This window comes from Leptolyngbya sp. GB1-A1 (assembly GCF_039962475.1).
Taxonomy (GTDB): Bacteria; Cyanobacteriota; Cyanobacteriia; order Elainellales; family Elainellaceae; genus Leptolyngbya_A.
In genome coordinates this window covers 115343-173013 of sequence record NZ_JAMPLI010000001.1, presented here as the reverse complement: position 1 = coordinate 173013, position 57671 = coordinate 115343, and the positions used below count along the sequence as shown (strand labels likewise).

Sequence of the window (57671 nt, the reverse complement as noted above, 5' to 3'; positions counted from 1 at the left end):
TTGACCCTCCAAAAGCGCCTTCACCCACGTTGTAGGTAAACGACACCAGTGCAGAAAACTGATCGTCGTTCAGCGGAACTGTCACTAAATCCGTCACCGCTGCTTCAAATCGCCGCAGATCACGCCGCAGGAATTCTTCTGCCTGTGCCTCAGTGATCCGCTGTCCTGGGAACACGCCCGAAGTCGTGCCGTAGCCGATCGTCCAGACGCCGACGGCATCCAGATACGCTTCAAGCCGCAGCCCCTCAAACGACTTGAGCAGCCGTAGCCCCTTGCTGTTAATCTGCCGCGCTCCGCTTGGAGTGGGAGAATTGCCGATCGGCTGTCCATCTCGAAGCAACTGCACCGCAGGCTGATAAATGAGCCAGGTATTTTTACCCTTAAACTGCACCTGGTTTCCCTGAGCATCAATGCCCAAAGTGATTCGTAAATGATTATCGGGCGCAACTTCGTAGGCGACGATCGGCAAAACAGTGCTGCCGTTTACAAACTGTCGCTGGCTGTCTGGAAGGGTCGAACCCTGCCCGGTGGTTTGCTTGAGCCAAGTATCAATCAGCGGCCGAATACTAAACTTAGACGGCTGCGGACGAGGCGCGGGAGTGGGAGCCGGGCTGGGAGACTGCGGCTTGCCATTTTGCAGGATTTGCACCGCAGGACGATAAACAAACCAGGTATTTCGACCTTTGAACTGAAGCTGCTGACCCTGGGCATTCCGACCAAGCGTAATCTTCAGGTGATCATTGTTGGCAGTTGCAAAGCTATTCAGTGGCAAAACAGTTCCATTGTTCACAAATTGTCGCTGGTCATCTGGAAGGGTCGAACCCTGCCCGGTGGTTTGCTTCAGCCAGGTATCCAATACGGTGCGAAGACTATACATAAATGTAGATGCAGAAGGAGAAGTAGGGGACGAGGGAGTGACTGCCCCTGATGGGGAAGTGCTTGATATCGCCTGTCCGTCTTGCAAAATTTGCGCCGCAGGACGGTACACAAACCAGGTATTCCTGCCCTGGAACTGGATCTGCTGACCCTGTGCATTTCGACCGAGCGTAATTTGCCAATGATTCTCAGCAGCCGATTCAAACGCGACGATCGGCAACACGGTTCCTGCCCGAACAAACTCTTTTTGGTTTTCCGGGAGCTTTGAGCCTTGAGCCGTACTATGCTTCAGCCACGTATCCAAGACCATTCGCACTGAGTACACCATCGATCGAACATCCTGTGACAACAGAGCAATCACGGAGCAAAACGTGAGTCCCCGAATAGATGAACCCTGACAGGTAACTCATCGGTTCTGTTATAACAGGCGATTTCAGTGGATAGAGTACCCATGTGGAGGATTTTTAATCATTTCCCCCTTTATCCAAGACACTCGGACGCCTCACTTGCCCTGCCATGATCGATCGCAGCACTGCCTGCCGATCCTGCGGTCTTTCGCGGCTGAGGTTCCACAGACTTTCGTAGAAGAATAGGGAAATACCTGCAAAGCGTCGATCGCGCGTCCAGATTGCCTGCTGCTGCACTTGCCGAATGGGAATCGGAGTGTCTTTAAGGCCGGTCAGGAGACCGATCGCAGTGGGAATATGCTGTCGGGCTGCCTGCACTTCGGGGCGGGAAAGCTCCGCAAGGAATCGCTGCGAATTGCCTTGATAGATTTGTACAATCAGTTCTTCAATCAAGCCCGATCGCTCCCAGTTGCGCCAGTCCTGCAAAAAGTGGCGATAGGCAAAGGGATAGCTGTTGGGCGACAGAGAAACGAGAACATTGGGCTTGCGGGCTTTGACGGCTTGAAACACCGTTCTCATAAACGCGGTAATTTTGTCTGCCCGCCATTTGACCCACTCTGGGTCCTGCGGACTCGCAGGGGGCAGTTTGCCCTGATGCTCACGGCGATAAAGCTGCACCGTGTAAGCATCGTAGCCAAAGTCGTCAGGCAGTCCCAGATGGTCGTCAAATTGGATGCCATCTACGTTGTAGCGAGTGACAATTTCCAGAATCAAACCGAGAATAAACTGCTGCACTTCTGGCTTAAAGGGGTTGAGCCAGCGACGCTGATAAATACCGTCTTGCCAAATCTGGCTACCGTTTCGTCGGTTGGTGATCCAGTCAGGATGCCGCAGCGCAATTTCTGATTCAGCCGTGATCATAAAGCCAAACTCAAACCAGGGAATCACAGTTAATCCTTGCTGATGCCCTTTCTGAATCAAGTCCGACAGCATTTGCCAATCCTGCAAAGCTGGCACTCGCGGATCGATCGCCACACCGCTTGCCTGTTGTGCAATCGGGCTGGGATAGAGCGTATAGCCCCAGTTCCACACCGTTGGGTAGACCGTGTTGAAGTTCATTTGCCGCAGGGTTTGCAGTGCATCGTCCAGCCGATCGGGGCTAAACATCACCTCGCTGTCTACGTTGGTGAGCCAGACACCCCGAATTTCGCTCACAGGCGGACTCGCAGCACGAGCAGAGGCGATGCCAAGCAGTTCTCCCTTCAGCAGAAACGACCCCACTAAGCCGATCAGAATTAGAGACAGCGCGGCAAATCCGCGTCGGAAAGACTGTTTCAAAAATTGATTTTGCGGAGAATCGGTTCGGCGGCTAAAGCGAGACATAAAACGAGACGAAAACAGCAAATCCACACGAAACTTCATTGGTAGTTTGGCAATCTAGAAGGGGTTTTATCTTGCTTACAGAGATTCAGGATACCCGTCCGCTCAAATTCTGTAAGCGACATCGCTTCTCTGCTGATAAACCTGCAACAAAAAAGGCAAGCCCTAGCTTGCCTAACCTTAGGAAGATCACTTCTTTGATTGCACTAGAATTGCACAGAACAAATTGCCCAAAGCCAATCTTGCTTACGAGCTGGGCATATTGGCAAGGGGGCGATCGTGACCACCATCGTATTCATCCACGGTCACGTATTTGCCATCTTCGCCGCGAGCAAAGCGGGAATTATTATTAATCGTTTGCCATGCAACTTCACGAGCAGCAGCTTCATCCTGGCTATTATCCAGGAAGCTGTTATAGGCTGCAACAAAGATTCCTTGAGCTTCTTCCGGCAGAACATCTTTGATATCTTGAGGCAGGCTTTCTCTGCTTAACTGATTCATAATTCCTCCTAAAAAAAGAGCGTTTTAATGAAATTTGCGCTGAAAAATCAACCGATCGGAGAACAAAATTCTCTGACTTTATTTGAAACAAATTTACTGTTTCGCGCAAGCCAAAGTAATTCTTCTACCACCAGGTTCTCTCACCGTTTTCATCCATACGAGCTTGCCGAATCACATCTGAGATTTCTTCTGCATCTTTAACGTGGTGCAGTGCTTTTTGCGATCCGTCTGGCTCATCTACTACAAAGTAAGCCGGAACCACAATGTGATCGCCTGTGATGTCCGGTGCATCGACTGCTACCTGCTGAGCCTTTTCCTGCAAGCTCTTGGAGTCGTCGATTCGATCGCCAGGGTTAGCGGTCAGATTGTTGCCTTCCCGTCTCAGTTCTTCCCGCTGCTCTTTCAACTGCTGCGGATCGACTTCTTCAGGAACGGCGGGCTGTCTTGTTACTCGCTCCTGATTCTGATCGTTCAAAGCATTTTCGCTCATGCTTAAATTCCTCTGGACTGCGTGATTCACAAGGTAATATTAGTGAACGCGCTCGATCCTCGTCCTCCCTCAAACGATGGAAGCCCTGCCTGCGTTGAAAGATAGATCTTCATTGCTTAATTAACCGAAACCCGATGAAAAACCTGATTTTTGATTAGCAAATTGCCGCTTATTCTTTTATCAATTCTTCCATCAGTTTCTGTTGCATTTTTAGCGATCGAATTCTGAGTTCAATCCCAGTTCAATTCAACTGCAACAACCGCCCCGTCGATCGAGTTCGTAGAGCGAAGCGATACCCACCCAGACCTTGCACAGACGAAATACCAACGCCCTGCCCGCGTCGATGTCCCACCTGCCCATTTGCCTGCTCGCTAGGCGAGTCTAAAGGCTTCCTGCTAACGCTGAGGCGAAGCCCTTGACCCCTGTTTTAATTCCAGTGATCTAAGTTTGATATTAAGACTGCGGCACTTCCCGGTCTGCCATTTATCCTCACTAGCAATCTACATTTGATGTCTCATTTGATGTCTTCTTTCTCTGAATCTCATTCTGCACAATCCTGGCAGAAGCAAGGCTGTGTCCTCTGTGTTGAGGAGCAGTATGACGCTGCTTTAACGGCATTCGATCGCGCTTTAAAGCTCGAACCACGCAATTGCCACACCTGGAACTACCGCGGTAATGCGTTATCTGCAATCGATCGCAAAGCGGAAGCCCTGGTTTGCTACGACCGGGCAACGGCGATCGACCCTGACTATCATCAAGCCTGGTTTAATCGCGGGCTGCTGCTGGCAGAAATGCAGGCTTATGGGTCTGCCCTGGAGTCATACAATCGGGCCATTGCAATCTATTCCGACCCGCGTTACCTGCTTGCGAAAGAGGATATCTGGCTGAAGCAAAAGCTAACTGCGTTTTCTTGAGCTTGATCTCCCGATTCGCAGGCTGCTTCTGATGCTGCTGCCTAGGGCGACAAGGCTCTTCCAAATTAGGTTTCAAATTAGGTTTATTGTTTATCCGCATAGCGCAGCAAAATTGTGGGGTTGTGATAGGCTATCTGCGATGAGGTGAGCGGGAGAAAGAAATCCATGACCACGCCTATAAACACGCTTAGCGTCGGCTTGCTCTTTGGCGGACGATCGGGGGAACACGAAGTCTCGATTCGGTCTGCTCAGTCAATCGCCCGGGCACTGGCAACCGCTCCCAATCCAGAAAAATATACGCTGCTGCCTTTCTACATTCAGAAGGACGGCTGCTGGCAAAGCGGAGACATCGCTCAGCAGGTTCTCGATTCGGGTGTGCCGCTTGCCCTAAATGACGAGAATTTCGATCGCGCCAAACTGTGGAATTTGCCGTCTGATGCTGCAACAGTGAATGTTTGGTTTCCGGTTCTGCATGGTCCGAACGGCGAGGATGGAACGGTTCAGGGCTTGCTGAAGCTGATGCAGGTTCCCTTTGTGGGTTCTGGGGTGCTGGCTTCATCGGTGGGGATGGATAAGATCGCGATGAAAAGCGTTTTTGCTCAGGTCGGGCTGCCGCAGGTGAGATATGAGACGGTGACGCGAGCAGAGGTCTGGTCGAATCCCTGTGTGTTTCCTAAACTGTGCGATCGGTTAGAAGCAAATCTAGGCTATCCCTGCTTTGTTAAGCCTGCTAATCTTGGTTCGTCTGTTGGAATTGCCAAAGTCCGCACCCGTGCCGAGCTAGAAGCCGCGCTAGACAGTGCTGCCAGTTACGATCGCCGCATCATTGTCGAGGCAGGCGTAACAGCGCGAGAAGTAGAATGCGCGGTTTTGGGTAATGATCAGCCGAAAGCTTCTGTGCTAGGGGAAATCATCTTTAGCAGCGACTTTTACGACTACGAAACCAAGTACACACCAGGGCGGTCGAGCCACCAAATTCCGGCAAAACTGCCGCCGGACGTAACGGCACGGATTCAGGAAATGGCAATTCAGGCGTTTCAGGCGATCGACGGAGCAGGCATTGCGCGGGTCGATTTCTTTTACGTAGAGCAGACCGGAGAAATCCTGATTAACGAGATTAATACCCTGCCCGGGTTCACGGCAACCAGCATGTATCCGATGATGTGGGAGGCGAGTGGAATTGCCTATCCGCAACTTGTCGATCGACTGATCCAGTTTGCCCTCAAAGGCGATTCATAGTCTGCTGCATCTACCGCACCCCTCTGTCCCCTACCCACAAATTGGTGAAACGAATAGAATAAACGTAGCAGGATCAAACGCCTGTAACGAAGTGGGTGATCGATGTAGTTGATTTGGGATGCAGTGAGTAGGGCTGAGAGCGATGGGCAGGCAAACCGTCCGGCAGCAAACCAGAGCAAATGTTCGTCATCGGTCAGGCACATCAAATCCACGTCAGACCCGAGCAGGTCGTTCAAATTCTCCACTGTCACAGCCCCACCCTCGGCGTTCTCGCCCACCGGGGTTAACCTCTTTGCTAAAGCAATCGCACCATCCTGGCTTTCTCCTTGTTTTTGGGCTATGGGCGATTCTGCTCGTTGCGGCAACGCTGGCAGCCCGATCGCTGCTTGACCCGACAGTTGTTTCTCCTGCAACGGTTTCTTCTGCTCCTACTGTGCCGTCTACGGCTGAAGCTCCACCCGAATCGGGAATTTCACCGTCTCCGCCTGCAGAACCAATACCAGGGAGGTCGACGAATGGAGCCATTGATTTTGAGCAGACGGGTCTACCCGGTGCAGCTTTAGACGATCGCGACTTTTATCAGCCTTCTCAAGCACCCAGTTTGCTGATCGTGCTATTGGGGGCGACCGCCCTGAGCATGGCGATAAGTGGGGTTCTAGTATCCCATGCGCTGCGTCCGCATCGACCCATTCCTAGATTAGAAAGCAAGTCAGGAAGACCGCCTGTGGTGAAGTCTGCTGCATTAAAGCAACTTGCTGCCGCCACGTCTCCTGAGGTTCAGCCAGCTCCGATCGCTCAGCCAGCCCTGGTCCAGACAATGGCTCAGACAACGGTTCAAACAACGAGTAATCCCAAAACCGCAGAAGCCACAACGCCTGCAATCGTCACCGTTTTGCCTTCAGACCAGAGTTCACCGCTGGATTGGGACGAGCCAAGTCTGGCAGATAGTCTTGACCTGCGGCAGCAGCAATCTTTACCGTCCTAAGTTGCTCTTGCCCTGCTTAGCGCCGCAGCTTATTGTCTTAGCCCCATAGCTCCAGCTGCCAATTAATTATCTATCAATAAAATTAATTATCCCCAGCGAGCTGCCTTTAAGCTGCAACAATCGCCAGGGAATTTTGCGGGATAGAAACGAACTTAGCTTGATATCAACGACCGTAAATGCCGCATTGGATAAGTTTTTCTGAGAATTCCATTCGAGCGCGATCGCTTAGCGGGTTTCTTCAGAAGGATCGTCCTGTCCGCCAGGGGAAGCATTGAAGAGGGCATCCAGCCGTTCGCGGGCATCCTCAACACTAATCGATCGCATCACCAAGTACGGCTCCTTACTGAGATTGCCTGCATCATCAAGCAGTTCAGGATGGGGTGTAACGTAGCGGCGATTTTGTCTGCCGTTGCCGTAGGATCGCTGAGAATCGATGCCCAGCATCATCATGCTACGAATGAGATTGCCAACCGCCAGGAATGCCAGGATGGTAAAGGCAAAAATGTAAAGCAAATGAAACATAAAAGCTTGCCTCCAGACCAAATCTCTCAGAAATCAGATGCGCCTTAATCTCGAAACCGATTGTTGGGACTGACTGCCGAGCTTGACTGTCAGCACTTGCTATCGGTATGAGCAGAAAATGTCAGCCCTCTTTGCCAGGCGTTTCACTATTCTCTGCTCAATTCCACTCGTTCACACTATACACAATAGTTTTTTAAAAGTTATCTTCCTTTAGTTTCTCAGATTTTAGGAGGATTCGTCATCCATCCTGCCCTCTATCGCCGGTCTGCCTTCTGAGTCCGGTAGCGCATTCCGACCTGCCAGCACTCCGTCACCAAATGGTGCCAAGGCATCAGAATGGCAGTGTCTAAGCCCACCTGTCCCTCGGTGAGGTTAACCAGCATCTGAGCCGTTGCAACTTCTTGCTGCGCCTGCTGCACCCGGACCAGGAGGCCTGCTTGTTGTTCGGTAGTGAGAAATTCGATCGTCTCAGACTCTAATAAAGTGCGCGATCGATTGAACCAGTATTGAAAGTCTTCTAAAAGGGGCTGAAGCAGGTTTTTGAGAAACTCCGGGTCAGGAGATGATTGGGAATCGAGCATTTTCACCAGTAAATTCGTACTTTTTAGCTTAACGCATATTACGAAATGTAACAAATGTGAGGTTGATTCACCGCTTCTCTCAGAAAGTTTTGCGAGGAAGATGAAAAATGAAGGACTGCGGCTCAGCCCATCGGTCGATAAGATAGAGGCTAGAGCATCAAAAGTTCAATTCTATTCATCCCATGTCCTATTCAGAAGCCCACGCTGCTGTCGAGCAACCTCAGAATCAAGCCCAGGCGCAACCCGAAAAAATTTACCTACCGCGCACCAGCGAATCCGAAGCACTCCAGAAGATTCGCCACACGACTTCGCACGTCATGGCAATGGCAGTCCAGAAGCTATTTCCCAAAGCGCAGGTGACGATCGGACCCTGGATTGAAAACGGCTTCTACTATGACTTTGATAGCCCCGATCCGTTTACCGAGAAGGATCTGAAGGCGATTAAAAAAGAGATGATCAAAATCATCAACCGTAAGCTGCCCGTTAGTCGAGAAGAAGTGAGCCGGGAAGAGGCAGAGCAGCGGATTAAAGCGATTAACGAGCCATATAAGCTAGAAATCCTGAACGACATCAAGACCGAGCCAATCACTATTTATCACCTGGGCGACCAGTGGTGGGATCTGTGCAGTGGTCCTCACCTGGAAAACACGAGTGAGCTTGACCCAAGTGCGATCGAGCTAGAGGCGGTGGCGGGGGCATACTGGCGCGGCGACGAAACCAAGGCACAGCTTCAGCGAATTTATGGCACTGCCTGGGAAACTCCCGAACAGCTTGCCGAATATAAACGCCGCAAAGAAGAGGCACAGCGACGCGATCACCGACGGCTAGGCAAGGAACTGGGACTGTTTATTTTTGCCGATCCGGTTGGTCCTGGTTTACCGCTGTGGACACCGAAAGGAACCGTGCTGCGATCGACCCTGGAAGACTTTCTGAAACAGGAGCAGATCAAGCGCGGCTATTTGCCCGTGGTCACGCCCCACATTGCCAGAGTCGATCTGTTCAAGATTTCGGGACACTGGCAGAAGTACAAAGAAGATATGTTCCCGATGATGTCCGACGATGACGAGGAGCGGGAACAGGAGCAAGGCTTTGTGATGAAGCCAATGAACTGCCCGTTTCACATTCAGATCTATAAGAGTGAACTGCGATCGTACCGCGATCTGCCGATGCGCCTGGCGGAATTTGGCACGGTCTATCGCTATGAGCAGTCGGGCGAACTGGGCGGCTTGACTCGCGTTCGTGGCTTTACGGTGGATGACGCTCACCTGTTTGTCACCCCAGAGCAGCTCGATCAGGAATTCCTCAATGTGGTGGATCTGATTTTGTCGGTGTTCAAGAGTCTTCAGCTCAAGAACTTCCGGGCACGGCTCAGCTTCCGCGATCCAGAATCCGATAAATACATTGGCTCTGATGAAGCCTGGGAGAAGTCGCAGGGCGCAATCCGCCGGGCAGTGGAAACACTGGGGATGGATCACTTTGAAGGCATTGGTGAAGCGGCTTTCTACGGTCCCAAACTGGACTTTATCTTCCAGGATGCGATCGGCCGTGAATGGCAGCTTGGCACCGTCCAGGTTGATTACAACCTGCCGGAGCGATTTGACCTGGAGTATGTTGCCGAAGACGGAACTCGTAAGCGTCCGGTGATGATCCACCGTGCTCCATTTGGCTCTCTGGAACGGCTGATTGGGATTCTCATCGAAGAGTATGCCGGAGACTTCCCGCTGTGGCTGGCTCCCGAACAAATTCGGCTGCTGGCAGTCACCGAAGACTATTTGCCTTTTGCAAAACAGGTGGCAGACCAAATGCGATCGATCGGGATTCGCGTTGTCATCGACCAGAGCGGCGAACGCTTGGGCAAAATGATTCGCAACGCCGAGAAGGAGAAAATTCCGGTGATGGCCGTGATTGGCGCAAAAGAGGTGGAATCTAATTCGCTCAGCATCCGCACCCGTGCATCGGGTGAACTGGGCGCAATCCCAGTAGAGCAGGCAATCGACCGAATAAAGCAGGCGATCGACTCCTATGGGAATTTCTGACCCGGTTCTAGTCTATTCAGCCCCTTAAATCTCCTGTAAAAGAGAGACTTTAAAAGGGAGACTTTGAACAGGTTTGGTTTTTGCAGAATTCCTGGTTAAGTAACCCTTGGTTCGGCATATTTTGCTATGCAGATTTTGTCAGGCAGATTTTGTCAGGCAGATTTTGTCAGGCAGATTTTGTCAGGCACACTAAGCAAGGGCTATCGATTGTGTCTGTACAGTAGCCAATTCTGTAAGAAACTTCACTTCCTCCTCGTTTCAAAGTCTCCCTTTGCTCTTTTGGAGCGACAAATAACCGCAAATCACTTTTGGAGGATTTAGGAGGCAATGCAGGATTTTTGCCACTCCTCAAATTTCCTCATTAAGCCCTGAGTCTCAAATTTCTCTTCGCCCAGGTAATGTCTTGCCCAAGGATGTTTTCAGGGGTGTTTTCAGGGGTGTTTTCAGGATTTGCTATCCTAATCACTCTTCTTTTTCGCTCGATCGCCGTTTGGCAGTTCACGCCGGAATAGACTATCATCTTGCCTGGACTTTTATGCCCGATCGTCTCTGTTAAGGAGGAATAGCTAGAGACCACCCGAATAGAACAAACTGGCGGGTTAGTGGTTTGAGAACTGGCTGCCCGGAGTTCGATGTCGTTAGGGAATTTAGCTTATGAACAATTTGCACAATCAACCACCGCGCGAGCGAGCTGCGTCACGAATTCTGGCTGGCTGGCTCCGGCAACTTCACCTGCGGAAGCTGGGCTATGGACTGATCGGACTGGCAACAGCGGCAATCGTCCTGACGCAATCGGGAATTTTGGCGGTGGGTCAGGCAAGCAGTCTACCCAGGGAAGCTCTACCGCCCCAACTCCGTCAGTTTGAGCAAAGTTTTCCCCAGATTCGCCCTGTGCCCAGTCGCGTCGGATCAGGCATCGATCGCGGCGTGGTGCGGCTCGACGGACGCAGGCTGTTTACGATCGCTGTTCCTGAAGTGGAGCAAGCCGATAAACCGGGAGAAAACCGAATTTCTAGCCGAATTAGCCTGATCCAGAAGCGGCTTCAACAAATTATCGATCGCCAGTTTGATCCAGAAACGCTGCAGGTCACGGCTAGGGTTGACCCAACCAGTCGTCAGCCCATTATTTCCGCTCGATATGAAGCAGACAGCAGAACCTACGAGGATGAACTGCTCACCGTAACTGCCCTAGATGCCGAAGTGAACGGCAGTAGTCTAGAAGATTGGGCGGATCAGCTCACCGTTGAAATTGCCGATGCGCTGGTGCGAGCACAGCAAGAACGGCAGCCCCAATCCATTAAAGGTCAAACGCTTCGCGCTCTGATTACCCTGTTGGCGATCGGCATTAGCAGCTTGAGTCTGCTTCGGTTTCAGCGACAGCTTCAGAGTGAGCGGCGGACGCTCTCGGTTCAGTCCAAGAGCAATGCTCAGCAACTCAGTGACTCAACCCAAACGCCCGTCCCTTCTACCACGAGCGAACTGCTGCAACGTCGCGCCGCAAATCAGCAGCAGCAAGGCGTAAACGATATTAAACGGCGACTATCACAGACTTTGCAGATTATCCTGTGGGGCGGCGGGCTATTTTTTATCGTGGGTTTGTTTCCCTATAGCCGATGGCTTCAGCCTTTACTGGTGCAGTGGATTCAGATTCCGCTGCGTTTGCTGGCAGTGGGAATTGTCACTTATCTGGGAGTGCGGGTGAGTGCAGTCCTGATCGATCGCTTTTTCCTGGCACTGCAAGATTCTTCGAGCTTTGATCCGTCTGCTCCGCAGCGTCTTGTTCTGCGATTTACCACTTTCTCCAGAGTGGCAAAAAGTATTGCGGCGTTGCTCTGCGTCATTACAGGAATTTTGATTGCAGTAACCTGGCTGGGTTTGCAGGTGAATCCAGTGCTCCTGACGCTGACCGGGGTAGCAGGCGTCGGTATCTCTCTGGCGTCGCAAAACGTGATTAAAGATGTGATTAATGGATTTCTGATTCTGCTGGAAGATCAGTATGGCGTGGGCGATGTGGTGGCGATCGGCGAAGTTACTGGACTGGTTGAAAATATGAACCTTCGCATTACCCAGCTTCGCAACGAAGAAGGACGACTAATCACCATTCCAAATAGCGCAATTACGATCGTGCAAAACCTGTCAAAGGAATGGTCTCGCGTAGACATCAACATCAGCGTTGCCCATACCACTGATCTCAATCAGGCTTTAATCGTGGTTGAGCAGGTAGCAATGGACATGACGCGCGATCCGTACTGGCAGGATTTAATTATCGACCAGCCTGCACTATTGGGTGTGGATAAGCTCGATTCAACCGGGTCAACTATCCGCCTCTGGATCAAAACGCAACCGCTTAAACAGTGGGAGGTGGCGCGAGAATATCGGAAGCGGCTAAAGCTTGCTTTTGATAGTGCCGGAATTGCGATCGGTATTCCGCAGCAGGCAGTTTCTCTACAGCCTTTACCGGATGAAGATGACCGTCTTGAGGAATTGCGGACGCATCGTGCCGCCGCAAAAGACGCTAAGCGAGATCAGCATCGATCATCGGCAGAGTCTCGTTAAACAGGGTATTGATTTCTTTGGCGGCGTGGTAAATCTGGCTAAGGTAGGCTTGTTGCATTGCCTCGGTGCAGTCCTCCCCATGCAGTTTTAGCAGTTCGACAGAGAGAAAAATAACACTAAGCGGTGTGCGAACTTGGTGAGAGATCGTCGTGATGAATTCAGTTTTGAGGCTTTCGAGATGACTGCAATCAAGATGACTACTTTCGAGATGACTACCTTGGCAGAAGACATCTGAACAGGAAACAGAAGAGTGGAAGTCACTCATACAAGTCTCACAAAGGAGGTACAAAGAACAAAGGAACACATCCTCCAGCCTATCGAACTGCGATCGCGACCACATCCGGGAAACTGCCCATGCGGTTTTTTAAGGTGTTTAAAAAGTGCTTGAAGATTTAGCTTGAAGAGTTAGCAATATAGGCACGCCAGCCACCCCATTGGGTAATTTCGCGCTGATCTTCACAGAGAAACGGTTCTCCCAGCACGCCGAGCACCGTTTCGCCATTGTTAAGCAGCACTTTCCCAATCGCCAGTCCGGCTGGCTCCTGCATCAGTACATTTGCTAGGCCTGCCGGAGGCACAGCCCAAATTTCAAGCGCAATCGCTCTGCCCCCTTCTGCCACGCGCATCATTGCCGGATGCCGATCGTCGATCGACCACAGCCGATAAATTGGAGCCGTCTCGGTTTCTTGAACAAAGGTGGCTCCCACGTTCAGCAGATTCGAGTTTAGCTCTAAGCCCTGCATTAGTGTGCCGTTGACTGCCAGGTAAATATTGCCGCGATCGTCTTTCATTCCATTCCGAAAGATTACTTCACGTCGATTCTCACATCCACCTGCAAATTTGTCAGTGCCTCAACAGGTTTGCTGTCGTTCAGGCGGACTCGTACTTCAACCACACGGGCATCAGCATTCGCCGCCGGATCGTCGTCTAGCACATCGTTTTTGAAGATTTGCCAGCCAATTTCAGAGACTTTTCCGGTAATGGGCGTTTCAAAAGCTCCGTTGCGGCTCGTTATCGTCACAGGCTGACCGACTTTCACCAGCCCAATATCGGATTCATAAACCTCTGCGATCACATTCATCTGGTTTGTGTTGCCCAGATCGAGGATGCCTTGTTCCCCGATCGTCTCCCCGCTGTGGGTGATCACGCGCAGAACTCTGCCGTCGCGAGGGGCGCGGATGGTGGTGCGATCGAGTTTTGCCTGTACCAGGTTGAGGTTTTGACGAGCAGACTCGACTGCTGCCTCTACCTGACTGAGAGAGGCGCTTGCCCGCTGCGATTGAACCTGTGCCTGGGCGTTTTGCAGGTCGGTCTGACGCTGGGTTTGCAGCCGAACTAGATTGGCTCTGGCACTATTGAGCTGTTCTTGTACCTGTCGGGTTTGGGTGATTTGCTGGTCGAGCGACTGCTGGGAAATGGCTCCCTGACTCTGTAACTCCTGCGATCGGCGAAGGTTAGCTTGTGCCAAGGCAAACTGTGCTTCTAGATCGCGGATCGTGGCTTCCTGCGACTGGATCTGAAAATTAGTAGGGCGATCGACCTGCTGCACGCGGGTTTGCGCTTCTTGAATCTGGGCATTGCCAACAGAGGTTTCTGCCTGAAGCCGTTGCTCTGCCTCTCGAAGCTGACTCACTGCCAGATCCCGTTCTGCCAACCGTTCGCCATAGCTCTCCAGGTAGGCCAGCACTGCCCCCGCCTGAACCCGATCGCCTTGTTGCACCTGAAGCCGACCCAGCCTTTCACCAGTAGGCCCGCCCACGCGAATCACTTCCCCCTGCGGTTCCAGCCGTCCCAGAGCAACCACTTCGACCCGTTCTGGTGGGGGAGCCTGAGCCTCAATCGCGGCTTGCTGTGCCCTTTGCTGATTCGCGATGAGCTGGCTGACGCCAAAACCAACCAATCCCAGAGCCAGTGTCGCACCCGCAGCAATCACGATCCAGCCGCGCTGACCTTTGTTTTTTCTGAGCGTGTCCATAGATGCGTCGCCGAAATAACCGGTCTGTATATCCGGCAATCTGTTGAATGAATTGAACGAATTCAAGGAATTCAGTCAGGCAACTGGGCAGCCCAAAGAACTCCTTTGTTTATGTTACAAATATTTGCATTGTTCAGGAATCACCCATCTGGGGAGTTGAGGTCGTAATGTGGAATTCAGTGATGCAAAGAGTGGATTAAAGGGTGAATTAAATTCATCAGGGAATTCATCAGGGAATTCATCAGAGAAGTGGTCGGTTGCCTGGGTGGGCGAGTGAGAATGCTCCCCTAGAATCTCAGCTAGATTAATTCAATCTTCATCCTTGAGTGTCTGAGGAACTTTGATGGCTAACGTGATCGATCGCGCCAGCATAAACAGCGTCAGCGCCAGCCAGAGCAAATGGGAACTGCGAAGCCACCAGGCAACGAGCGCCATTGGCACAAACCCGACCAGCGTTGAAATGACTGCTGCCCGCCGCAGCATCGGTCCTTCGGTTAAACCCAGAAAATAGCCATCGAGCATATAGGCGATCGATCCAAAGCCAAGCACAGGCAGCAGCCAGACAACATATTGGGGTATGCGATCGAGAATTGCACGGTGGTCGGTTATCAAGCCAAACAAAGGAAGCGGCAGCAGGATAAAGGCGATCGCAAACAGCAGTCCAACGGCTAAGCTCATATATCCGGCGATTCTTAGCAGCCGCGTTAAGCCTTTTACTGTACCCTGACCGCGAAACAGCCCGGCATAGCTTTCGGTGGCAAAGGCAAACCCATCGATAAAATAAGCCGTTAGCGTCACGACCTGAAGCAAAACCGTATTCGTCGCCAAAACCTCTGTGCCGAAAGCCGAACTCAGGTTTGTGAACAAGGCAAAGGTAGACACCAGCACAAACGTGCGAACCAAAATATCACGATTCAGGCTGAACACTGTGCCGAGAGCCGATCGCTCCCAGAGTGGCTTGGTGACTTTCTGCAAATCGCGCCCGCGAAACTCGCGTCTGATTAGCCCTAAACCGATCAACAGCATCAGATATTGGCTCAACGCGGTAGACCATCCCGCACCCGCACTCGCCCAGCCCCACTGCCCCACAAAGAAATAGTCCAGCACAATATTGCTGCCGTTGCTGACCGCCGAAAGCAGCAGCACTTTACCGCTCTGTCCGCGTCCCAGATACCAGCCCATTAGCACAAAGTTAATCAGCGTTGCAGGTGCACCCCAAATCAGCGCGTGGAAGTAGTCCTGCCCTGCTGCCTTCACTTCCGGCGTGGCACTCAGCAACGCAAATCCGATCGTCCGCAGTGGAGTCTGCAACAGCAAAATTAGCACCCCAATTACCAGCGCAATCAAAGCGTGTCGTAACCCGATCGCCAATGCTTCGGTTTCATCCTTGCGCCCGATCGCCTGCGCCGTCATGCCCGTGGTGCCCATTCGCAGAAAGCCAAACGTCCAGTAAATGTAGTTAAACAACACCGTCGCCAGCGAAACTCCTGCCAGATGTCGAATCTCTGATAAATGTCCCAAAAATGCAACATCCACAATTCCTGCCAGGGGAACCATCAAATTCGACAGCACATTGACGATCGACAATCGCAAAAACGATCGAACAAACCCTGAATCCTGGTTCATTAAATCTCTCAAATTCGCTCTCTTCTATCTTCCCTTTATCTCTCCATCCCGCCTTCCCTCACCTTCTCCTCCTCTTGTCTCCTCTTCCCGTCTCCGCCCCCACCCATCTACCTCTAGCTGGATGCCTTCCTCATAAAAAACCGCCGCAAATCAAAGGAAAAACTATTTTTTTACAGTATCGCAAGTCACTTATTTAGAAATATTCATTTTTCTCTCATTTGTCCTCCCAAAGATGGACGGTGAGAAAATCCTCTGTTCGATAAGGTATTAATAACCATTACACAGCAGCAGTTCTAGAACAAAGATAAGGTTTTGCACTCTCTTTTTTGATGAATTGCGCCAGTGGTTGAAATATAGGCAAGAACGATTTCAATAACGAACTATGATAGAAACGTTGAGTCCCGATCGCTGGATTCAGGAAAAGACGAGATATTTTTCAACAGCGATCGCGTCACCAGATTATAAAGCAGCAGAACAAACCTTTGTGAATTTGCTGGAGAATGATTCGTTAGACCAGCAGATCAAGCAAAATCCTGAGATTGTGGATGATTTCGAGGCAGCTTTAGCCACTGCGCTGGACACTGCTTATGGAAATACGGTTGATGTGGCTGCAAGCCTGTTTTTACAGCGAATTCTTTATCGAATTAATCGTCTAAACCTGTTCTGGTTTGATGATCTGCAAAACTATCGCAATGAGCGCTCGTTCTACATTCAGTGGGTGCGCGATCGCATTGAGGACGTTTGGCAAGCCTGGGAAAATTCGCAGATAGACATCGAAGCCCTGCGTCAGATTTCTGATATTAACCAGGCATTGATCGATCGGGCAGAAGCAGATTTAGAGCCGCCAATCACCGAAAGTAAGCGATATATTCGCGAGGAAATGTCGCTGGAAGGCTATCGTTGGCTGCTGGCAATTGCCTCGCTAGATGGACTGGTCGAAGCTAGCCGAATGTCTCGGATCTTGGGCGGAGCCAGCAACGAAGTTCACGCCATGCTGATTCGGGTGCTGATGGAAGAGTATGGCAACGGTCGATACAACAAAAAGCACTCGACTTTCTACGCCAACATGATGGCAGAGCTGGGCTTAAACACCAAACCCGAGGGCTATTTCGACTTGGCTCCGTGGGAACTGCTTGCCTGTGTGAACCACAACTTTTTACTGACCGAGCGCAAGCGGCACTTCCTGCGCTACAACGGTGGACTCACCTATTTTGAAATCGTGGGACCGTCAATCTATCGCGATTACATGACTGCTGCCCAGCGTCTCAACCTCTCTGATACGGCAATGGGCTACTGGGAACTGCACATTCGCGAAGATGAGCGGCATGGTCAGTGGATGGTGCAGCAGGTTGCTCTCCCGCTTGCCGAAATGTATCCCGAAAACGCCTGGGAAGTTGTGCTGGGCTACGACCAAGAAAAAGCATTGGGCGATCGAGCAGGAGCCGCGATCGTTAACATCATTCGGGCAGCCGAACAAGCAGGCACAGTGCTGTAAAGGCTGGATGTCCCTGGAGTCTTGTGGGTAGTGCTGATTGCCTACCCGGTTGTTTTGTTCGTCCATTCGCATCTGAGGATTTTTCATGCAAGAAGCACTGCTAAACGTCACCGGGTTAAACGCTACTGAGTTAAAAGAAGGGATGGACTCGATCGCTTCGTCCAAATCCTCTATCTCATCTACCTCATTTAGTGAGTCAGCCACTAATTCATCTACAAAGCTGTTATCTAAAGAATTAAAGTCTGATTTACAAACCTATTCACCCAACAAGGTTTTTTTCTGTCCTGAAGAGTCGCATTTTTATGCTCAGTGCTTAGAGAAAATGCTGCTAAATCAGGGAACAGAATCAATTACCGCCGTAGAATTTGGCGCAGGAGATGGCAGTCCTGTGATTCACTCTTTGCTGAAGGCTCCCTTTGCAGGTGAGATCCATGGCTTTGAGCTAAATTCGGCTGCCTGCGAGCTGGCACAAGCCCGAATTAAACAGTATCAGCTTCACGACAAATACTTTGTTCACAATCACTGCTTTTTTGAAGGATTAAAGTCCAAAAATCCTCAGTACCTGATTGCAAATCCGCCCTACATTCCTGCCCCTGACGACGACATCTGTATGCCCGCGCTGCATGGTGGGGTAGACGGCGCAACGATTACTAAAAAGCTGCTGTCGGTGGACTGCGAGAACGTAATACTGATGATCTCGGCTTACTCTAATCCGATCGACACGATCGAACACGCGATCGATCAGGGCTATCAGGTGTCTGACTTTATGGTGACACCGCTCCAGTTTGGCTACTACAGCTCAGAACCCAAAGTTCGCAACTGGATCAGCGAAATGCAAAGGCAGCGCAAAGCCTTTTATTCTGCCAATATCTACTTTCTGGCGGGTGTCCTGTTTCAGAAAAAGCGTCATGCTGGAATTGATCTTTCGGCGGAACTGCTGCAAGTCATGACTGCTCTCTAAACCCCCGTAGGAGAACCCGCCATGCCCGAAGAGCCGCGCCTTGATGAACATTTTGTTTCCCAGGCAATTCAGCTTGGCCTTTCAAGCCAGCTTGACAATGCGGAGGAGATTAAAGTTGATGTCCGCACGGATTTGCTGAAAGTCATTCAAGGGCAGGCTGACTCTGTATCAGTACGGGGTCAGGGCATGGTGGTTCAGGATTTGCGCGTTGAGGAAATGGAGCTGCATACCCAAGAGCTTGACCTCAACACAATCAGTCTGCTGCTGGGTAAACTCGAACTTGATAAGCCTCTCAATGCCACTAGTCGAGTCGTGCTAACCGAGGCAGACCTGAACCAGGCAATGAGTAATCAGGCGATCGTCAACCGCATTCCGCCATTTAAGTTTCAAATTAACGGTCAAAGGGTCGCGATCGCGCTGCAACCTCCTCTCAGAATTAGCTTTCCGGGAAATGGCAAAATTGCGATCGATGCTACGGTTCAGTCCGCAGAGCAGGGAAAAATTCATCACATCCGCTTTTCAGCAACTGCCTATCATAAAATTGGCGATCGACCCGTGCTGTTAGAGTCGTTTCAGTGTCATGGGGGCGGGGCAGTTTCACTAGAGTTGATGCTGGCAATGATGCAGCGCGTCAAAGAGCTCATGGAGCTTCCTTACTTTCAGTACGAGGGCATGGAGATTCGCATTCGTGAAATGAAAGCAGAGGTCGGCAAGCTTGTTTTGCAGGTAGAAACCCGCATGGCCCAAACGCCTTTTGGCTGATGCGATCGCTCGATGCGTCAATCTGGAGTAGGAACAGAACGGCTTTGCTGTTACCCTCGCGTCACTCCTGCGACAGTGGCGAAACAATGCGCTTCATTCAAGAATAGGTACAAAGCATTGGCTTAACGTTCTGTCTGCAATCCTCCAATCCCAAAAACAATGGTGAGATCCTCTCAAGAACTGGCTGAAGAAGAAGTTCGTAAGCGAACGCATCCAATCGCCTACGCGCTTAACCGTGTTGTTGTTTCCCTGTCTAATGCTGTTCTAGGCGGAACGCTGCTAAGTCTTTTAATTCAGGCATTTAGCCTTAATGTCGAGTTTGGTGTTCGCAGTCTGGCAACCGCTGCCCTGCCGCCCATTCTTATTGCCTATCTCGCATTTTTTACCAGAGCGTTTCGATCGCCTCAACCTGCTTCCGACTTTAAGTATTATTTTCTGTTTGCCGGATGGGTTGTTCTGCTTCTCACTTTTGTCAATTTTGTGGGTCCAGACAGTCGCTACGGCATGCTGTTTGGGATGTTTTGTTTATCCACAACACTGAGCCTGTGGGTGCTGCTGGCGCGTAACCTTCCGTTTCGATCGCTTCTATCCTGCGCTTACGGCATTTTGTCAGGATTTTTGTTCTATATTCTGCTGTTTGGCATTCGTTCTTATTAGAACCTAACTCGTCTTGAATTCCAGCAAGTTCCAATTAATTTGAGTGGATTGATTTGAGTTTCAAGAGTCTCAAAGCCCCCCGAAGTAGAGGTTAGAAAGGGAAATTGCAGGGGCGATGTCGGAGACTTGCCACTCCTCAAGCCCCCTTTTACTTCCCTTCTACTGGGAAACAAACTGCTGTGTGAAATCAGCGTGCATCAGGGCAATATTCGGATCGCGCTGAATCGCGTGTAGATAGCGTTTGTTAAGGCTGGTTCCTTCCGCATCAGGCTGCATAAGCTGTTGGGCTTGCTGCAAGAGTTGATCGATCGTTTCAGGGGCAATCGGTTCTTTCGCATGAATCACGTCGTCCATTTGGACAATAAACTGCGAAATGGGACGCAGCCAGCTAAACCAATCGTGGCTGGTGACTAAGCGAAAATATTCGCCTGTGGTTTGAATTCTGCCGTAAAACTGCTCGTAGATTCCTTTTTCCGAGTCCAGCAATGCTTTGTGAAGTGCCAGCAGCTTTTTCCTAACCGTACGGAGCTGCTGCATTTTTGCATTTGCATCTGAAGATGAGTCTGAAGGCATTGTGCCTGCTCCTAAGCAAACGATCGTGTCCGCTCAGCCTGGAACCATCCCTGGAAAGTGTTCAACGTCCTGCGTTGCCTCCTAAATCCTCCAGTGCGAGGGGGCAGTTCGGGACATCGCCGTGACTTTCCCAGTCGTGACTTCCCAAAGTTCTCTGGGCTGTTCTTGTTCTATTCGTTCCATTGTACCGGGACAAAACTGCACGGGATAGTTAACCCATTAGCGGGGACGAAACAAATGAGTATGCTCTGGGTTGTAGAGGCGCGATCGATAGGAATTCTGCTCGTTTGGGTCTGGGGCATCGTGAAGCAGTTTCCCCTCTGGGGTAATCGATCGCAGTGCCGGACTGATGACGTACATCGTGGTACGAATCAGGTCTTTTTGCTCGGTTAGGTCTGCCATTTCTGCCAGGGGGGCAATCCAGATCTGCTCGTCTGACCAGCCCAGGCGAAAGCAAACCGCAACGGGTGTATCGGGCGGATAGTGCTGCATCAGTTTTTCCTGCGCCTCGCGCACATGGCGGGCACTGAGGTAAAGGCACAAGCTCGCCTGATGCGCGGCAAGCGAGGAGAGTTCTTCGGCGGCGGGAACCTGGGTGCGTCCGCTAATTCGCGTCAGGATGATGGTCTGCACCAGCCCGGGCACGGTGAGTTCGACCTTGAGTTTGGCGGCGGCAAGCTGAAACGCACTGATTCCTGGAATCACCTCAAACGGAATCTCGGCAGCGACAAGTGCCTGCATCTGCTCATGCACCGCTCCGTACAAGCTCGGATCACCCGAGTGTAAGCGCACAACGGATTTACCCGATCGCACCCGATCCACCATAACGGGCAAAATCTCTTCCAGAGTTTTGTTTGCTGTCCGAATCACTTCCGCGTCAGAATGCACCATTTGCAGCATCGCAGTCGGCACAAGCGAATCGGCAAACAGAATGACCTCTGCCTGACGCAGCAGCCGATATGCCTTCAGGGTCAAAAGCTCTGGGTCGCCGGGTCCCGCCCCCACAATGTACACTGCCGGGGCAATAGTAGACTGATCTTCAGCGGGTATTGATCGATGTTCAAATTCAGTCGTCATGGTTGATTCGGCTCTATGAAATCACACAAAAGTTAAATTTGTCGCACAGCACTGCGTCGTTCCTGTAAAAACTTTGAGAAAGCAAGAACTTCTGTAAAAACTAGATAAATCTCATCCGTAAATTCCCCCATTTGACCGTTCATCGGTAAAAGTAGGGTATAGATGCACCCTGATTCAAGCCCTGGAAATTGCTCTAGGGCTTTTCTGTTTTACGAAAGTGCTTTGGTAGATCCTCAGGCAGGTGCTGTGGATAAGCGGTTTGGGTGAGGTTTACTACGAAAGAAATCAAAATCAATTTATACCTGGCTTTTGTCCGAATCCTGAGCGTTTGCTCGCGCTGCTTCGTTTACTTCTGCGATCGACACGACATCCGGCAAAGATCGGTTGAGCGGATAGAGCCATAGTAAGCCGATCGCCCCGATCGCAATTCCAACTAGACTCACAACCTGAGCGATTCGCAGTGGACCGAGCATCAGGCTATCCATCCGCAGTCCTTCAATCCAGAAACGTCCCAGGCTGTAGCATACCAGATAGGTGAGAAAGAGGGTTCCCAGCTTCAGCGAAGACTTACCGCGCAGCCCCCGGAAAAACAGCACCATCAAAATTGCGAACACCCCCAAATTCCACAGCGATTCGTAGAGAAATGTGGGATGGAAATACTCAAACTGCGTATAGCCGGGAGGACGCTGCGCCGGAGGAATAAACAATTTCCAGGGCACATTCGTGGGTCTGCCAAATGCCTCAGAGTTAAAGAAATTGCCCCATCGCCCGATCGCCTGTCCCAAAATCAGAGACGGAGCCACCAGATCGGCAAGCTGCCAGAAGGGAACTTTGTTCAGTTTCGCAAAAATTAGCGTGGCGATCATGCCACCCAAAATCGCGCCGTGAATCGCAATGCCCCCATGCCAGATTGCAATCAGCTCTGAGGGATTGCTGGCGTATTTGTCCCATTCAAACGCCACATAGTAGATCCGTGCCGCCGGAATCGCTGCCACCACCAGCCAAATCGCCAGATCGCTCATTAAATCTGGATTGACACCGCGTTTTTTTGCCAAATAGGTCGATAACGTCACCCCGATCAGCACGGCTGAGGCAATCAGCAATCCATACCAGCGGATCGGCAGGGGTCCGATCATAGGTCCGGGAGACGTAAACACAGCGAGCCACAAATTTAATTGCCAGTTCAATTGCATAGTGCCTCAAGCGAAAAAAGCAATTCCCTTGATTGTATCGGCTGATTGTATCGACTTCAGGAAAGGGGATTTGGGCAGGCATCAAGTCTGCAAATCGCAAAACGGTACGATCGCTGCCAAATCTGCATTCAAACCAAGAATGGTATGATGCCCGGAAAACCAGTGCTACGATTGAGCCAATCCTGGTGATTTCGTATCAAATCCGCTTGAATTGCTGAATTCAGTAAGGAATAAAGGAGCTTTTTCCCGACCCGAAGGCGAAACCTCCGATCGGCAATTTATCGGATTTCCCTAATTTCAAATCGCTGGAATCAAGTCAGCCTAATTCGACCGCCTTCATTCGATCGGCGCAATCGAAACGGAGGAATCAATTTTTGGGACGTATTTGCGGTCAGGATAATGCCTGGGTTTTAGCTTAGCGTTGAGTCTCGATTGCAAAAGGGCATTTCCCAGCCTTAGCCCGTCAACTAACTCCGTCGGCAAAGGGAGAAGACTGAGCAGAGACAGCATTTTTGTGACATTTCCGGGATGAATTTTTGGAATGAGTGATTGCAAAGATCTGGCTCCTCAGCTTCCCAAGTCTGTATCGTCTTATCGGAGAAGCGGGGAAGATGGAAAACTGGCAGGCATGGGTCGCAGGAGCAGCGTTTCTGGGCGTGATCCTGTTTGTAATGACCGAATGGATTCACCTTACAGTTGCAGCTTTTTTGGGCGCGCTGTTGCTGGTGTTTACCAACGTCATGACGCTGACTGAGGCGATCGACTACGTGGGCGGCAGCTATCCGACGCTGGCACTGTTTTTTGGCGTAATGGTGCTGGTGCGTGCCTTTGAACCCACCAAAATTTTCGACTACCTGGCGACCCAGATAGTCATCCTGGCAAAGGGGCAGGGAAAGCGGCTGCTAATTGGCATTATTGCGATTACCACGCCGATTTGTGCCGTGCTGCCGAATGCAACCACCGTTATGCTTCTGGCTCCGCTGATTCCGCCGATGGCACAGGAAGTAGGCGTTGACTTTGTGCCGCTGCTGATTTTGATGGTGTTTGTGGCAAATAGTGCCGGGCTGCTGACGCTGGTGGGCGATCCGGCAACGTTTATTGTAGGGGATGCAGTCAATATCAGCTTTCTGGATTACCTCACACAGCTCAGTCTGGGCGGCGCGGCGGCGATCGTCACCCTGCTGATCATGACCCCGTTCCTGTTTTCCCCTATCTGGCATAAGCAGCTAACCGACCTGGAACACTTGCCCCACCCCAAAATCAATCATCCCCGTGTTTTGGCGCTCGGCGGAATCATTGTGGTTGCGGTACTCGTGTTTTTTGTGGCAGGCGAATTGCTGCCAATTCCCGTTTCTCCGGCTGCGTCTGCTCTGCTCGGTGCTGCCCTGGCTCTCCTGCTGGCACACCAAAGCAAAATCGACACCGTTCACAATATTCTGCGCGATGTTGACTGGAGTACGCTGCTGTTTTTTATGAGCATCTTTGTCCTGATTGGCGGACTCGAAAAAACAGGCATTATTGGAAATTTATCAGGACTTCTTGCCGTCATCCTCGGTCAAAATATCTTGCTGGGTTCCCTGGCATTGCTCCTGTTTGTGGGTCTTATTTCCAGCGTCGTGCCCAATATTCCCCTGGTCGTGGCAATGGTTCCTCTGCTGAAGCAGTATGTCGTTAACGTGGGGCTGGTGAGCGCAGAAGTGCTAACTCCCGACTTTAACGGGCAGTTTCCCACTGAAGTCCTGCCCCTGTTTTACGCAATGATGTACGGTGCAACGCTGGGCGGTAACGGAACGCTCGTTGGTGCATCGTCTAACATTGTGGCGGCAGGAATTGCAGAACAGCACGGCAAGCGTATTCCGTTCCAAACTTTTCTGCGATACGGGATTCCGGTCATGCTGATGCAGTTGTTGACGGCGGCGATCTATATGGTGGGGAGGTTTTTTCTTTAGTTAGTGAACCGGAGTTGATAAGCGGGAGTTAGTAAGCGGGGGAGCCGAGGGGATGAGGAAATGAGGGGTGAGCTGGCAGGTTTACTGCACCCGATCGCGATAACTTCTTACGCTGGTACTACATTAACCCTCCCCCGGCACACCAGCCTTTCCGCTTCCAAAAGGAGTTCCTGAATCTCGACTTCCTGACCGAGATCAATCGCAAACCGATGGAGATGGGGCAGTGGAGTTCCCTGGGTTGCGGTGAGCGTGGGCAGCAGTTCGGGACGATCAAGGCAAAGCTGGCTGCCGTTGAATTGCGTAATTCCGGTTCGCAGCAAAAAGGGGAGGCGAGGCAAAGCAGTTCCTTGTTGGAGCGAATCGATCGCAGGTTCTCGGACGGGGGAATTATTCATTGCACTTGCCAAAATGCCGCCAAGGATAAGCTGCTGATTGCCGAGTTCAATTTGGGGCTGAGTGATGTGAATCGTACCTGTTCCAATTGCAGCAGTGAGTTCCGGGGGCAAGAGGTGGCGCGTTTCGGGCTGAAATAGAGCGGTCATTAAGTCGGATAGCGCAGTTGCCAGCAGGGGAGCCTGAAGCGAAGCGGTGAGATCGCGCTGGTGGAGCGTCAGATTACCAAAGACCGGGACGACTTCGAGCAATTGGAGGGGTTTGCCGCGAAGAACCTGCCCAAAATTGACGCGAATATTTTCGCCTGTCAGCGCAACCTGACTCAGATGGAGCCCTTGATAAACTGCCTGCCGTGCAGCGATCGACACTTTTGGCACATAGCCTGAGAGGAGTTGTCGATCGCCTCCTTCAAGCTGAAATTGCAGATCTGCGACAGACTCAACCTGTGATCGCAGCCACAGCCGAACTGCCGGAGCCAGAACGCTGCTAATCAGCCGACTTTGCCGAGAATCGGGTTGGGGTGCAGGTTCCTGAGTGGGGCGATCGGTAGACATGATGGTGTGTAAAAAATGAACAGGTCTTAGAGTCAGCCTTAGCATGGCCAATATGCCTTAGCCATTGTGACAGTCTAGACGGCTTGTGCAAATAGAGAGTTGCCGACAAGCAAAAGCACTGCGTACCCTACAACACCTATTCAGGCGATCGACTGCTAAGCAACGGCAGACGATTGGGGTGAGCATCTCCTCTAAGCAGATAGGGATTCCCAGCACTCTGGAAGGACAACTTTCTTACATTCCGTTTTTCAGGGCTTCTAGCGTAACTCACAGTTGGCTCGCAATGTCATGAAACCTTGATATTGCCGATCCCACAACCCGATCCCAAACGGGCATTTGTCAGAAAATCATGACATTATTGCTGTTCCGATCGCTGAGTTTCCGTTGATCTCACTAGAATCAGGCTTTGAACTACTTGATTCTTAGGCTGATTTTCTGCAAGATAGGGACACATTGATCCCCTGCGATCCCAAAGACTGATGGGTTTGATATTGGATTGAACTCCCAGCTTTATTCAGTCGTTTCTGTTCTCTTTCTCAGCTTTGAATCAAGGCACTCATGCTCAAACGATAGACATCTGGAGGTCTGACCATGTCAACAGAACGTCCGCCGATCGAAGAAATGACCCTCCGGCAGCTCCGCCGAATTGCGAGCGAGTTGGGCATCTCGCGTTATAGCCGCATGAGAAAAGACCAGTTGCTTAGCTCAATCCAGGAAATTCAGCGGGCGCGGTTTGTTTCCAGTTCAACTCGTTCTTTAGAAGCACAGGCAGAAGTGGAAGCAGCGAAATTTGATGTTGGGCTTGATGTAGAGCAAACTGAACAAATTGAGGCAGCCTTAGCTCTTGCCGTTGTAGATGAGGGATTGCCTGAGTTGCCAGATGGCTATAGCGAAACCCGCATCATGCTGCTGCCCCGTGACCCGCAATGGGCTTATGCCTACTGGGATATTCCTAAGGCTCGAAAAGAAGAACTGCGCCAGCAGGGGGGCGTGCGTTTGGCACTGCGGTTTTATGACGTGACTGATATCAATGTTGAAATTCAGCGTCCGCACAGCTTACAGCAATATGAATGCGACGAACTGGCGCGGGAGTGGTACTTGCCAATTCCGGTAAGCGATCGAGATTACGTGGTGGAAATTGGCTACGTGGCGTTTGACGGTCGCTGGCTGATGCTGGCGCGATCGGCTCCGGTGCGAATTCCGCCTGTTTATCCCTCAGACTGGATCGATGACCAGTTCATCACTGTTGTTTGGGAAGATGACCTGCGCGGCAAGACGGTGAAGGAGCTTCCTCATCCGACCCGACAGTTGGCAAGTGTGGCAAGCGTTGCTAGTCCTGTTTACGATCGCGTGTTTGAAATGGCGCAGTCTGCCGAGACGCAGCGCGTTGCAGGGTCTGTATTTGGTTCGATGCAGCAGGTTCCCGAAGAGGCAATCAGCTCCTATGTTTTCCCATCGGGGGTAGGCAAGTGGGCAGTGCCAACGGCTTCCGGGATGGGAATGTCGGGCGCAGGCATGATGGGCAGCACAGCTTACACCACCTCTGGCATGGGAATGTCCGGCGTGGGCATGGGTGCGGCTAGAAGGTCGGGCGCGGGAATGTCTGGGGTAGGCATGATGGGCAGCACAGCTTACACCACCTCCGGCATGGGTATGATGTCTGGCGTGGGCATGAGTGCGGCTGGAATGTCGGGCGCGGGAATGTACACAACTTCGGGGATGGGCATGTCCGGGGTAGAAATGTACACAACTTCGGGGATGGGCATGTCCGGGGCAGGAATGTATACCATGTCGGGCATGGGCATGTCGGGAGCAGGGCTTTCACCGTCGATGCGTCCGCGTCAGTTCTGGCTGATTGCCGATGCTGAACTGATTGTGTATGGCGCAACTGAACCCGATGCTACCGTAACGATCGGCGGTCGTCCAATTCAGCTCAATCCAGACGGCACATTCCGTTTCCAGATGTCTTTCCAGGACGGCATGATTCACTTCCCGATCATGGCAGTTGCCGCCGACGGTGAGCAAACGCGATCGGTTCACCTGGAATTTACGCGCACCACGCCCGAACGCAATACAAATACTAAGGAAGAAGCGATCGTCGAGTGGTTGCCATAGTTAAAAATCTCGGTTTGATTTCCCCGAACTTCCTCTAACGCTGTCAAAATGGCAGTGCTTCAAACAAAGCTTGATCCTTCATCTTAGATGGAGGATTTTTTATTGCATTGCAGAACGTGCCTTTTTGTTATTTATCCCTCTTTGGTAATTTGGAAGTAGCGCGTTTTGCGCCGCGCACCGAAGATGATTTCGCGGATGTGACGGCGCTCGGTGGGATGTCCAACCTGCGCCTGATCGTATGCTCGCCAACGGTTGTAGCGCACTCGCTGTCCCGGTCCGACAAGCACACCATGATTCGAGCGAAGGGCAACAATGTAAGACCATCCGAACTGCTCGATGGTATTGATCACATCCCCACTTTCGCCATACAAACTGTCCGCTAAAACTAGCTCTACCTCGAAGCCCAATGCTTTGACTTCTTGTAGAATTTCAATGGCAAGTTGCGGTTTGGTTTTGTACGAGTCATCGGGTTCGAGCCGGGATTTGGGCTTGAAGCTCTTGAGCAACAATGGGTAGGTGAGTTTGTCCACCACTGCCTAAGCATTAACTGAAACAATGCCATTGGACAAACGTCCAATGTTGCCAATGTATTGCTTGGCAACGTAGTCAGTTGCTTGCCCCTTTTTGACATCACCCGTCTCATCGAGGCACAACCCGATGCGGCGTTCTCCAACGGTGTGTGCAATCAGGCTCAGGCGAACTGCCCTCAGTTGCTCAACGCTCCAGACACCACCGCGCAGGAAATGATGGAGACTTTGAGCGTTTTGAAGACCAACGAGTTGAGCAATCGCAGGTAGGGTTTTACGCGCTAGTCCACTCAACAGGCCCACGTGCAAAAACTTGAACTGCTCAAAACTCCTGACATCCTCAAACAGGTGGCGGTAGGCTTGACAGTATTCATTGATGAAGCCCACAGTGGCAACTGGTTCTCGTTGCTCAATCATGCTCAGCAACCTAACGTTCAGCCCCTTTAACCTAATTTACCTATGCGCAGAGTGACAGAAGAGGGATAAGCATAAGTTTTCCGACTCGGTTTTCAGGTTGTGGGTTTTCGGGTTGTGTAAGTGTCTCGATTTCAAGTGTCTCGATTTCACTTTTTCGGCTCAAAGTCCCTTATTTATGATTTATGAGGGATTAGGGGGGGCGGTTTGGGCAGCATTCAGCATTTCTCAAACCCCCTTTTAACTGAAACAGGTTAAACAAAATTTCTAATTTTTCAAACTCAAAAGCCCTTCTTCTTTCAGTTTCGGATCAAAGCGAACCGCCATCTTCACGCCGCGCTGTTCTAGCTGGGTCAGCACTTCAGCTTCGACGCGACGGGCAATCTGCTTCAGGAGTTTTGTTTTTCCGAGGTCATCGATCGCGGCAAAGGCAGCCTGTTCCTCAGCAGTCATTTGTTCTTTTGCATCGATCGCCTGGCTCCAGAGCGGTTCTTCCGCAGCATTTCCCGGTGGGACAGTGCCGTTTTCGCTGATCCAGGCGGTGCGAATGTCTTCCAGCAACGTGCGGCTAGGTCGTTCGATCGTCTGCACCTTCAGCCAGTAACATTTTTGCGGCTGACGAACGAGATGCTGCCGGAGGCTCAGTGTCACATCTCGCGAGTAGCCAATATACTGCAGGGTTTTCGCCTGATCGAAAATCGCGTAGACACCAATCCCAAAGGGGCGATCGATGAGCTGTCCTTCGTCGTCCAGGTAAGGAAGGTATTCAAGGTCGGTGAGAAAAGGAAGCGTGGGGTGGGGCATGAGGAGATGGGGAGATGAGAGGTGAGGAGATGGGGGAATGAGGGATTAGCCGATCGCAAAGCCCAGGCAGAGCAGAATGCCGCTCCAGAAGTGCAGCGAGACGGCGATGAATTTGCAGTTGTTGACCCGATCGGGCTGATTGTGGTTTTTTCCGACGTGGCTACAGAGGCGATACGCGGTCGGTAGACTGGCAAAAATGGCGATCGTCCATACAGGAAAGATGCTTAGCCCCACACCCAGCAGCGTTAGTGCATAAAGGCTCCCGCAGACCCAGGGCAGCAGTTCAGCCGATTGCTGTGTGCCTAGGCGGACAATAGGCGATCGTTTTCCGGCTGCCAGATCGTCGGCAACCTGATGAAAGTGAGAGCAAAACAGAATCAAGCTGGTGCTGATACCGAGAATGACAGAGGCTGCGAGGCTTGTGACAGACCACGTTTGAGTTTGGCTGTAGTAGGCAGCAGCAACGGCAAGCGGACCAAAGCTGAAGAAGCAAAGAATTTCGCCCAGTCCCTGATAGCCCAACCGGAAAGGCGGACCCTGATAGGTATACCCCAGCCCGCAGCACAGCAGAATAATTCCCAAAATTGTAAAGTCGCGCTGGGTCCAGGCGATCGACACGATGCCCAGAATCCCAAGCGTCAGCAGCAGGTTGCCGATCCAGAAAATCAGCGTTTTATTTCCTGTCAAATTCACCAGCGAGTGATGCTTGTTGCGATCAATTCCGGTTTCAGCATCAAAGACATCATTGCTGACGTTTTCCCAGGCAAGGATCAAGATCGCGGAAACCACAAAGGTGAGAAAAATGGGGAGGTTAAAGGTTTGGCTTTCCGCATAGGCAACGGCACTTCCCAGAGCGATCGGCATGATTGCCACGCTATACATCGGCGGTTTAATCGCAGCCATCCACAGCTTTTTTTGACCCGCATTCGCTTGGGTACTCGCTTGGGAAGAATTAATCGGGGAAGAAAAGGATTTAACGAGCTTAATTGTCATGGAGGTTTCTAAACTGCGTGACCCAGACCAGAAGGAAACGTCTACAGGAGCTTTTTACAAGGACTGTTTATAAGTTGCCTGATTAAGTTGCCATTTACTAAGTTGCCATGAACCCTGTCCCCATGCGCCTTCAGGCGTTTGCAGTGGTAATGATTCTTTACGTCGTGTGATAGTTCTCAATATGAAAAAATCTTCCGGATGTATTGTGAAATACCGGAAGACTGTAGTGGTAGATGCACCCTGATTAATATCCCTGGCTTTGGCTGGGGATTTTTTGTTTCTACGTAAGCTAGGCGATTTGCCGCTCCAGTGCAGGGTAGTCAGTGTAGCCTTTGCCGTCACCGCCGTAGAACGTGTTGCGATCGTAGGGGTTCAATTCGGCATTCAGCTCAAACCGTTTGGGCAAGTCGGGATTCGAGATAAACCATCTGCCGTAGGCGATCAGATCTGCGTCGTCTGCCTCCAGCACCGCATTTCCCGTTTCGCGGTTGTAGCCTCCGGCACTGATAATCTTGCCCTGATAAATCGGACGGAAGAAATGTGCGCCTAGGTCTTTCGTTTTGTCGCGCACTTCGGGGTTATCCCAGCGCGGCTCGACCAGATGCAAATACGCCAGATTGAAGCGATTCAGTTCCTTCACCACGTAGCCAAAGAGGGCTGCCGGATTGGAGTCGTGCATATCGTTAAAGGTTCCGGTGGGCGACAGGCGCAGACCCACGCGATTGCTGCCCCATACGCTAACGATCGCTTCCAAAACTTCCATTAAAAAACGGGCACGATTTTCGATCGATCCACCATATTCATCGGTGCGATGATTGCTGCCGTCCTGAAGAAACTGATCGATTAGATATCCGTTTGCCCCGTGGACTTCAACGCCATCAAAGCCTGCTTCAAGGGCATTTTTAGCCGCTTGTCGATAATCCTCCACAATGCCAGGAATCTCAGATAGCTCCAGGGCGCGAGGCATAACAAAGGGCTGCTCCCCGGTGTAGGTGGATGCCATGCCTTGAGGGGCGATCGCGCTGGGGGCAACGGGCAGTTCACCGTTGGGCTGAAGTGACGGGTGAGAAATCCGCCCGACATGCCAAAGCTGAAGAAAAATGTGTCCGCCCTTCTCATGCACTGCCTGAGTCACTTGCTTCCAGCCTTCGATCTGTTTGGCGGAGTAAATTCCGGGTGTTGCCGGATAGCCCATTCCCTGCGGCGAGATTTGCGACGCTTCAGTTACAATCAACCCGGCAGAGGCACGCTGGGCGTAGTAGGTGGCGTTAAGTTCAACCGGCACGTCGCCTGCACTAGCTCGATTGCGTGTCAGGGGAGCCATGACCAGACGGTTTGGCAGTTCGTAGGGTCCGAGTTGAATGGGAGTGAGGAGTTTGAGAGTAGACATAGGAGTAGGTAGGTAGGTGGATGAGTAGGTAAGCAGAAGTAGTTAAATAACCATTTGAGTTTTACTGTAACGCGATCGATTTGTTAGGTCAAGTGGTTACTTGAGTATTTAATTAGTAGGGTAGAACCATCTAGAATGGAATCACATCCTAAGAAGATACTTTAAAGCTGCAAACGGCGACCCGAACCGCCCCGCCCCCTAAATCCCCCAGCTTGAGGAACTTTGAACCGGAATAGAGTTTGAAGTCCCGATCGTTCGGGAGACTTTGACCTGAAACCCGGATCAAAAGTCTCTTCTTTGTAGGGGGTTGGGGGTGAATGCAGCCCATTGCATACTTCTAAAACAGCCTCTTAGAAATTCTTGTAGCGATTCCTGTGGAGTAAGGGTAAGACCTCAATGGACACTGAACAACGGGCGAAGATATTTGCAGCGTTAGGCGATCCGACCCGACTGCGAATTGTGGAGCGGCTCACTATGACCGAAGGGGAACTGAGCGGCTCAGAAATTGCGGCTCAGCTTGAGATTAGCCTTGCACTGTTTTGCCACCATTCCAAAACGTTGAGCGAGGCGGGACTCCTGCAAACTCGCAAAGAAGGGCAAACCAAGTTTCACGCCATTAATCGATCGCTGCTGAAAGAGTGCTTTATTAGCCTGTTTAACTGCCCGGTACTCAGCGAGAGCATCCATGCAAAAGCTTCGTTAACAGCAAAGTAAGCAACGCGAGTAATATCAAAGGCGAAATGCAAGAAAACTTTCTTTCCTGCTAGCTTTCACACCCGTTCTGTCCTGGTTGAATGCTTCTTTCGCTTCATAACCAAATAGATATAAAGATTTGTCACTCCTCTTAGATCCGGTTGTCCTCCTTCCCCTAAAGTACAGAAGCGAACAGGATGGAAACGATCGGAAAGCGAAGCATGAAATTTCTCAGTAAACCAGGCTAAAAAACGGGCTAGGCTAAACAGAGAGCCTCAAGATAAGACAATTGAAACAATAATACAATTGACAAAGCTTGTCTGCCGCTCTGTTTCCGTATCGTTCCAATGAATTTGACCAAGAGAGATTGAAGCGTTTAAAGAGCTATGGTGAAATCTTCTGTACCCCCCACTTCAGCAGCAAACTCTGGAACTACGCCACCGGCTGACTCTAAAGCGCGAGTCAGTGCCTTTATGAAGCAGATTCAAGACCAGATTTGCCAGCGTCTTCAAGAACTCGACGGCCAGGCTCAATTTCAGCAAGATAGCTGGGAGCGCGAAGAAGGCGGCGGCGGTCGATCGCGAGTGATCAAAAACGGGGGAATCTTTGAGCAGGGCGGCGTCAACTTCTCTGAGGTTTGGGGTAAGGATCTGCCGCCGTCGATTCTGGTTCAGCGTCCCGAAGCCGCCGGACACGGTTTCTATGCCACGGGCACTTCGATGGTGCTGCATCCCCGGAATCCCTATATCCCGACGGTTCACCTCAACTATCGCTACTTCGAGGCGGGTCCGGTATGGTGGTTTGGCGGCGGCATCGACCTCACGCCCTACTATCCGTTTGTGGAAGATGTGAAGCATTTTCACCAGACGCTGAAAGCAGCGTGCGATCGTCACCACAGCGAATACTATCCAACCTTTAAGCAGTGGTGCGATGAATACTTTTATCTGAAGCACCGTGGGGAAACACGCGGGGTCGGCGGCATTTTCTTTGACTATCAGGATGCTCGCGACACGCTGTATCACGGTCCTGATAAGAAGGGTCTAGCCGCTCAATACAGTGACTCGATCGGCAACATTCATCAGCGCAACTGGGAAGAAATTTTTGCCTTTGTGCAGGACTGCGGCAATGCCTTTCTGCCTGCCTACGAGCCGATCGTCGAACGTCGCAAAGATACGGAATATGGCGATCGAGAGCGCGATTTCCAGCTTTATCGGCGCGGTCGCTATGTAGAATTTAATCTGGTTTACGATCGGGGCACAATCTTCGGTCTGCAAACCAACGGACGTACCGAGTCAATCTTGATGTCGCTGCCGCCCCTGGTACGCTGGGAATATGGCTATCAGCCTGAATCCGGCACAAGAGAAGCACAGCTCTACGAAATTTTTCTTAAGCCGCAAGACTGGCTTAACTGGGAAGGAGATGTAATTCAGTAGTCGCGTCAACCTCGCATTTTGTAGCGCGTTGATTCCAAAACAAAACGTGCTCTGGCTGTTGCTGAACTCAGACGATCGTTCTGAATGACGGCAACAGCTTTTTTTCATGTCCTTTGATCGAACCTCCTAAGCCGTTGCTGCTGAATTTGAAATCAGGAATAATCGGCTCTCTTAGTTCCAGGCAAATAAAAACTTAAACTCCCTAGCCTTGGGGGATCTAGGCAACAATGCAGATGCGAAATTCATAACACTTCTATCCTCAATGCTTGCGAAAATCACCCTGACAGGTACTACAGAGCCGATCGCCCATCAACTAACCTGAATGTAGTATGCAAGCTGCAAATGTAGTATAATAATGGCTGTGCTGGCATACATTCACCTCAATCAGGAAAAGCCATCATGCTGAAATTTATTGCTGCAATTGAACTGAGGCAGCTTCAGTCTGAAGCAACCCAAAGAATGCTCGATCGCGTTTGTGAACCTTGTTAACGAGCGATTCCATAGATTGTTTTTGAGGGGCTTAAATGATTCGAGTCCCCCTTGGCGGAAATCTTTCTAAAGATGAACGAATGCGTAAAAAATATTGCTTTCGCAGTTCACACTACACATCAAAGCAAAAGAGTTGTAGTAGACTGCTGACAAATGATCCTGTCATTTTGTCTATAACCTTTTAGTATGTAAGGGTGACCGATTTGCACCGTCCCCTACGTTCACTGAGGCAAGGCAACTGGTTCAAATTAATTTGCGGAGCCAGTTATCAGCATCTTCCTGCCGTTCGGACATTAGCCCTCGCCTACGCGCTTGCTGGAGCCGACTGTATTGATGTCGCCGCCGACCCAGCCGTGATTCATGCCGCTCAATCTGCCCTGGAATCGGCGATGAGCCTGCAAAAATCCGCTCAGCAGCGTGGTTTTTTAATCGAGGGTTTACCCTGGCTGATGGTCAGCCTCAACGACGGCGAAGACCCGCACTTTCGTAAAGCTGAGTTTGACCCTGCCTGCTGTCCGCCTGATTGCACCCGCCCCTGTGAAACGGTTTGTCCGGCACAGGCGATCGTGTTTAGTCGAGGAACCGATCGAGGGCTGGATGGCGAATCGGCGGGCGTGATTGACGACCAGTGCTACGGCTGCGGTCGCTGTGTACCGATTTGTCCCTTTGACCGAATTTCGACTCGTTCCTATGTGTTTTCTCCAGCGGCAGTTGCCCCTCTGGTGTTATCTGGTGTAGATGCGGTTGAAATTCATACGCAAGTTGGGCGATTGGCAGACTTCAAGCGGCTCTGGCAAGCGATCGAGCCATTTCTCCCCACGCTAAAGCTGATTGCGATTAGCTGCCCCGATGGGGAAGGCTTTGTGGATTATCTGTGGGCACTGCACGAAGTCATGGCTCCACTCCCGTGTGCCTTAGTTTGGCAAACCGACGGTAGACCTATGAGTGGTGATATTGGCAATGGCGCAACACTGGCAGCAGTCAAACTGGGTCAAAAAGCGCTGGCGGCAAAACTACCTGGATATATTCAGTTAGCTGGAGGCACAAATTACTACACCGTGAGTAAACTCAAATCACTGGGCTTGCTCTCGCTAGATAAAACCCCTAATGCTGTAGCAAGGAATGGGGCGTCCTCGCAGGCGCGGCAGGAAGAACCGTTTCGCATTGCCGGAATTGCCTACGGCAGCTATGCTCGAACCCTCCTCGCTCCAATTCTTGAGCAGCTTGAACAATCCTCTCAGCAATTTCCCCTAAGTACTTCTGCTGAACACGACTTTGTGCCGTTTCATTCTTCCCGTTCCGAACAAAGCTTCGATCGACAGCAGTTCCAGATCCAGCTAGAGGACTCTGATCTTCTCTGGCAAGCCGTCCAAACCGCTCACACTCTCGTTTCCCAAATTAAGCAGCCTATGACCGCCTTCGCTCCATCCGGTTAACGTCCATCGCTCTTATCTCTAGCCCAATTTTGGTGAATATCAATCAGGTGAATATCAATCAGTCCATGATATCCAACGATAATCATTTTTCTGATCCAGTCCAGCATTCTGCGATCGAAGTCGAAGCACATCAATCACAGCCCGCCTTTCAAATCACCGACGACCTGAATCAACTGCTCGAAATTCTGCCGACCGATATCCAAGTCAAATTGGTCTCTCATCCACGACGCAATCAGCTTGTTGAGGTCGTGCTGGATCTGGGACGCAGGCCCGAAGCTCGCTTTCCAGGGACTTCTGAATATCTGTCAGACACTCCGGTTTCCAGAGCTGATCTGGACTATTGCGTTGAGCGCGTCGGAATGTTTAGTGGCGACAACCGGGCAGGCATCGAGCAAACCCTGCACCGAATTAGCGCCATTCGTAACCGGGCAGGAGCCGTGATTGGTTTGACCTGTCGGGTGGGTCGAGCCGTTTTTGGCACGATCGGCATGATACGCGATCTGGTCGAAACGGGCAAGTCGATCCTGATGCTGGGTCGTCCTGGCGTGGGCAAAACAACAGCTCTACGGGAAATTGCGCGGGTGCTGGCAGACGATCTCAACAAGCGCGTTGTGATTATTGACACTTCCAACGAAATCGCAGGCGATGGTGATATCCCCCATCCAGCGATCGGGCGGGCAAGAAGAATGCAGGTGTCTCGTCCTGAGCTTCAGCATCATGTGATGATTGAGGCGGTCGAAAACCACATGCCGGAAGTGATTGTGATCGACGAAATTGGAACCGAGCTTGAGGCGTTGGCAGCTCGGACGATTGCAGAGCGCGGTGTTCAGCTTGTGGGCACGGCACACGGCAACGAAATCGAAAACCTGATCAAAAACCCGACGCTTTCCGATCTTGTGGGCGGCATTCAGTCTGTTACCTTAAGCGATGAAGAGGCACGGCGTCGGGGCAGCCAGAAGAGTGTGCTGGAACGCAAGGCTCCACCCACGTTTGATATTGCGCTCGAGATTCTGGAGCGACACAAGTGGGTTGTGCATGAAAACGTCTCGGAGACGGTAGATTTGCTGCTGCGCGGCAGACAGCCTTCGCCTCAGCTTCGCACAACAGACGAATCCGGCAAAGTCCACATCGCCCGAGAAACCCCTCCACCCGCCGCCGGACAAACCACCTTTCGATCGGCTCCCTTGGGCGGCAACGGTACGCTGCGATCGGTGAGTTCGAGCAACTGGCGCACCTCGGGGCAAATGGTTCCGATCGGGCTGAAGCGTCAAGAAGTGAGCGAGCTAGGCATTGCGTTCGATGAAACCACTTCGAGCCCTTTATCAGAACGGCAGCAATTCGATCGATTGCTGAATGAGTCGTTAGAAAGCCTGCCTCTCGCGTCGCTGGAACCTGTGCATGATTACGCTACAAGCGGAACTGCTTCGTATAGACAAACGCCGGGTCCAAACGGAGAAGATCTGCCGCTGCACGTCTATCCCTACGCCATTAGTCGCCATCAGCTAGAGCAGGTGATTCGCACCCTGCATCTGCCGATCGTCCTGACCAAGGACATCGATGATGCAGACGCCGTTCTCGCCCTGCGATCGCACCTGAAAAACCACTCGAAGCTGCGAAGCATCGCCAAGCATCGTCATGTGCCCATTCACGCCGTGAAGGCAAACAGCGTCCCGCAAATGATTCGCGCCCTCCAGCGAATGCTGCAGATGGAGGAAGACGGCGTCGAGGAACCAATCGATCTGCACCTGTTCTCTAATGAGGGCGGCGAAGACGAACTGGAAGCACTGGAGGAAGCTCGGCTGGCAGTCGAACAAATTGTGATTCCCAAAGGACAGCCCGTGGAACTGCTGCCGCGATCGGCAAAGGTTCGCAAAATGCAGCATGAACTCGTAGAGCATTATCGGCTCAAGTCTTCTAGCTTTGGGGATGAGCCAAATCGTCGCTTGCGGATCTATCCTGCTTAGCACGATCGTTTCTACGACATTCAAAAAATGAGGGCGAATTTCGGTTCGCCCTTTTTGTTACCTGTTTTGTTTTTGTTGCCTGTAAAGCCTGGATTCGTCCTACACCAGAGCCGGGGTTAGGCTGCTAAGGTGCGGGTAGAGCGGAAAGCGGCGACAGAGGTTTGCCACACGCTGACGGCACTCTTCAGCCACCGATTCATTCTCAGCGTTCAGCAGGCGATCGGCGATAATGTTGCCAATTTCGGTGAATTCCGCCGTGCCCATGCCGCGTGTAGTCATTGCAGGAGAACCAAGCCGCAGACCGCTTGTGACAAAAGGCGATTCGGGGTCAAAAGGAACGGTGTTTTTGTTGGCGGTGATGTGAACATCGCTCACAAGCTGGTCGGCGATTTTGCCCGTCATACCGATCGATCGCAGATCCACCAGCATCAGGTGATTGTCAGTGCCATTCGAGACGAGCTTGAAGCCGCGATTTTGAAGCTGGGCTGCCATTGCTCGCGCATTTTCAATGACCTGACCCGAATAAGCCTTGAATTCGGGCTGAAGTGCCTCTCCAAAGGCAACTGCTTTCGCAGCCACCACATGTTCCAGGGGACCGCCCTGTGTACCGGGGAAAACGGACTTATCAAACTTCTTGCCCAGGTCGGCATCACGCGTGAGAATCAGTCCACCGCGAGGACCGCGCAGGGTTTTGTGCGTTGTGGTCGTGACGACATCGCAGTAGGAAAGCGGATTCGGGTGATGTCCGGTCGCAACCAATCCGGCAATGTGGGCAATGTCTGCCATCAAATACGCCCCGATCTCATCGGCAATCTCGCGGAACTTGGCAAAGTCAATGATACGGGGATAGGCTGAGTAACCACAGATCAGCAGTTTAGGACGGTGCTGAAGCGCAAGCTCTCGAATTTCATCAAAGTCGAGCTGTTCCGTCTCACGATTCACGCCATAGTGACATACCTTAAACCATTTGCCGGAAACGTTTACCGGAGAACCGTGGGTCAGGTGCCCACCGTGGGACAAATCCATCCCCATAAAGGTATCGCCCGGTTCGAGCAGCGTCAGGAATACGGCAAAGTTTGCCTGTGCGCCGGAGTGAGGCTGAACGTTAGCATGGGCTGCACCAAAAAGCTGCTTTGCCCGATCGATCGCAATTTCTTCGATGCGGTCTACAAATTCACAGCCGCCGTAGTACCGCTTGCTGGGTAGACCTTCCGCGTATTTGTTAGTAAGCACAGAACCTTGAGCCGCCATTACCGCCGCCGAAGCAAAGTTCTCGCTGGCTATCAGCTCCAGGTGTTCTTGCTGGCGATTTAGCTCCTGGTTAATGAGTCCGGCAACGATCGGGTCAGACTTGTTGAGGAAATCGAGGTTGGTATCAGTCACAAGCAACTCCAGAAAGGTTAGGGGAGGGAAAAGAGGCACCGTAAAGCATTGAGTTATTTAGCTTCAGCGATAAATTGCCCAAGCCATTTATCATATAGCGTTCACTGGGCTGTGAACAGAGCGTATCCGGGGTATTCCCCGCTTCAATCCTTAGTAGGATTCGCTGTACTTCCGGTTAGGTGATCGACGAAAGCGGTAGAACCTGATTCAGCTTGCCGCTCTGGAAGCCTTCCAGGTCAAGCGTGACATAGACAAAGCCAAACGACTTAAAGGCAGTCACCAGATTCTCGAGATCCGTAGTCTGCACAAATTCCTGAATCTGCTCAACGGGTAGCTCAATTCGAGCCGTATCTCCTGCCGATCGCACCCGCAGCGTTTTTAAGCCCAGATGGCGCAGATAGCGTTCTGCCTGTCCAACCCGCTGGAGCTTGGCGATCGTAATCTCCTCACCATAAGGAAATCGGGAGCTAAGGCAGGGCTGCGCAGGCTTATCCCACCAGGGCAATTCCAGATACTTCGACAGCTCACGCACTTCTAGCTTCGACACCCCCACTTCTGCCAGAGGCGATCGTGCCCCCCGCTCTTTTGCTGCCTGAATTCCGGGACGATAATCAGACAGATCATCAGCATTTACCCCGTCCACCACATAGGGATAGCCGCGCTCCAGCGCAAGCGGTTTTAGCGTGTCGTGCAGTTCGCTTTTGCAGAAATAGCAGCGATTCACCGGATTCGATCGATAGTTAGGGTTGTCCATTTCGTGGGTTTGCACCAGCTGATGGGCAATTCCAATTTCTGCCGCCTGAATTCGTGCATCTTCCAGATCTTCGGGCAGCAAAGAAGGCGAAACGGCAGTCACTGTCAACGCCCGATCGCCCAATACATCAAAGGCAATTTTGGCAACCAATGTGCTATCAATGCCGCCGGAGTAGGCAATCAGTGCCCGATCCATTTCGGCAAATAATCCTCTTAACTGCTCTAACTTCTGCAACAGCATGACTCGGTCGCGTTTTCTCCAACGCTGCAAGCGAATGGTTCTAGCCTAACAATTTTTGTTTTAATGATGGGTTTTCATGATGGACGAGTCAGGGGTGAGTGTTTAAAGACTGCTGCTGCAAATAAGCAACGATCGCTCTCAACCCCAGCCGATAGCTTTCTGCCCCGAAGCCGCTAATTTGCCCGATCGCTACGGGTGCAATATAGGAATGCTGGCGAAACGCCTCCCGACGGTGAATATTGCTGAGGTGAACTTCAACCGTAGGAATGGCAACGCCTGCGATTGCATCTCGAATCGCGACGCTGGTGTGGGTATAGGCACCGGGATTGATTACAATGCCCTGATGCTGCCCGATCGCCCCATGAATCGCATCAATTAATACCCCTTCATGGTTTGACTGAAACGCTGTCACCTTGGGCGTAAGCCCTTCTTCCTGAAGCTTTTCTGCCTCAGCAATCAGCATTTGATTAATATCCTTGAGTGTGGTCAAACCATAAACGCCAGGTTCGCGCTGACCCAGCAAATTTAGATTTGGTCCGTGCAATACCAGAATGCTATACACCGTCAGAGTGTGGTCAATGAACAATGACCAGGCTGTTTAGTCGATACAGTTAATACAATTTAATCAATACAATAAAAGCAGGACTCTAAATCGCTGAAGTTTTTGCGGGGCAGCTTACTTAACCAAATACCTTGACCAAACACCTTAGTCAAATAGGTTCTTGATCAAGTACGTTCTTGACTAAGTATGTCACTCAAAAAGCTGGGTCAAATTCCTTTCATCTTGGAACGCAGCCTTTGCTCAGGCATCCACAGCTTCAAACCAGCCCAAAAAGTTTTAGCTAGATTCCAGGAATTATTCTAAGAGTCAATCAAACCTTTAGTCAGGCATTAACTCTCTTGCGATCTTCGGTCACTCGTAGGCATCGCAAACAAGCCGCTGATAGCTTTTTTGTCAACTGCTTTCGGAGTACTGCGCAAGTACCGCTTTGGAAACCCTAGCGATAGCGGCGATCGTTATCTCTTACGGGTACTGGAATGGGTTCCGGTTCAGGTTGCGCTTCGGGACCCAGGAGTGCTTCAATTAGCTTGCCTGCCCATTCCTTCAGCTTTTCCAGAACCTTTTCAATGTAGTCCATGAATCGGAAAGCTCCTTAACGTAAGCCCAAATTCCTACCGTGCCTGGAAAATCGGACAAAGCAGGTCTTGTATTTGACTTTACTCTTTAATCATATCTAATCAACAGAAATGATCAAGGGTGTCAGGGTAGATTCATTGCTCTTCCTATAACTCACTGCAATTCTGCTAAGCGACAGAGGTTTTGATGAACTTCCTCGGTTATCCACCTGGCTTTCCTGATTTTTGTACTGCTTTTTCTGCACTATACATTTTCACGCTGCTCCCATTGGTATAGAAGTCAGCAGATCGGTGCTTCAGCGATTCATTCTGTGAAATTCATGAAGTAAACGGGGCGAATGATAAGGCATGATGCCTTTATCCAGCCCCGCTTGATTGCTATCGCCGGAAACATTAGCAAGCAGAATTGGCACGCAGAATCGATTAACCCGCTTTTCTAGCTCACCTTTTCTAATTGATCATTTCGCAGCCAGATATTGGGAGTTGGCACAAAGCCAAACTTGACGAGGGCATAGTCGCCCCGCAGTTCCAGGACTTCACCTTTTGTTTCAAACAGGTAGGGCGGAAAGCGCGGATCGCTTGCTTTTGCCTCCAGGCTATTTTCGAGCTTTTCGCGAACGGCACGAACGAGATCGCCTTTCTTGACTGCCATTGGTACATCCCAATTCTTTAACAGGTCTGAGTTAAGAATAGCCTGGGATGGGGATGAAGCAAAAGCCTCAGGCAAAGCGAAGCAGTTCTCTGACTGAAATCTGGAGAGCCTGGGGCGATCGATTTGTGGCTAGCTAGTCCTGACGCGGAGCAAAGATGCGAAACGATCCATCCGCTTCTTGAGTGACCCGACCGCCCAAAGCTTGAATGCGATCGATCACTGTTTTGCGGGTGCGATCGTCTGGCACCGTGTTTAACACCATTGCCCAGGCAGAAATCTGTGCTGACTTGCTATCGGGATTACGGGCAAGAAAGGCGGCGGTTTGCTCTGAAAACTGGGCAACCTGCTCACTCTCTGGCAATGAGGATTGTCTTGCCCAGGCGGCAGCGGTTTTAAACGATCGACGAGCAGCTTCACTGTCGCCCACAAACAAAAGCTGATCAACACCGAGCTGTCGCCACCCATAAAACCCATTAGGAGGCACGTCTGGCTTCAGTCGGGAGAGGGCACGCTGCATGATTTCCGTCGATCGCTCCGGTAAGGCAGCATAAAGTGAGCCGCTGGTCGAGAGAAAGGTATAAGCCTGAATAAAGCGCGGGTCGCGATCGAGGATAACTTCAAAGTAGTCCGGGCTGAGGCGGTAGTCAGACTTTTCACGGGCGACGGTGTCGCCAAAATACTGCGTGAAATTGAGAAATGTCCAATCTGCAAGCAAGTTGTCAAACCCGAAGGACGGCATTTTCTTCAGGAGCGACAGTCGGGCTGCTTCCGCTTCCGTTCCTTGACGGATTTCGGTCACACTAGTTGTTTGACTGCTGCTTCGAATCTGTTCGAGGCGAGGAATTTGCATCCAGCCGATCGCTGTAATACAGACACCAACCAGCAAAAGCGGCAGGATGAATTCAGATCCGATTCGACGAAGCAGCGTTTTCATAGCAAGAATTCACGATAAGAGCGAAGCATTCGGTGAGTCGGTTTGGGTGCATTGCGGGCAATATGAGACCGAATGTTTCATTCCTCCTGAATATTCCCTCATTTGCCCGAAACTATCCAAACTCAGTGTAAGTATCAAAGGATACTCGTGAAGTGAGGTTGGTCATTCCTGAAAAGGAGTGCCAAGATCAAAAAGACCGGAACCGCCAGAATCTTTATATGTCAGAATCGCTGGATTCGCTTGCTCAGCACTATCATCAGCGCACGAAATATCATCCCAAAACCCTGTCCGATCGCGCCCTGGACTGGGACAATCAGCCTTCTCCCTTCAAAGAGTACAAGATTGGCGTTGAGTTTGACCTCAAATCCCACCTGCAACCGATCGACCAAGAAGGGACAGAAAAGGATTTTTGGAGCCGGCTCTCGCGCCTGCTGTTTTGCACCTATGGCTTAACGGTGAGTATGCTGACGCTGCGAGGCGATCCGGTGTATCTGCGGGCCACCCCTTCTGCAGGCGGGCTGTATCCGGCAGAGGTTTATCTGATTTCTCGCGGCACTCCCCTGCTGCCTGCTGGGCTTTATCACTATCAGCCCCAGTCCCACTCACTGCTGCATTTCTGGGATAGTGAAGTCTGGACAGTTTTGCAAAATGCCTGCCTCTGGCATCCGACCCTGGACGGAACGCAAATGGCGATCGTGGTGACAAGCATCTTTTATCGATCGGCTTGGCGATATCTCGATCGAGCATATCGGCGGGTGCTGCTGGATACGGGGCATCTGCTGGGCAATCTGGAACTTGCCAGCGCGATCAATGATTTTCGTCCCCATTTGATTGGCGGATTTATGGATGAAGCAGTCAATCGGCTGATGTATCTGGACAGCGAAGGAGAAGGGACGATCGCTGTTTTAGCCCTGGCAGATTTGCAGGATTTACAGCAACACCTGCCGCTTGCGCCAACGGTTCTTTCCTCCTCCACTCACCGCAACTATCCCAAACTGGCAGAAGGAGAATTGCTCAGTTCACTGCACCGAGCGAGCAGCATTCCCGAAACCGACAATCCTCCAACACTGAAGCAGCTTGCCGTAAAGCGGGATGACGACCTTCCTCGCCGCGACAAATACAACTTTCCTTTTTGTCTAAAAGTCTCGACGGTGACGAACCCGATCGACTGGGGCAAGCAGCTCACCGACCTGGAAACCACAATTCTGAAGCGGCGATCGACTCGTGCCTACAGTGGAGCTAATCTGACCCTGACTGAACTGAAAGCCCTGCTTGATTTCACCTACCAGCCGCAAAGCTCGATCGATCAGCACCTCGACCCGACCCCCGACTACTGCGACCTCAGCTTGATTGAAACCTTTCTAGCGGTTTCAGGCGTTGATGGCTTGGAAGAAGGCTGCTATTACTATGCGCCCAAAGCACAGGAACTGCGTCAGATTCGGTTTAAGAACTTTCGCCAAGAGCTGCACTTTCTCTGCCTGGGACAAAACCTGGGACGAGATGCAGCCGTTGTTCTATTCCATACTGCCGACCTAGAGAAAGCCGTGATGCAGTATGGCGATCGAGCCTATCGTTACCTTCACCTTGATGCTGGGCATCTGGGACAGCGATTGAATTTGGCAGCCGTTCGGCTGGGGCTGGGCGTGAGTGGGATTGGCGGTTATTTTGACGATCAGGTCAATGAAGTGCTGGGCATTCCGACCGATGAGGCAGTGCTGTATATTACGACGTTGGGGCGGGTGAAGGGGTAATCACTCACGCCTTGCTCAGAAACGCCGCTGCTTCCACATGAGCGGTTTGAGGAAAGAAATCGGCAGGCTGTACTTGAATGAGTTCGTACTGGCTGCTGAGCAGCTTAAGGTCGCGGGCAAGGGTGGAGGAGTTACAGCTTACATAGACAATGCGATCGGGCTGCATCTGGAGCAGGGTTTCGATGACGGAACCTTCACAGCCTTTGCGGGGCGGGTCGAGCAGGACTACATCAGGCTGCACGTCGAGCTGGGGCAGAATTTCCTCGGTTTTGCCAATTTGGAAGGTGGCGTTGGTAATTTGATTCAGTGTTGCGTTGGCGTTGGCTTGCTCAATCGCTTCTGCCTGCATCTCAATGCCGATCGCCTGCTGCACCTGTTTTGACAAAGGCAGGGTCATGGTGCCGATCCCGCAGTAGGCATCCACTAAAATTTCTTCGCCCTGAAGCTGAAGCTGCTGTTGAATCGCCTGGAGCAATGCCTCTGCTTGCTCGGTGTTGACCTGAAAGAAAGTGGTCGGCTGGATGCGAAACCGGAGTCCGGAAAAGACCTCGGTAATAAAATCCTGTCCAATAATGCAGCGCGTTTCCTTACCGAAGATGGCGTTCGTGCGATTGGGATTCAGGTTGAGACACACGCCTTTGAGGGCAGGATAGCGATCGAGCCAGGTTTGTGCCTGTTCTGCCAGGTTGGGCAAATTTCCGGTTCTTGCCACGATCGTCAGCAAAATTTCTCCAGTGCGTCGTCCGATCCGCAGCCCCAGGTGCCGTACTTCTCCCCGATGGGTGGTTTCGTCGTAGATCGACCAGCCGCTCGCCTGAATGTCGTGCTTAATGTTTGCCAGAAACGGATTGAGCCGCTGATCTTGAATCGGGCACTGGTTCAAATTAATTAAATGATGACTGCCTTTCTGAAAATAGCCTGCATGGACGCTGCGCCGCTGAACTTGGGGCGATTTACCGGGAGCGATCGTGACCTGAACCGGATAGGTTGCTTTATTGCGGTAATCGAGGGCAGAACTCACTGCCAAGACAGGCTCTACCGGGGGCTGCACAAATCCGCCGATGCGCTCTAGGTCTTGAATTACCAGATTCCGCTTTGCCTCAAGCTGATAGGCATAGTCAATTTGCTGCCACTGACAGCCGCCACACTTATCTGCCACGATGCAGCCTGGACGCACCCGGTGTTCTGACGGTTCGATCAGCTCGTGTAGTTTTCCGTGGGCATAGTGGGGCTTGACCCGCACCAGGCGTACCCAGAGACGATCGCCCGGAACTGTATCAGGCACAAACACCACTCGCCCCTGCCAACGTCCGACTCCAGAGCCGTCATGGTTGAGATCCGAAATCGTTAATTCTAAAAGCTGTCCCTGCTGCCACTGTTCATTCGGTTCGTTCGGCTCTTCTTTCGGTTCCTGTACATTTGGGTCTTGCCTATCTTCTAACTTGCTCATTGCATCCCGCCCTGTTTGTCCTTTCCCAGTCTGACAAATCAGAGAACAATCTGAAGGCACTTCTGAAAGGAGATTTATTCTTCAACAATTCCCCTACAATAATGAGCGAGATTGCGTAACGAAATATTTACCATGCGAGTAGTAGCTCTTGTCCCTGGCGGGGTTAGCGATCAAATTCTGTTTTTTCCGACCCTGGACGATCTAAAGCGCAATTATCCCGATGCCGAAATTGACGTGGTGGTTGAACCGCGATCGAAATCTGCCTACCGGGTGTCTAAATCGGTCAGCGATGTGATTCCCTTTGACTTCAAAGATCGAAACAGTCCTGCAGACTGGGCAAACTTGCTGGGGGTGATGCGCGATCGAGACTACGAAGCGGTTCTGTCGCTGGGAAGAAGCTGGGGCGTAGGCTTGCTGCTGTGGCTGAGCGGTATCTCAACTCGCGTGGGCTTTGCGGGAAATGGCGGCAGTGGCTTTTTGACGAATGCTGTACCGCAGAAATCCGATCAGTATGCGGCAGCAATGTATCACGACCTGCTTCAGGCATTTAAGATCAATACGCCCCGCCCTGACCTCAGCATTACGATTCCCAGCAGCGATCTCGACTGGGCAGAAATGGAGCAAAAGCGGCTGGGGGTGAGCGGTTATGTCATGATTTATCCCGGTTCTAGCGAATCGCTTCAGAAGGGAATTTATACCGAGTATCCGGTCGAGCATTGGCAGCGCATCATCGAAGATTTTCAGCAGCGTCAGCCCGATTTACCGATCGTCATTGGTCAAGACGAAGAAAACGCTGAAACAGTGACGCAACTCCTCCAGGCTTGCCCCAGTTTGAAAGTGACGAAGCCAGGAGACGTTGCCAGACTCGCCGCGATGATTGCCGGAGCAAATTTAATGATTTGTACTGAAAGTGCCCCAATGCACCTCGCGGTTGCGCTCCAGGTTTATACACTGGCGTTGTTTGGTCCAAACGAGCCGAGTCAGCTCCTGCCTCAAAGCGATAAGTTTGTAGCCATTCAGTCGCCAACCGGCAAAATGGCAAATATCTCGCCAGAACAGGTATTAGAAAAGGTCTGGGGCGGCTAGGGCTTTACTCGGTAGCTTTTGACGATCGCCTCAGCCTGCTGCTGGTAGCTCTGGTAGGGCTTATTGACGCCGTACAAATTCAGAATAAAAATGGTGTCGCTGCGCTGTTCAACAAAGCTGACGGCATCCAGAGCATTATCCTGCTCGTCTTTTCCGGTCCAGTCAATGCGAATGCTGCCATCTGACTGAAGCGTTGATTTTGCCCAGGAAACGGTTTTCAGCCGATTCTGGTACTCAGTTTTGAGCGCGGCTTCGAGCTGAGGCGGAGTCAGCTTTTGTCCCTGCGCTGAGCCAAAATCTACGGCTCCGGCAAATCCCTGGTCATCCGACGCAAATGCAACGCCGCTTCCAGTGTCCTGATAAACAAAGCTTTTGGGAAACGCAATCTCAAATCGTCCTGTCTTTTCCCGATACAGCTGGGTTTCTGCCGTAACGCTGGGCGACGGAAACAGCGAAGGGACAGGAGAAGCAGACGGAGCAGGGGAGGTAGACGGAGAAACGGCGATCGCTTGCGGTGAACTCGTAGCCGTTACCGGAGACTGGCTTCGAGTCAAATTGCAGCCAGTCAGAGCGCAGAGGGGCAGTACAAACAGGGAAAAGACGCGCAGCTTCATCGAACCTAAATAAACCAATGCAAATGCGGTGTAGCTAGCATTGTAGTGATCCCAAAAGCCGTTGCGCCGATCCCCTAATGAACTCTACAGTCTTCTTAAAGAGGAGTCGATCAGCTTCATTCAGGATTTATCCTTCGTCCGATTTTGTTTCGCCCGATTTGGCTTCATCGGGTTTCGCTTCTGGCTTAAGCAGCGGGAAGGCTATCACATCGCGGATGCTGGCGCAGTCGCATAGCAGCATCACTAGACGATCGATTCCCATCCCCATTCCCCCAGTAGGCGGCATTCCGTATTCCAGAGCAGTCAGAAAATCTTCATCGACATTGTTTGCCTCTAAATCTCCGGCGGCTTTGCGGGCGGCTTGTGCTTCCAGACGTTTGCGCTGATCGATCGGGTCAGTTAACTCCGAAAAGCTGTTTGCTGTTTCCCGTCCGACGATGAATAGCTCAAATCGCTCGACCAGTTCCGGTTTGCTGCGATGCGGCTTTGCCAAGGGAGAAATTTCAACCGGATAGTCGAGAATAAACGTGGGCTGAACGAGCCTCGTTTCAACTTTCTGTTCAAAGGCTTCGTTCAGCAGTTTGCCGATCGACTCACATGTTTTGACATCCTTAATTCCAGCTGATTGCGCCGCCGATCGCGCCTCTTCCAAAGTAGAAAACTGGGTAAAATCTAATCCGGTTTGCTCCTGCACAATCTCGTGCATTGTGATCCGTCGCCAGGGAGGAGTCAGGTCAATGTCCTGTCCCTGATAAGCAATCTTTAGCGTTCCCAGCACTGACTCTGCCGCATAAACGATGATGTTTTCGGTCAGGGTCATCATGTCGTGGTAATCGGCGTATGCCTGATAAACCTCGATCGACGTAAACTCTGGGTTGTGGCGAGTCGAGATCCCTTCGTTGCGGAAAATGCGCCCCATCTCAAACACACGCTCAAATCCGCCGACGATCAGCCGCTTCAGGTGCAGCTCAGTCGCAATTCGCAGATAGAGATCCATCTCCATTGTGTTGTGATAGGTGACAAACGGACGCGCATCTGCACCCCCCGCTTCCGGCTGGAGCACCGGAGTTTCGATTTCGATAAAGCCCTGCTGATCGAGATAGCGACGAATTGCAGCCGTAATTAACGCCCGGCGGCGAAAGGTTTTCTGCACTTCGGGATTCACGATCAAATCCACATATCGCTGGCGATAGCGTTTTTCAACGTCCGTTAAGCCATGCCACTTGTCGGGCAGGGGCAGCAGGGATTTCGTGAGAATTTCGTAGTGAGTAACGCTGACCGACAGTTCGCCCTTTTCCGTGCGGCGGATTGTCCCCTTCACGCCGAGAATATCGCCCACGTCGGTTAACTGCTTCAGGTGTTCAAACGCCTCTGCGTCGATCGCCCCCATAGATTCCTGGATTTTCTTTTTGTCCAGGTAAAGCTGGATCGTGCCCGTTTCGTCTTGTAGCGTGAAGAATGCCAATTTGCCAAATACGCGCCTTGCTACGATTCGTCCGGCGATCGACACTTCCACGTCGAGATCTTCACCCGCCGCCAGATCTGCGTATTTCTGTTGAAGCTCAGCTGCATGAGCCGTGATTTCCCAGCGATAGGCGTAGGGATTCATCCCCAGGTCTTTAATTTGGGCAACTTTTTCGAGGCGTGCCGCACGGAGATCATCAGAAGCCATAGGAACTCAAAAGAAAGAATAGTAAACCAAGAAAAACCTGTTTTAATCCTGCTGATGCGCGAACTGATAAGCCCCGATCGCTGCCAGAACAATTCCCACGGCTAGCAAAATTGGGATGCTATACCAGGGAAAGTCGGAGAGGGAATCCAAGACAATCGACCGCAAGCTGATGCTCGTGTAGGTCAGGGGCAGTAAATAGATAATGCTCTTAAACAGCAGGGGCAACCGCGTCGGGTCAAAAAATGTCGCGCCCAGAAAGGACATCGGCACAATCAAAAAGTTATTGATCAGCCCAACCCCTTCCAGAGACTTAACATTCAATCCCGCAATCACACCAAGCCCTGAGAAAATCGCGCAGTTCAGCACTAGCACCAGCAAGAACAGGGGATTCAAAAACGCCCAGTTGCCTGTGAACAGAATCGCGACTACCATCACCGCCGCCGAAGTCATCAGCCCCCGCACCACGCCCGCCAGCATCTTACCCAGAAACAACGCCATCGGGTGAACAGGGAGCAGCAGGATTTCCTCGAAGGTTTTGGAATAGAGCCGTTCGCCGCAGATCGAGAAGGTCGTACCGCCAAAGCTGATCGTCATCGAAGACAGAGCAACCATTCCCGGCAAAATGAATTCCAGATAGGAGCCGCCGCTCGGTGGACGGACGGATAAGGCACTGCCTAACCCCAAACCAAACGCCAGAATGTAGATTAAGGGCGAAATCAAACCCGATGCGATCACCTGCGGCAGACGCACCCGCAAATCGAGCCAGTCTCCCCAGAAAACCGTTAAACTATCGGCAAAAATGCTGCGAATCGAAGAAGCTTTAATCACGATGACCTGCTGACCAGTAGAACGGCAATTTCAGCCCTGCTTCTGCAAATTGGTATTGCAGAATGACAAAGAATATTATTTTTTCTTTATTTTGACACTTCCTGCAAGCTTCTATTGGCTCGATCGCATTCCTGACTCGATCGCCCCCATCATTCCCCTCCAAGTGCAGTCGATTTGTGAGGCTTCTCTTACACTGGAAATAGGAATGCTAGGGTAGAGAGTGATCAGAAGCCCGTTTGCAATTTCTGGTATATCCGCTAGTCAGCCCACTCGGTGACGCATCCCTATGATCAAACGCAGACCTCCCAAAGCACCGCCTCGATCGCCCCGCTACTCCGACGATCGCGATCGGGATTACTATGACCGAGATCCGTATATGGAAAAACCAGAAAAGCCGCAACAAAAAGGACTGCTTGGCGGAGCCTTAACCTATACGACTGCCGCAATTCTGGCAACGGTGTTTATTGTGGGCATTGGCTTGGGGATGTTTTTTGGTTCCTACACGCCGTCCTCGAACTTGAGCAGCGTTGCGACTCGCGTAGACATCGAGCAGGCATCGCCTAACCCAGAAATTTGCTTGCAGTACGGTGCAAGTGCCGTTACGGTCGATCTCAGAGCATTCATGACGCTGAACCCGTTTAGCGTATTTGTGACTCAGCCGCGCATGGTTCCGGGCTGCGTGATGCGAAGCAGTAACTGGAATATTTTGCAGAGCCGAAACTTGATCAATGGCGAGCAGATGGCAGAGTGCCGCAGACGGATGAATACGTTTGCCTACACCGGAGACATTGACAAAGCTGATGGCAGTGCCCGAATTGACTGCGTTTACCAGAACGACGCGGCAGGCAACCTGTTCCGTCAGGCAGGCAGCAGCACATCGCCCGAAAACGATCGCCTCTAATCTCTAAGCTGTCTAATACCGTCTAATTCAAATATTTTGATACTGCAAACGTTGTTCTCTTCTACATCACCCTTCTCCTGGCGAGAGGGGTTTTTTTTGAAACGTTTGGCTAAAAGAAGTTGTGCAATTTGTTCGCTCGCAGCAGATTTAGCGGCGAGTCTGGCATTGTTGCTAAAGAAGCCTAGCGGCAATCTCTGAGATAATTTCTAGGAGATTGTTTGATTCAGTATTAGAAGTGGTATGTTGCCCCCTCTGTTTCCCTTTCTGGCTCCCAACTTTAGGGACTTTGAGCACTAGTAAGGAGAACTCGGTTCCCCGCAAAATTGGGAAGCGAGGGGGCGGTTTGGGTTACACAATCACTTTTCAAGTATCCTTCAGGCAAAGACGGGATCAGTCAAGCCGCAAACATGAGCAGCGTGACTTCGAGCAATAATTAAAGAACTGTCTTTGTCCCTTTCAATCCTTTGGGTAGCAGGTTCACCGAATATGGCTCCTTTTAATTGGTTTAACCGCCAGCACAGCGAAGAATCAACCACCGAAACGGAAACAGCGCAGGTCGCGCAGCCCTCGGCTGAACCTTCTGTTTCTGCTGAACCAGCGGCAGAAAGTGCAACCCAGCCAGAAGTGGCTCAAGACTATTTGACCTGGGCAAAGTCAGCCTACGAGAATATTCGCAAGCGGCAACAGGAGGAAACACCAGACCAGGCCTCTGACGCGCAAACGTCTGATCATCAAACTCCGACTACACAGACTCTGGAATCAACAGAAGCTGCTCCTGCCGAGGCCTCTCCTGTAGCAGCAGGAACTGTAGCAGAAGGGATAGACGCAACACCAAAAATCGAGTCTGCTCAGGTTTTGGCTTCGGAAACTTCTACAGACGAGGCTTTAACAGCAGAGGCTCCTGGTGAGCCGATTGCTTCGCAGTTCCCCGAAGGGGTAATCGCTTTGCAGTTCTCCGAAGAGGGAATCACCGAAACTACTCCAACGATTGGCTCTGAAACTTCATCCCCCTTGACTCCTGAAGCGGTCGCCCCGTCCCCTGCCACCGCTTTTTGGGCACAGGCAGAAGCCGATCGCCTTGCCCGATTAGAAAGATTGCGCCAGGAGGCGATCGAGCAGGAAGAGGCAGAGGCTCAGCTTGAGGCAGTTCCCAGTGCAGTACCCGCGTCTACTGAACCTGTAATTGATCCGGGGTTTGTGCTGGATGAAGGATTCCTCTGGTCGGCGGAAGTGCTGGCAGCTCAAGGGCGACGGGCAGAAGATGTTTCCCTGGAAGAGATTACCTGGCTGAAGCGATTGCGGCAGGGACTCGACAAAACTAGACGTAGCTTGGTCAATCAGCTTCGCTCGATCGTCGGTCAGGGTCCGCTGAATCAGGATGCTGTTACTGAAATCGAATCGCTGCTGCTGCAAGCAGATGTGGGCATTGAGGCAACCGACTATATTGTTGAAGCCCTGCAAGCCAAACTGCGGGAAGAGGCATTGCCCCCTAATGAGGCGATCGCCTATCTAAAGCAAATCCTGCGGGAAATGCTCGATCGCCCTCTTCAGCAGTCCCATAACGTCAATTTCTCACCCGAAAAAGACAAGCTGAATATCTGGCTCATGACGGGCGTGAACGGCGCAGGTAAAACGACAACGATTGGAAAACTAGCGCATCTGGGCACAAAGTCTGGCTATCGCTGCCTCATTGCCGCTGCTGATACCTTCCGAGCCGCCGCCGTGCAGCAAGTTAAAGCCTGGGGCGATCGAAGCAAGGTGGAAGTGGTGGCAAATCCGGGCAAAAACACTGACCCCGCTGCCGTTGTTTTTGATGCGATTACCGCCGCGCAGTCACGTAACACAGAATTGCTGCTAGTCGATACCGCAGGCAGACTGCAAAACAAAAAGAACCTGATGGATGAACTAAGCAAAATTCGCCGCATTATCGACAAAAAAGCTCCTGATGCTCACATCGAATCGCTGCTCGTTCTGGATGCCACGCTAGGACAAAATGGGCTGCGTCAGGCAGAAGTCTTTTCAGAAGCCGCAAAGCTCAGCGGTGTAGTGCTCACAAAGCTCGACGGCACAGCACGAGGCGGCATTGCACTGGCGATCGTGCAGCAGCTTGGTTTACCCATTCGTTTTATTGGTGCAGGTGAAGGCATCGAAGATTTGCGTCCTTTCTCCAGCTATGAGTTTGTTGAGGCATTGCTGAGTGGCTAGGTTGAGCAGTTAGGACCATGACGCAGTGGTTGGCTCAAAACAGACCTCCTCAATTTCATCAATCAATAGCAATAAATGCTGAATCTGCTCAAGAAACTGCGAGGTGGCGCAATAGTAGGGATTGGCTATATGCTTTCCCCGCTTTCCTGGTGGAACGATGTATTCTTTAATCTGCCAATTGCGCTTGCATTTGGCTATGTGATCGCCTGGATCCACTCAGGCTGGTTCTTAGCGGGAACGATCGTTGGTTATTGGCTTTCCAACGTCCTCGGCATTCTCATGATGCAGTTTGGCGCGATGGAGGTGTTCCTGAGAGAAGAGAAAAGAAATATCAAACGGGACTTACTCATTGGGGTTGGCGGTTCTACGCTTTACACCGTTGTTATTGCGCTCCTCGTTTACTTTCGTATTTTGCAGGTGCCCGATTTCATCGCGAGCTTGCAGCTATAAGCGGTTGGAGGCAGTTCCACCTGTGCGGGTTTCCCAGATTCGTACTATGATCGAGAGAGAAATTGAAGTTTTGTAAAGCAATTGACTCCAGCCATCCGACCCACCCAGGGCATTGCCGCCCCTACTGAATGGTATTCCCTCAACCCGCTTTGGCAGGGAAATGAGGCGATCGTACAGCGAGGACTGCCCCACCCTCAGCTTGCCCCCGCCTGGCAGGTGATTCTGCTGGGAGACGGTTCGCCTACCCGCTATCTTCAGCTTCTGACAGGTGAACCTACTGAAGTCGATGTGATCGATATGTCGCTTGTCAACAGTGATTTGGACGGCGCACCCGATGTGATTCAGGCAGTTCCCGCGCCCTGGCTGCGACGACAGGTTTGGCTGCGAACTGCTTCCGGGCAGCGGCTTGCCTATGCTGCATCTTGGTGGGAAGCCAGCCACGTAGACGAATATCTGCAAAATCGATCGCTCCCGGTCTGGGCAAACCTGGCAAAGCTGCGAACTGAGCTTTATCGCGATATTCAGGGAATTGAATACGGCTCTTCTGCTCCCTTAGAACAGGCATTTGGTCAGGCGGGTCCGTTTTGGGGGCGGTACTACCTGTTCTGGCATCACGGGCGACCCATAACTTTAATCTACGAAGTCTTCTCGCCCTACCTGGAGAAATATTTGGGACCGACTCGCGGCAGCTAGCGGTAGGAACAGAGTTCCGGTCAGAAATAATTCCAGCTCTGTTCACTCGATCGCTCAACTCTCTAAACTAGATCTGGAGTTAACCGCAGCACTGAATGCTGTCTGACTGAGACTGGCATGAAGCTTTTAATTAGCAACGACGACGGTGTTTTCTCGCTGGGAATTCGCACGCTGGCAAACACCCTGGCAGCGGTCGGACATGAAATAACCGTTGTTTCGCCCGATCGAGAGCGATCGGCAACCGGACACGGGCTTACCCTCCACCAACCCATTCGAGCAGAACGAGTCGAAAGTGGGTTTCATCCTTCGATCGCTGCCTGGGCTTGCTCTGGCACGCCTTCGGACTGCGTAAAGCTGGCACTAGGAGCACTGCTGGATAATCCACCTGAAATGGTACTGTCTGGCATTAATCACGGGTCTAATCTAGGCACAGACGTGCTGTATTCTGGAACCGTTTCTGCCGCGATGGAAGGTGTAATCGAGGGAATTCCCAGCGTTGCGTTTAGCCTCACGAGCTTTACCGTAAAAGACTTTCAGCCCGCCGCCGACTTTGCTCAAACCCTGGTCAGTCTGCTGGAAAAACAGCCGTTGCCCCACCTGATGTTGCTGAATGTCAACGTACCTGCGGTTCCGGCTGAGAAAATTGCGGGCGTTGCCGTGACTCGTCAGGGAGTGCGTCGCTATGTGGATCAGTTTGAGAAGCGGGTAGACCCACGCGGCAAAACCTATTACTGGCTTGCGGGTGAGCTGCTGGAAGATGTTGATGAAACGGAGCTAGCGGCGATCGAGCTGGCAAAGCTAGAGGCATTCGGCTCTAACTTAGATTGGTATCATCAAACCTTAACGGACGTGGAGGCAATTCGGCACAACTGCATCACCGTGACGCCCCTGCAATACAACTTGACCTGTGCTTCAGGATTGGTTAACCTGCGCGATTGGCATCTCAACTTCCCTCCGTCATAACGCTTAACCCTCACATTTTTCGTTGCCCTGAAGGCGATTTACCGAACCGGAGCAGTCTAAAAAATCTATAAAAGATTGCAAAATGAAAGGGATCACAGACTAGACTAGAGCAAAGTGCAGATTTTGCCCAAGAATTTCTCAGTAGTCAAGTGTTTTGATCGGCGTTTTACGACCTCGTTCTGGGCAGACTAACGCTGATGGACAGACTGAAGTGATGGGCAGACTAAAGTAAGGGTGCTGTACCAGCAAAAACGAATCCTGTTGATGACACTGAACAGCACGATAATACCGGGTTCGCCTAATTGACGGCTAGGATGAAGTAGTTGGGATGAGAAGTGGCGGTCGACCCTCACCGTGATTGTCAATCGATTCGGCAGAGATGAACTTACTGAGGCTCGTGAAATCTGGCACAAAAACGCATGACTAACAGTTCACATCGATTTACAGTCCGCTTCTGGGGTGTGAGAGGAAGCATTGCTTGTCCAGGGTCTGGAACCGTTCGCTATGGTGGCAATACTTCCTGCGTCGAGATGCGAGTGGGCGATAATTTGCTAATCTTCGATGGCGGAACGGGTCTTCGGGTATTAGGACAAGCCCTGTTGCCAGAAATGCCGATCGCTGCCCATCTGTTTTTCACTCATTCCCATTGGGATCACATTCAGGGCTTTCCCTTTTTTGTGCCTGCTTTTGTCAAGGGCAACCGCTTTCACATCTATGGAGCGATCGCGCCTAACGGCTCCACCATCGAACAGCGACTCACCGATCAAATGCTCCATCCCAACTTTCCTGTACCGCTTCAGGTGATGGGGGCTGATCTCAAGTTTCACGATCTGGAAGTGGGCGATTCAGTTGCGTTAGAGAATATTACGGTTGAAACTGCCCTGCTCAACCATCCCGGAGAAGCGATTGGCTATCGAGTGAACTGGCAAAACTACGCCGTTGCTTACATTACCGACACTGAGCATTTTCCCGATCGAATGGATGAACACGTGCTGCACCTGGCACGCGAAGCAGATTTGCTGATTTATGATGCAACTTACACCGATGAGGAATACCACCATCCGCGATCGGGCAAAGTAGGTTGGGGACACTCCACCTGGCAAGAAGCGGTCAAAATCGCTAAAGCAGCCTCCGTCAAAAAACTAGTGATTTTCCATCACGATCCGCTGCACGATGATAATTTTATGGATCAAGTGCGCGAAGACACCGCCCGACAGTTCCCCAACAGCATTGTTGCCTGGGAAGGGTTGACGATCGATCTGGTAAATCAGCTCACTGCCCCTGCCTATCACTCCTTTGCTGATCAATATTCAGAAGCAGAAGTATCCGCTTGAGCCGATCGACGTTTGGTTTTCTGATTCATTTGTTGTCGTAACGCTAACGCGATCGACGTTTAGTTTTCTGTGATTGCCAGATTGTGTCAAAATGTAAAGCGTGTGGATTACTTCTTCTTTAACAACCGCTAAAACTCCAACTCGTGTTGCTTTAGGAAACTTTGACGGCATTCACCGGGGGCATCAGAAGGTGATTGAGCCAGTTCTAGGGCACACAATTTCTGATGGCGTTGATCGAGGTAGTGATTCGTCAGATTCCTATCGGTTCCTCTTGGAAGAACAGCCCGCATCCGTAGAGCAACCCAAACCGCTCCCTACGGTTGTCACGTTTCACCCGCATCCGCGCCAGTTTTTTACCGGTACATCTCGCCCTCTCCTCACTCCCCTAGAAGAAAAAACTCAGGCTTTGCGATCGCTTGGTGTGAAGCAGCTTGTTTTACTGCCATTTAATGAGGCGTTATCCAGCTTAACCCCAGACGCTTTTGTCAGAACAATTCTGGTCGAGTCGCTGCAAGCACAGCAGGTTAGTGTCGGACAGAATTTCTGTTTTGGTTCTAAACGTGCCGGAACAGCGGTCGATCTTCAGAGCATTGCCGCCCAGTTTGGGATTCCGGTTGAGATCGTGCCACTTTATTGCAGCGATGACGAACGGATTAGCAGTTCTGCGATTCGGGAAGCCCTCACGGCAGGAGATCCACAAAAAGCGAATCGATTGCTTGGCAGA

Annotated in this window: 52 protein-coding genes, 1 pseudogene and 1 riboswitch (2 of these 54 running past the window's edge); of the genes and pseudogenes, 25 read left to right on the top strand and 28 right to left on the bottom strand. The window is 51.4% G+C overall.

The window, feature by feature from the left end; genetic code table 11:
* The 4 genes from NDI45_RS00755 to NDI45_RS00740 all read right to left on the bottom strand — a co-directional run.
* A protein-coding gene (locus NDI45_RS00755) for a lysozyme (protein ID WP_348245782.1) crosses the window boundary here: on the bottom strand, window positions 1–1204 show its 5' portion. Its footprint begins 158 nt before the window's first position; the window shows 1204 of its 1362 coding nt (coding positions 1–1204); the start codon lies at window positions 1202–1204; its stop codon lies off the left edge, out of view.
* Between the two features lie 136 nt (window positions 1205–1340).
* Complete coding sequence (locus NDI45_RS00750) at window positions 1341–2645, bottom strand: glycoside hydrolase family 10 protein (protein WP_348245781.1); 1305 nt, start codon at window positions 2643–2645, stop codon at window positions 1341–1343.
* A gap of 204 nt (window positions 2646–2849) precedes the next feature.
* Window positions 2850–3104 carry a ChaB family protein gene (locus NDI45_RS00745; protein ID WP_190790132.1) on the bottom strand — a complete coding sequence of 85 codons (255 nt, stop codon included), beginning with the start codon at window positions 3102–3104 and terminating at the stop codon, window positions 2850–2852.
* 124 nt (window positions 3105–3228) lie between these two features.
* Window positions 3229–3594: a hypothetical protein gene (locus NDI45_RS00740; RefSeq protein ID WP_348245780.1), complete on the bottom strand. Its 366-nt coding sequence runs from the start codon at window positions 3592–3594 to the stop codon at window positions 3229–3231.
* A 521-nt stretch (window positions 3595–4115) separates the two neighbouring features.
* Between NDI45_RS00740 and NDI45_RS00735 the strand changes: the two genes are divergently transcribed.
* From NDI45_RS00735 to NDI45_RS00725, 3 genes are all read left to right on the top strand, one after another.
* Window positions 4116–4508, top strand: a complete 393-nt coding sequence (locus NDI45_RS00735; RefSeq protein WP_242067108.1) for a tetratricopeptide repeat protein — start codon at window positions 4116–4118, stop codon at window positions 4506–4508.
* Between the two features lie 177 nt (window positions 4509–4685).
* A complete protein-coding gene (locus NDI45_RS00730; protein ID WP_348245972.1) occupies window positions 4686–5747 on the top strand; it encodes a D-alanine--D-alanine ligase family protein in 1062 nt (353 codons plus the stop codon).
* A gap of 142 nt (window positions 5748–5889) precedes the next feature.
* On the top strand, window positions 5890–6732 hold the full coding sequence (locus NDI45_RS00725; protein WP_348245779.1) for a hypothetical protein: 843 nt from the start codon (window positions 5890–5892) through the stop codon (window positions 6730–6732).
* A gap of 225 nt (window positions 6733–6957) precedes the next feature.
* Here NDI45_RS00725 and NDI45_RS00720 read toward each other — a convergent pair whose 3' ends face one another.
* Both NDI45_RS00720 and NDI45_RS00715 read right to left on the bottom strand, forming a co-directional pair.
* The gene (locus NDI45_RS00720) at window positions 6958–7254 is read right to left on the bottom strand and encodes a DUF2973 domain-containing protein (protein WP_190789872.1); all 297 of its coding nucleotides are present in this window, start codon (window positions 7252–7254) and stop codon (window positions 6958–6960) included.
* Between the two features lie 254 nt (window positions 7255–7508).
* Window positions 7509–7835: a DUF2605 domain-containing protein gene (locus NDI45_RS00715; protein WP_348245778.1), complete on the bottom strand. Its 327-nt coding sequence runs from the start codon at window positions 7833–7835 to the stop codon at window positions 7509–7511.
* 182 nt (window positions 7836–8017) lie between these two features.
* Between NDI45_RS00715 and thrS the strand changes: the two genes are divergently transcribed.
* Window positions 8018–9871, top strand: a complete 1854-nt coding sequence (gene thrS / locus NDI45_RS00710) for a threonine--tRNA ligase (RefSeq protein ID WP_348245777.1) — start codon at window positions 8018–8020, stop codon at window positions 9869–9871.
* Window positions 9872–10525: 654 nt separating this feature from the next.
* Window positions 10526–12427 (top strand): mechanosensitive ion channel family protein, encoded by a 1902-nt coding sequence (locus NDI45_RS00705; RefSeq protein ID WP_190792206.1) that lies wholly within the window; start codon window positions 10526–10528, stop codon window positions 12425–12427.
* Here the strand turns inward: NDI45_RS00705 and NDI45_RS00700 are convergent.
* The 4 genes from NDI45_RS00700 to gntT all read right to left on the bottom strand — a co-directional run bounded on the left by NDI45_RS00700 (window position 12387) and on the right by gntT (window position 16028).
* Window positions 12387–12692, bottom strand: a complete 306-nt coding sequence (locus NDI45_RS00700) for a histidine kinase dimerization/phospho-acceptor domain-containing protein (RefSeq protein WP_348245776.1) — start codon at window positions 12690–12692, stop codon at window positions 12387–12389. The genes NDI45_RS00705 and NDI45_RS00700 overlap by 41 nt on opposite strands.
* A 127-nt stretch (window positions 12693–12819) precedes the next feature.
* Window positions 12820–13218, bottom strand: a complete 399-nt coding sequence (locus tag NDI45_RS00695; protein ID WP_348245775.1) for a glutamyl-tRNA amidotransferase — start codon at window positions 13216–13218, stop codon at window positions 12820–12822.
* A 14-nt stretch (window positions 13219–13232) separates the two neighbouring features.
* A complete protein-coding gene (locus NDI45_RS00690) occupies window positions 13233–14402 on the bottom strand; it encodes an HlyD family efflux transporter periplasmic adaptor subunit (protein WP_348245774.1) in 1170 nt (389 codons plus the stop codon).
* 309 nt (window positions 14403–14711) lie between these two features.
* Entirely contained in the window at window positions 14712–16028 is a 1317-nt protein-coding gene (gntT, locus tag NDI45_RS00685; RefSeq protein ID WP_348245773.1) for a guanitoxin biosynthesis MATE family efflux transporter GntT, read from the bottom strand.
* 382 nt (window positions 16029–16410) lie between these two features.
* On the opposite strand from gntT, the gene NDI45_RS00680 reads away from it, so the two are divergent.
* The 4 genes from NDI45_RS00680 (at window position 16411) to NDI45_RS00665 (ending at window position 19903) form a co-directional block, all read left to right on the top strand.
* A complete protein-coding gene (locus NDI45_RS00680; RefSeq protein WP_348245772.1) occupies window positions 16411–17523 on the top strand; it encodes an iron-containing redox enzyme family protein in 1113 nt (370 codons plus the stop codon).
* An 85-nt stretch (window positions 17524–17608) separates the two neighbouring features.
* Window positions 17609–18484, top strand: a complete 876-nt coding sequence (locus NDI45_RS00675; protein WP_348245771.1) for an SAM-dependent methyltransferase — start codon at window positions 17609–17611, stop codon at window positions 18482–18484.
* A gap of 21 nt (window positions 18485–18505) precedes the next feature.
* Window positions 18506–19246: a DUF2993 domain-containing protein gene (locus tag NDI45_RS00670; protein ID WP_190792211.1), complete on the top strand. Its 741-nt coding sequence runs from the start codon at window positions 18506–18508 to the stop codon at window positions 19244–19246.
* A gap of 159 nt (window positions 19247–19405) precedes the next feature.
* Complete coding sequence (locus NDI45_RS00665) at window positions 19406–19903, top strand: hypothetical protein (RefSeq protein ID WP_190792212.1); 498 nt, start codon at window positions 19406–19408, stop codon at window positions 19901–19903.
* A 159-nt stretch (window positions 19904–20062) separates the two neighbouring features.
* Here NDI45_RS00665 and NDI45_RS00660 read toward each other — a convergent pair whose 3' ends face one another.
* The 3 genes from NDI45_RS00660 to lgt form a co-directional block, all read right to left on the bottom strand.
* A complete protein-coding gene (locus NDI45_RS00660) occupies window positions 20063–20476 on the bottom strand; it encodes a hypothetical protein (protein ID WP_348245770.1) in 414 nt (137 codons plus the stop codon).
* 219 nt (window positions 20477–20695) lie between these two features.
* Entirely contained in the window at window positions 20696–21553 is an 858-nt protein-coding gene (cobM, locus tag NDI45_RS00655) for a precorrin-4 C(11)-methyltransferase (protein WP_190792214.1), read from the bottom strand.
* 296 nt (window positions 21554–21849) lie between these two features.
* Window positions 21850–22746 (bottom strand): prolipoprotein diacylglyceryl transferase, encoded by an 897-nt coding sequence (gene lgt / locus NDI45_RS00650; protein ID WP_190792215.1) that lies wholly within the window; start codon window positions 22744–22746, stop codon window positions 21850–21852.
* 308 nt (window positions 22747–23054) lie between these two features.
* A riboswitch (cyclic di-AMP (ydaO/yuaA leader) is annotated at window positions 23055–23242 on the top strand.
* A gap of 115 nt (window positions 23243–23357) precedes the next feature.
* Between lgt and NDI45_RS00645 the strand changes: the two genes are divergently transcribed.
* Window positions 23358–24695 (top strand): ArsB/NhaD family transporter, encoded by a 1338-nt coding sequence (locus tag NDI45_RS00645; RefSeq protein ID WP_190792216.1) that lies wholly within the window; start codon window positions 23358–23360, stop codon window positions 24693–24695.
* Between the two features lie 107 nt (window positions 24696–24802).
* Here NDI45_RS00645 and NDI45_RS00640 read toward each other — a convergent pair whose 3' ends face one another.
* Entirely contained in the window at window positions 24803–25642 is an 840-nt protein-coding gene (locus NDI45_RS00640; protein WP_190792217.1) for a DUF2993 domain-containing protein, read from the bottom strand.
* A 591-nt stretch (window positions 25643–26233) separates the two neighbouring features.
* On the opposite strand from NDI45_RS00640, the gene NDI45_RS00635 reads away from it, so the two are divergent.
* Entirely contained in the window at window positions 26234–27757 is a 1524-nt protein-coding gene (locus tag NDI45_RS00635; RefSeq protein WP_348245769.1) for a DUF4912 domain-containing protein, read from the top strand.
* Window positions 27758–27888: 131 nt separating this feature from the next.
* Here NDI45_RS00635 and NDI45_RS00630 read toward each other — a convergent pair.
* The 4 genes and pseudogenes from NDI45_RS00630 to NDI45_RS00615 all read right to left on the bottom strand — a co-directional run bounded on the left by NDI45_RS00630 (window position 27889) and on the right by NDI45_RS00615 (window position 31885).
* A pseudogene (locus NDI45_RS00630) lies at window positions 27889–28701 on the bottom strand (transposase).
* Between the two features lie 264 nt (window positions 28702–28965).
* Complete coding sequence (locus NDI45_RS00625; protein ID WP_348245768.1) at window positions 28966–29502, bottom strand: GIY-YIG nuclease family protein; 537 nt, start codon at window positions 29500–29502, stop codon at window positions 28966–28968.
* Between the two features lie 45 nt (window positions 29503–29547).
* Window positions 29548–30405 (bottom strand): 2-carboxy-1,4-naphthoquinone phytyltransferase, encoded by an 858-nt coding sequence (gene menA / locus NDI45_RS00620; RefSeq protein ID WP_277879203.1) that lies wholly within the window; start codon window positions 30403–30405, stop codon window positions 29548–29550.
* Window positions 30406–30784: 379 nt separating this feature from the next.
* A complete protein-coding gene (locus NDI45_RS00615; protein WP_190792902.1) occupies window positions 30785–31885 on the bottom strand; it encodes an alkene reductase in 1101 nt (366 codons plus the stop codon).
* Window positions 31886–32281: 396 nt separating this feature from the next.
* Here NDI45_RS00615 and NDI45_RS00610 point away from each other — a divergent pair, with 396 nt between their 5' ends.
* The 4 genes from NDI45_RS00610 (at window position 32282) to NDI45_RS00595 (ending at window position 37900) form a co-directional block, all read left to right on the top strand.
* Window positions 32282–32599 (top strand): metalloregulator ArsR/SmtB family transcription factor, encoded by a 318-nt coding sequence (locus NDI45_RS00610; RefSeq protein WP_190792901.1) that lies wholly within the window; start codon window positions 32282–32284, stop codon window positions 32597–32599.
* Between the two features lie 365 nt (window positions 32600–32964).
* Window positions 32965–34011 (top strand): oxygen-dependent coproporphyrinogen oxidase, encoded by a 1047-nt coding sequence (gene hemF / locus NDI45_RS00605; protein WP_190792900.1) that lies wholly within the window; start codon window positions 32965–32967, stop codon window positions 34009–34011.
* A gap of 683 nt (window positions 34012–34694) precedes the next feature.
* On the top strand, window positions 34695–35936 hold the full coding sequence (locus tag NDI45_RS00600; RefSeq protein ID WP_190792899.1) for a circadian clock protein LdpA: 1242 nt from the start codon (window positions 34695–34697) through the stop codon (window positions 35934–35936).
* A gap of 65 nt (window positions 35937–36001) precedes the next feature.
* Window positions 36002–37900 carry a R3H domain-containing nucleic acid-binding protein gene (locus tag NDI45_RS00595; RefSeq protein WP_348245767.1) on the top strand — a complete coding sequence of 633 codons (1899 nt, stop codon included), beginning with the start codon at window positions 36002–36004 and terminating at the stop codon, window positions 37898–37900.
* Between the two features lie 99 nt (window positions 37901–37999).
* Here the strand turns inward: NDI45_RS00595 and glyA are convergent, their stop codons facing one another.
* From glyA to NDI45_RS00565, 6 genes are all read right to left on the bottom strand, one after another.
* Window positions 38000–39283: a serine hydroxymethyltransferase gene (glyA, locus tag NDI45_RS00590; protein WP_348245766.1), complete on the bottom strand. Its 1284-nt coding sequence runs from the start codon at window positions 39281–39283 to the stop codon at window positions 38000–38002.
* A gap of 175 nt (window positions 39284–39458) precedes the next feature.
* Entirely contained in the window at window positions 39459–40277 is an 819-nt protein-coding gene (larE, locus tag NDI45_RS00585) for an ATP-dependent sacrificial sulfur transferase LarE (protein ID WP_190792896.1), read from the bottom strand.
* Window positions 40278–40365: 88 nt separating this feature from the next.
* The gene (gene aroQ / locus NDI45_RS00580; protein ID WP_348245765.1) at window positions 40366–40863 is read right to left on the bottom strand and encodes a type II 3-dehydroquinate dehydratase; all 498 of its coding nucleotides are present in this window, start codon (window positions 40861–40863) and stop codon (window positions 40366–40368) included.
* Window positions 40864–41275: 412 nt separating this feature from the next.
* Window positions 41276–41416 carry a hypothetical protein gene (locus NDI45_RS00575; protein WP_190792894.1) on the bottom strand — a complete coding sequence of 47 codons (141 nt, stop codon included), beginning with the start codon at window positions 41414–41416 and terminating at the stop codon, window positions 41276–41278.
* 434 nt (window positions 41417–41850) lie between these two features.
* A complete protein-coding gene (locus tag NDI45_RS00570) occupies window positions 41851–42066 on the bottom strand; it encodes an NAD(P)H-quinone oxidoreductase subunit O (RefSeq protein ID WP_190792893.1) in 216 nt (71 codons plus the stop codon).
* Window positions 42067–42199: 133 nt separating this feature from the next.
* Complete coding sequence (locus NDI45_RS00565) at window positions 42200–43000, bottom strand: hypothetical protein (RefSeq protein ID WP_348245764.1); 801 nt, start codon at window positions 42998–43000, stop codon at window positions 42200–42202.
* A gap of 218 nt (window positions 43001–43218) precedes the next feature.
* Between NDI45_RS00565 and NDI45_RS00560 the strand changes: the two genes are divergently transcribed.
* Window positions 43219–44751, top strand: coding sequence for a SagB/ThcOx family dehydrogenase (locus tag NDI45_RS00560; RefSeq protein ID WP_190792891.1), 1533 nt, complete (start codon window positions 43219–43221; stop codon window positions 44749–44751).
* 4 nt (window positions 44752–44755) lie between these two features.
* Here NDI45_RS00560 and rlmD read toward each other — a convergent pair whose 3' ends face one another.
* Window positions 44756–46201: a 23S rRNA (uracil(1939)-C(5))-methyltransferase RlmD gene (rlmD, locus tag NDI45_RS00555; protein ID WP_348245763.1), complete on the bottom strand. Its 1446-nt coding sequence runs from the start codon at window positions 46199–46201 to the stop codon at window positions 44756–44758.
* Window positions 46202–46333: 132 nt separating this feature from the next.
* On the opposite strand from rlmD, the gene NDI45_RS00550 reads away from it, so the two are divergent.
* A complete protein-coding gene (locus NDI45_RS00550; RefSeq protein ID WP_348245762.1) occupies window positions 46334–47287 on the top strand; it encodes a glycosyltransferase family 9 protein in 954 nt (317 codons plus the stop codon).
* On the opposite strand, the gene NDI45_RS00545 is transcribed toward NDI45_RS00550, so the two are convergent.
* The 3 genes from NDI45_RS00545 to NDI45_RS00535 all read right to left on the bottom strand — a co-directional run bounded on the left by NDI45_RS00545 (window position 47284) and on the right by NDI45_RS00535 (window position 50404).
* The gene (locus tag NDI45_RS00545) at window positions 47284–47919 is read right to left on the bottom strand and encodes a hypothetical protein (protein WP_190792888.1); all 636 of its coding nucleotides are present in this window, start codon (window positions 47917–47919) and stop codon (window positions 47284–47286) included. The genes NDI45_RS00550 and NDI45_RS00545 overlap by 4 nt on opposite strands.
* A gap of 109 nt (window positions 47920–48028) precedes the next feature.
* A complete protein-coding gene (gene lysS / locus NDI45_RS00540; protein ID WP_348245761.1) occupies window positions 48029–49573 on the bottom strand; it encodes a lysine--tRNA ligase in 1545 nt (514 codons plus the stop codon).
* Window positions 49574–49615: 42 nt separating this feature from the next.
* A complete protein-coding gene (locus NDI45_RS00535) occupies window positions 49616–50404 on the bottom strand; it encodes an ABC transporter permease (protein ID WP_190792907.1) in 789 nt (262 codons plus the stop codon).
* Window positions 50405–50492: 88 nt separating this feature from the next.
* On the opposite strand from NDI45_RS00535, the gene NDI45_RS00530 reads away from it, so the two are divergent.
* From NDI45_RS00530 to NDI45_RS00495, 8 genes are all read left to right on the top strand, one after another.
* On the top strand, window positions 50493–50618 hold the full coding sequence (locus NDI45_RS00530) for a hypothetical protein (protein WP_277879202.1): 126 nt from the start codon (window positions 50493–50495) through the stop codon (window positions 50616–50618).
* Between the two features lie 69 nt (window positions 50619–50687).
* Entirely contained in the window at window positions 50688–51302 is a 615-nt protein-coding gene (locus NDI45_RS00525; RefSeq protein WP_199296657.1) for a DUF3172 domain-containing protein, read from the top strand.
* A gap of 486 nt (window positions 51303–51788) precedes the next feature.
* Window positions 51789–53507 carry a signal recognition particle-docking protein FtsY gene (ftsY, locus tag NDI45_RS00520; protein WP_190789841.1) on the top strand — a complete coding sequence of 573 codons (1719 nt, stop codon included), beginning with the start codon at window positions 51789–51791 and terminating at the stop codon, window positions 53505–53507.
* A 75-nt stretch (window positions 53508–53582) separates the two neighbouring features.
* On the top strand, window positions 53583–53957 hold the full coding sequence (locus NDI45_RS00515) for a hypothetical protein (protein ID WP_348245760.1): 375 nt from the start codon (window positions 53583–53585) through the stop codon (window positions 53955–53957).
* Between the two features lie 81 nt (window positions 53958–54038).
* Window positions 54039–54650, top strand: coding sequence for a chorismate lyase (locus tag NDI45_RS00510; RefSeq protein WP_190789843.1), 612 nt, complete (start codon window positions 54039–54041; stop codon window positions 54648–54650).
* A gap of 117 nt (window positions 54651–54767) precedes the next feature.
* Window positions 54768–55613 carry a 5'/3'-nucleotidase SurE gene (gene surE / locus NDI45_RS00505; protein WP_348245759.1) on the top strand — a complete coding sequence of 282 codons (846 nt, stop codon included), beginning with the start codon at window positions 54768–54770 and terminating at the stop codon, window positions 55611–55613.
* Window positions 55614–56032: 419 nt separating this feature from the next.
* The gene (locus NDI45_RS00500) at window positions 56033–56947 is read left to right on the top strand and encodes an MBL fold metallo-hydrolase (RefSeq protein WP_348245758.1); all 915 of its coding nucleotides are present in this window, start codon (window positions 56033–56035) and stop codon (window positions 56945–56947) included.
* Between the two features lie 100 nt (window positions 56948–57047).
* A protein-coding gene (locus NDI45_RS00495) for a bifunctional riboflavin kinase/FAD synthetase (protein WP_348245757.1) crosses the window boundary here: on the top strand, window positions 57048–57671 show its 5' portion. Its footprint extends 369 nt past the window's final position; the window shows 624 of its 993 coding nt (coding positions 1–624); it begins with the start codon at window positions 57048–57050; its stop codon lies beyond the right edge, outside the window.

What these genes read in the sequence shown, in the direction of transcription:
- NDI45_RS00750 (WP_348245781.1), bottom strand. Translation starts at nt 2,645, where the DNA reads ATGAAGTTTCGTGTGGATTTGCTGTTTTCGTCTCGTTTTATGTCTCGC.
- NDI45_RS00745 (WP_190790132.1), bottom strand. Translation starts at nt 3,104, where the DNA reads ATGAATCAGTTAAGCAGAGAAAGCCTGCCTCAAGATATCAAAGATGTT.
- NDI45_RS00740 (WP_348245780.1), bottom strand. Translation starts at nt 3,594, where the DNA reads ATGAGCGAAAATGCTTTGAACGATCAGAATCAGGAGCGAGTAACAAGA.
- NDI45_RS00735 (WP_242067108.1), top strand. Translation starts at nt 4,116, where the DNA reads ATGTCTTCTTTCTCTGAATCTCATTCTGCACAATCCTGGCAGAAGCAA.
- NDI45_RS00725 (WP_348245779.1), top strand. Translation starts at nt 5,890, where the DNA reads ATGGGCAGGCAAACCGTCCGGCAGCAAACCAGAGCAAATGTTCGTCAT.
- NDI45_RS00720 (WP_190789872.1), bottom strand. Translation starts at nt 7,254, where the DNA reads ATGTTTCATTTGCTTTACATTTTTGCCTTTACCATCCTGGCATTCCTG.
- NDI45_RS00715 (WP_348245778.1), bottom strand. Translation starts at nt 7,835, where the DNA reads ATGCTCGATTCCCAATCATCTCCTGACCCGGAGTTTCTCAAAAACCTG.
- thrS (WP_348245777.1), top strand. Translation starts at nt 8,018, where the DNA reads ATGTCCTATTCAGAAGCCCACGCTGCTGTCGAGCAACCTCAGAATCAA.
- NDI45_RS00705 (WP_190792206.1), top strand. Translation starts at nt 10,526, where the DNA reads ATGAACAATTTGCACAATCAACCACCGCGCGAGCGAGCTGCGTCACGA.
- NDI45_RS00700 (WP_348245776.1), bottom strand. Translation starts at nt 12,692, where the DNA reads ATGAGTGACTTCCACTCTTCTGTTTCCTGTTCAGATGTCTTCTGCCAA.
- NDI45_RS00695 (WP_348245775.1), bottom strand. Translation starts at nt 13,218, where the DNA reads ATGAAAGACGATCGCGGCAATATTTACCTGGCAGTCAACGGCACACTA.
- NDI45_RS00690 (WP_348245774.1), bottom strand. Translation starts at nt 14,402, where the DNA reads ATGGACACGCTCAGAAAAAACAAAGGTCAGCGCGGCTGGATCGTGATT.
- gntT (WP_348245773.1), bottom strand. Translation starts at nt 16,028, where the DNA reads ATGAACCAGGATTCAGGGTTTGTTCGATCGTTTTTGCGATTGTCGATC.
- NDI45_RS00680 (WP_348245772.1), top strand. Translation starts at nt 16,411, where the DNA reads ATGATAGAAACGTTGAGTCCCGATCGCTGGATTCAGGAAAAGACGAGA.
- NDI45_RS00675 (WP_348245771.1), top strand. Translation starts at nt 17,609, where the DNA reads ATGCAAGAAGCACTGCTAAACGTCACCGGGTTAAACGCTACTGAGTTA.
- NDI45_RS00670 (WP_190792211.1), top strand. Translation starts at nt 18,506, where the DNA reads ATGCCCGAAGAGCCGCGCCTTGATGAACATTTTGTTTCCCAGGCAATT.
- NDI45_RS00665 (WP_190792212.1), top strand. Translation starts at nt 19,406, where the DNA reads ATGGTGAGATCCTCTCAAGAACTGGCTGAAGAAGAAGTTCGTAAGCGA.
- NDI45_RS00660 (WP_348245770.1), bottom strand. Translation starts at nt 20,476, where the DNA reads ATGCCTTCAGACTCATCTTCAGATGCAAATGCAAAAATGCAGCAGCTC.
- cobM (WP_190792214.1), bottom strand. Translation starts at nt 21,553, where the DNA reads ATGACGACTGAATTTGAACATCGATCAATACCCGCTGAAGATCAGTCT.
- lgt (WP_190792215.1), bottom strand. Translation starts at nt 22,746, where the DNA reads ATGCAATTGAACTGGCAATTAAATTTGTGGCTCGCTGTGTTTACGTCT.
- NDI45_RS00645 (WP_190792216.1), top strand. Translation starts at nt 23,358, where the DNA reads ATGGAAAACTGGCAGGCATGGGTCGCAGGAGCAGCGTTTCTGGGCGTG.
- NDI45_RS00640 (WP_190792217.1), bottom strand. Translation starts at nt 25,642, where the DNA reads ATGTCTACCGATCGCCCCACTCAGGAACCTGCACCCCAACCCGATTCT.
- NDI45_RS00635 (WP_348245769.1), top strand. Translation starts at nt 26,234, where the DNA reads ATGTCAACAGAACGTCCGCCGATCGAAGAAATGACCCTCCGGCAGCTC.
- NDI45_RS00625 (WP_348245768.1), bottom strand. Translation starts at nt 29,502, where the DNA reads ATGCCCCACCCCACGCTTCCTTTTCTCACCGACCTTGAATACCTTCCT.
- menA (WP_277879203.1), bottom strand. Translation starts at nt 30,405, where the DNA reads ATGGCTGCGATTAAACCGCCGATGTATAGCGTGGCAATCATGCCGATC.
- NDI45_RS00615 (WP_190792902.1), bottom strand. Translation starts at nt 31,885, where the DNA reads ATGTCTACTCTCAAACTCCTCACTCCCATTCAACTCGGACCCTACGAA.
- NDI45_RS00610 (WP_190792901.1), top strand. Translation starts at nt 32,282, where the DNA reads ATGGACACTGAACAACGGGCGAAGATATTTGCAGCGTTAGGCGATCCG.
- hemF (WP_190792900.1), top strand. Translation starts at nt 32,965, where the DNA reads ATGGTGAAATCTTCTGTACCCCCCACTTCAGCAGCAAACTCTGGAACT.
- NDI45_RS00595 (WP_348245767.1), top strand. Translation starts at nt 36,002, where the DNA reads ATGATATCCAACGATAATCATTTTTCTGATCCAGTCCAGCATTCTGCG.
- larE (WP_190792896.1), bottom strand. Translation starts at nt 40,277, where the DNA reads ATGCTGTTGCAGAAGTTAGAGCAGTTAAGAGGATTATTTGCCGAAATG.
- NDI45_RS00575 (WP_190792894.1), bottom strand. Translation starts at nt 41,416, where the DNA reads ATGGACTACATTGAAAAGGTTCTGGAAAAGCTGAAGGAATGGGCAGGC.
- NDI45_RS00570 (WP_190792893.1), bottom strand. Translation starts at nt 42,066, where the DNA reads ATGGCAGTCAAGAAAGGCGATCTCGTTCGTGCCGTTCGCGAAAAGCTC.
- NDI45_RS00565 (WP_348245764.1), bottom strand. Translation starts at nt 43,000, where the DNA reads ATGAAAACGCTGCTTCGTCGAATCGGATCTGAATTCATCCTGCCGCTT.
- NDI45_RS00560 (WP_190792891.1), top strand. Translation starts at nt 43,219, where the DNA reads ATGTCAGAATCGCTGGATTCGCTTGCTCAGCACTATCATCAGCGCACG.
- rlmD (WP_348245763.1), bottom strand. Translation starts at nt 46,201, where the DNA reads ATGAGCAAGTTAGAAGATAGGCAAGACCCAAATGTACAGGAACCGAAA.
- NDI45_RS00550 (WP_348245762.1), top strand. Translation starts at nt 46,334, where the DNA reads ATGCGAGTAGTAGCTCTTGTCCCTGGCGGGGTTAGCGATCAAATTCTG.
- lysS (WP_348245761.1), bottom strand. Translation starts at nt 49,573, where the DNA reads ATGGCTTCTGATGATCTCCGTGCGGCACGCCTCGAAAAAGTTGCCCAA.
- NDI45_RS00525 (WP_199296657.1), top strand. Translation starts at nt 50,688, where the DNA reads ATGATCAAACGCAGACCTCCCAAAGCACCGCCTCGATCGCCCCGCTAC.
- ftsY (WP_190789841.1), top strand. Translation starts at nt 51,789, where the DNA reads ATGGCTCCTTTTAATTGGTTTAACCGCCAGCACAGCGAAGAATCAACC.
- NDI45_RS00515 (WP_348245760.1), top strand. Translation starts at nt 53,583, where the DNA reads ATGCTGAATCTGCTCAAGAAACTGCGAGGTGGCGCAATAGTAGGGATT.
- surE (WP_348245759.1), top strand. Translation starts at nt 54,768, where the DNA reads ATGAAGCTTTTAATTAGCAACGACGACGGTGTTTTCTCGCTGGGAATT.
- NDI45_RS00500 (WP_348245758.1), top strand. Translation starts at nt 56,033, where the DNA reads ATGACTAACAGTTCACATCGATTTACAGTCCGCTTCTGGGGTGTGAGA.